The organism is Streptomyces sp. PKA51 (genome assembly GCF_057552455.1).
Genome location: NZ_BAAJPZ010000002.1, coordinates 54,097 through 111,767, shown reverse-complemented (window position 1 = coordinate 111,767; position 57,671 = coordinate 54,097). Strand labels below are relative to the sequence as shown.

Annotated in this window: 43 protein-coding genes and 1 pseudogene (2 of these 44 only partly in view); 17 read left to right on the top strand and 27 right to left on the bottom strand. The window is 74.4% G+C overall.

Annotated elements, in window-relative coordinates:
* The 4 genes from AC27L3_RS02920 to AC27L3_RS02905 all read left to right on the top strand — a co-directional run.
* Window positions 1-692: the 3' end of an endo-beta-N-acetylglucosaminidase gene (locus AC27L3_RS02920; protein WP_487232398.1), read on the top strand. It extends 1,318 nt beyond the left edge of the window; only the last 692 of its 2,010 coding nucleotides appear in the window; its start codon lies off the left edge, out of view; the stop codon is at window positions 690-692.
* 46 nt (window positions 693-738) lie between these two features.
* The gene (locus AC27L3_RS02915; protein ID WP_487232397.1) at window positions 739-3,750 is read left to right on the top strand and encodes an alpha-mannosidase; all 3,012 of its coding nucleotides are present in this window, start codon (window positions 739-741) and stop codon (window positions 3,748-3,750) included.
* A 194-nt stretch (window positions 3,751-3,944) separates the two neighbouring features.
* The gene (locus AC27L3_RS02910) at window positions 3,945-6,659 is read left to right on the top strand and encodes an alpha/beta fold hydrolase (protein WP_487232396.1); all 2,715 of its coding nucleotides are present in this window, start codon (window positions 3,945-3,947) and stop codon (window positions 6,657-6,659) included.
* Window positions 6,656-7,519 (top strand): ABC transporter permease, encoded by an 864-nt coding sequence (locus AC27L3_RS02905; protein WP_487232395.1) that lies wholly within the window; start codon window positions 6,656-6,658, stop codon window positions 7,517-7,519. The genes AC27L3_RS02910 and AC27L3_RS02905 overlap by 4 nt, the downstream gene beginning before the upstream one ends.
* 173 nt (window positions 7,520-7,692) lie before the next feature.
* On the opposite strand, the gene lysX is transcribed toward AC27L3_RS02905, so the two are convergent.
* Window positions 7,693-11,055: a bifunctional lysylphosphatidylglycerol synthetase/lysine--tRNA ligase LysX gene (lysX, locus tag AC27L3_RS02900; RefSeq protein WP_487232394.1), complete on the bottom strand. Its 3,363-nt coding sequence runs from the start codon at window positions 11,053-11,055 to the stop codon at window positions 7,693-7,695.
* A gap of 222 nt (window positions 11,056-11,277) precedes the next feature.
* Between lysX and AC27L3_RS02895 the strand changes: the two genes are divergently transcribed.
* Window positions 11,278-11,472 carry a hypothetical protein gene (locus AC27L3_RS02895; protein WP_365965897.1) on the top strand — a complete coding sequence of 65 codons (195 nt, stop codon included), beginning with the start codon at window positions 11,278-11,280 and terminating at the stop codon, window positions 11,470-11,472.
* Between the two features lie 40 nt (window positions 11,473-11,512).
* On the opposite strand, the gene AC27L3_RS02890 is transcribed toward AC27L3_RS02895, so the two are convergent.
* The 3 genes from AC27L3_RS02890 to AC27L3_RS02880 form a co-directional block, all read right to left on the bottom strand.
* A complete protein-coding gene (locus tag AC27L3_RS02890; RefSeq protein ID WP_487232393.1) occupies window positions 11,513-12,919 on the bottom strand; it encodes a family 2B encapsulin nanocompartment shell protein in 1,407 nt (468 codons plus the stop codon).
* A gap of 191 nt (window positions 12,920-13,110) precedes the next feature.
* Window positions 13,111-14,523: a family 2B encapsulin nanocompartment shell protein gene (locus AC27L3_RS02885; protein ID WP_487232392.1), complete on the bottom strand. Its 1,413-nt coding sequence runs from the start codon at window positions 14,521-14,523 to the stop codon at window positions 13,111-13,113.
* A gap of 151 nt (window positions 14,524-14,674) precedes the next feature.
* Entirely contained in the window at window positions 14,675-15,895 is a 1,221-nt protein-coding gene (locus AC27L3_RS02880) for a phosphodiester glycosidase family protein (protein WP_487232794.1), read from the bottom strand.
* Between the two features lie 223 nt (window positions 15,896-16,118).
* Here AC27L3_RS02880 and AC27L3_RS02875 point away from each other — a divergent pair, with 223 nt between their 5' ends.
* Complete coding sequence (locus AC27L3_RS02875; RefSeq protein WP_487232391.1) at window positions 16,119-16,976, top strand: phosphatidylinositol-specific phospholipase C/glycerophosphodiester phosphodiesterase family protein; 858 nt, start codon at window positions 16,119-16,121, stop codon at window positions 16,974-16,976.
* On the opposite strand, the gene AC27L3_RS02870 is transcribed toward AC27L3_RS02875, so the two are convergent.
* A complete protein-coding gene (locus AC27L3_RS02870; RefSeq protein ID WP_487232390.1) occupies window positions 16,924-17,421 on the bottom strand; it encodes a hypothetical protein in 498 nt (165 codons plus the stop codon). The genes AC27L3_RS02875 and AC27L3_RS02870 overlap by 53 nt on opposite strands.
* A gap of 153 nt (window positions 17,422-17,574) precedes the next feature.
* Here AC27L3_RS02870 and AC27L3_RS02865 point away from each other — a divergent pair, with 153 nt between their 5' ends.
* On the top strand, window positions 17,575-18,024 hold the full coding sequence (locus tag AC27L3_RS02865; RefSeq protein ID WP_487232389.1) for a hypothetical protein: 450 nt from the start codon (window positions 17,575-17,577) through the stop codon (window positions 18,022-18,024).
* A gap of 255 nt (window positions 18,025-18,279) precedes the next feature.
* On the opposite strand, the pseudogene AC27L3_RS02860 reads toward AC27L3_RS02865, so the two are convergent.
* The 6 genes and pseudogenes from AC27L3_RS02860 to AC27L3_RS02835 all read right to left on the bottom strand — a co-directional run.
* Window positions 18,280-19,218: pseudogene (locus AC27L3_RS02860) on the bottom strand (SWIM zinc finger family protein); the annotation flags it as partial.
* Window positions 19,215-22,130, bottom strand: a complete 2,916-nt coding sequence (locus tag AC27L3_RS02855) for a DEAD/DEAH box helicase (RefSeq protein WP_487232388.1) — start codon at window positions 22,128-22,130, stop codon at window positions 19,215-19,217. The pseudogene AC27L3_RS02860 and the gene AC27L3_RS02855, both read right to left, overlap by 4 nt.
* A gap of 113 nt (window positions 22,131-22,243) precedes the next feature.
* Complete coding sequence (locus AC27L3_RS02850) at window positions 22,244-23,275, bottom strand: TolB-like translocation protein (RefSeq protein WP_487232387.1); 1,032 nt, start codon at window positions 23,273-23,275, stop codon at window positions 22,244-22,246.
* On the bottom strand, window positions 23,272-24,573 hold the full coding sequence (locus AC27L3_RS02845; protein ID WP_487232386.1) for an MFS transporter: 1,302 nt from the start codon (window positions 24,571-24,573) through the stop codon (window positions 23,272-23,274). The genes AC27L3_RS02850 and AC27L3_RS02845 overlap by 4 nt, the downstream gene beginning before the upstream one ends.
* A 2-nt stretch (window positions 24,574-24,575) precedes the next feature.
* Window positions 24,576-25,484 carry an alkaline phosphatase family protein gene (locus AC27L3_RS02840; RefSeq protein ID WP_487232385.1) on the bottom strand — a complete coding sequence of 303 codons (909 nt, stop codon included), beginning with the start codon at window positions 25,482-25,484 and terminating at the stop codon, window positions 24,576-24,578.
* Window positions 25,485-25,640: 156 nt separating this feature from the next.
* Complete coding sequence (locus AC27L3_RS02835) at window positions 25,641-25,928, bottom strand: hypothetical protein (RefSeq protein ID WP_487232384.1); 288 nt, start codon at window positions 25,926-25,928, stop codon at window positions 25,641-25,643.
* A gap of 245 nt (window positions 25,929-26,173) precedes the next feature.
* Here AC27L3_RS02835 and AC27L3_RS02830 point away from each other — a divergent pair, with 245 nt between their 5' ends.
* Together AC27L3_RS02830 and AC27L3_RS02825 are read left to right on the top strand one after the other, a co-directional pair.
* Window positions 26,174-26,554 (top strand): roadblock/LC7 domain-containing protein, encoded by a 381-nt coding sequence (locus AC27L3_RS02830; RefSeq protein WP_487232383.1) that lies wholly within the window; start codon window positions 26,174-26,176, stop codon window positions 26,552-26,554.
* A 114-nt stretch (window positions 26,555-26,668) separates the two neighbouring features.
* A complete protein-coding gene (locus AC27L3_RS02825; protein ID WP_487232382.1) occupies window positions 26,669-27,628 on the top strand; it encodes a DUF6397 family protein in 960 nt (319 codons plus the stop codon).
* 53 nt (window positions 27,629-27,681) lie between these two features.
* Here AC27L3_RS02825 and AC27L3_RS02820 read toward each other — a convergent pair whose 3' ends face one another.
* A complete protein-coding gene (locus AC27L3_RS02820; protein ID WP_487232381.1) occupies window positions 27,682-30,195 on the bottom strand; it encodes a DEAD/DEAH box helicase in 2,514 nt (837 codons plus the stop codon).
* A gap of 133 nt (window positions 30,196-30,328) precedes the next feature.
* Between AC27L3_RS02820 and AC27L3_RS02815 the strand changes: the two genes are divergently transcribed.
* Entirely contained in the window at window positions 30,329-31,120 is a 792-nt protein-coding gene (locus tag AC27L3_RS02815; RefSeq protein WP_487232380.1) for a metal-dependent hydrolase, read from the top strand.
* A gap of 217 nt (window positions 31,121-31,337) precedes the next feature.
* Here the strand turns inward: AC27L3_RS02815 and AC27L3_RS02810 are convergent, their stop codons facing one another.
* Both AC27L3_RS02810 and AC27L3_RS02805 read right to left on the bottom strand, forming a co-directional pair.
* A complete protein-coding gene (locus tag AC27L3_RS02810) occupies window positions 31,338-33,119 on the bottom strand; it encodes an ABC transporter ATP-binding protein (RefSeq protein ID WP_487232379.1) in 1,782 nt (593 codons plus the stop codon).
* Window positions 33,116-34,954: an ABC transporter transmembrane domain-containing protein gene (locus AC27L3_RS02805; protein ID WP_487232378.1), complete on the bottom strand. Its 1,839-nt coding sequence runs from the start codon at window positions 34,952-34,954 to the stop codon at window positions 33,116-33,118. Before AC27L3_RS02805 ends, AC27L3_RS02810 begins: the two co-directional genes overlap by 4 nt.
* Window positions 34,955-35,148: 194 nt before the next feature.
* On the opposite strand from AC27L3_RS02805, the gene AC27L3_RS02800 reads away from it, so the two are divergent.
* The gene (locus AC27L3_RS02800; protein ID WP_487232377.1) at window positions 35,149-36,759 is read left to right on the top strand and encodes a peptide-N4-asparagine amidase; all 1,611 of its coding nucleotides are present in this window, start codon (window positions 35,149-35,151) and stop codon (window positions 36,757-36,759) included.
* 18 nt (window positions 36,760-36,777) lie between these two features.
* Here the strand turns inward: AC27L3_RS02800 and AC27L3_RS02795 are convergent, their stop codons facing one another.
* Window positions 36,778-37,221, bottom strand: a complete 444-nt coding sequence (locus AC27L3_RS02795; protein ID WP_344436399.1) for a MarR family winged helix-turn-helix transcriptional regulator — start codon at window positions 37,219-37,221, stop codon at window positions 36,778-36,780.
* A gap of 142 nt (window positions 37,222-37,363) precedes the next feature.
* Here AC27L3_RS02795 and AC27L3_RS02790 point away from each other — a divergent pair, with 142 nt between their 5' ends.
* On the top strand, window positions 37,364-39,160 hold the full coding sequence (locus tag AC27L3_RS02790) for an ABC transporter ATP-binding protein (protein WP_487232376.1): 1,797 nt from the start codon (window positions 37,364-37,366) through the stop codon (window positions 39,158-39,160).
* Between the two features lie 37 nt (window positions 39,161-39,197).
* On the opposite strand, the gene AC27L3_RS02785 is transcribed toward AC27L3_RS02790, so the two are convergent.
* The 5 genes from AC27L3_RS02785 to AC27L3_RS02765 are packed head-to-tail and all read right to left on the bottom strand — an operon-like array spanning window position 39,198 to window position 44,465.
* Window positions 39,198-40,367, bottom strand: a complete 1,170-nt coding sequence (locus tag AC27L3_RS02785) for a CaiB/BaiF CoA transferase family protein (protein WP_487232375.1) — start codon at window positions 40,365-40,367, stop codon at window positions 39,198-39,200.
* Between the two features lie 38 nt (window positions 40,368-40,405).
* Window positions 40,406-41,080, bottom strand: coding sequence for a LutC/YkgG family protein (locus AC27L3_RS02780; protein WP_487232374.1), 675 nt, complete (start codon window positions 41,078-41,080; stop codon window positions 40,406-40,408).
* Entirely contained in the window at window positions 41,077-42,546 is a 1,470-nt protein-coding gene (locus AC27L3_RS02775) for a lactate utilization protein B (RefSeq protein ID WP_487232373.1), read from the bottom strand. Before AC27L3_RS02775 ends, AC27L3_RS02780 begins: the two co-directional genes overlap by 4 nt.
* Window positions 42,543-43,307, bottom strand: a complete 765-nt coding sequence (locus AC27L3_RS02770; RefSeq protein WP_487232372.1) for a (Fe-S)-binding protein — start codon at window positions 43,305-43,307, stop codon at window positions 42,543-42,545. The genes AC27L3_RS02775 and AC27L3_RS02770 overlap by 4 nt, the downstream gene beginning before the upstream one ends.
* Window positions 43,308-43,337: 30 nt before the next feature.
* Window positions 43,338-44,465, bottom strand: coding sequence for an NAD(P)-binding domain-containing protein (locus AC27L3_RS02765; protein ID WP_487232371.1), 1,128 nt, complete (start codon window positions 44,463-44,465; stop codon window positions 43,338-43,340).
* Window positions 44,466-44,531: 66 nt separating this feature from the next.
* On the opposite strand from AC27L3_RS02765, the gene AC27L3_RS02760 reads away from it, so the two are divergent.
* Window positions 44,532-44,963: a secondary thiamine-phosphate synthase enzyme YjbQ gene (locus AC27L3_RS02760; RefSeq protein ID WP_487232370.1), complete on the top strand. Its 432-nt coding sequence runs from the start codon at window positions 44,532-44,534 to the stop codon at window positions 44,961-44,963.
* A gap of 123 nt (window positions 44,964-45,086) precedes the next feature.
* On the opposite strand, the gene AC27L3_RS02755 is transcribed toward AC27L3_RS02760, so the two are convergent.
* Window positions 45,087-45,575, bottom strand: coding sequence for an Lrp/AsnC family transcriptional regulator (locus tag AC27L3_RS02755; protein WP_487232369.1), 489 nt, complete (start codon window positions 45,573-45,575; stop codon window positions 45,087-45,089).
* Window positions 45,576-45,696: 121 nt separating this feature from the next.
* Between AC27L3_RS02755 and AC27L3_RS02750 the strand changes: the two genes are divergently transcribed.
* Window positions 45,697-48,279, top strand: a complete 2,583-nt coding sequence (locus AC27L3_RS02750) for a SpoIIE family protein phosphatase (protein WP_487232368.1) — start codon at window positions 45,697-45,699, stop codon at window positions 48,277-48,279.
* 214 nt (window positions 48,280-48,493) lie between these two features.
* Here the strand turns inward: AC27L3_RS02750 and AC27L3_RS02745 are convergent, their stop codons facing one another.
* Entirely contained in the window at window positions 48,494-49,996 is a 1,503-nt protein-coding gene (locus AC27L3_RS02745; RefSeq protein WP_487232793.1) for an FUSC family protein, read from the bottom strand.
* Window positions 49,997-50,323: 327 nt separating this feature from the next.
* On the opposite strand from AC27L3_RS02745, the gene AC27L3_RS02740 reads away from it, so the two are divergent.
* The gene (locus AC27L3_RS02740; protein ID WP_487232367.1) at window positions 50,324-51,397 is read left to right on the top strand and encodes a lactonase family protein; all 1,074 of its coding nucleotides are present in this window, start codon (window positions 50,324-50,326) and stop codon (window positions 51,395-51,397) included.
* A 224-nt stretch (window positions 51,398-51,621) separates the two neighbouring features.
* On the opposite strand, the gene AC27L3_RS02735 is transcribed toward AC27L3_RS02740, so the two are convergent.
* From AC27L3_RS02735 to AC27L3_RS02720, 4 genes are all read right to left on the bottom strand, one after another.
* Window positions 51,622-52,545, bottom strand: a complete 924-nt coding sequence (locus tag AC27L3_RS02735; RefSeq protein WP_487232366.1) for a sirohydrochlorin chelatase family protein — start codon at window positions 52,543-52,545, stop codon at window positions 51,622-51,624.
* Window positions 52,546-52,719: 174 nt separating this feature from the next.
* Window positions 52,720-53,709 carry an N-acetylglucosamine kinase gene (locus AC27L3_RS02730; protein ID WP_487232365.1) on the bottom strand — a complete coding sequence of 330 codons (990 nt, stop codon included), beginning with the start codon at window positions 53,707-53,709 and terminating at the stop codon, window positions 52,720-52,722.
* 34 nt (window positions 53,710-53,743) lie between these two features.
* Window positions 53,744-54,421 carry a uracil-DNA glycosylase gene (locus tag AC27L3_RS02725; protein WP_487232364.1) on the bottom strand — a complete coding sequence of 226 codons (678 nt, stop codon included), beginning with the start codon at window positions 54,419-54,421 and terminating at the stop codon, window positions 53,744-53,746.
* Window positions 54,422-54,514: 93 nt separating this feature from the next.
* Window positions 54,515-55,612, bottom strand: coding sequence for an NADH:flavin oxidoreductase/NADH oxidase (locus tag AC27L3_RS02720; RefSeq protein ID WP_487232363.1), 1,098 nt, complete (start codon window positions 55,610-55,612; stop codon window positions 54,515-54,517).
* 169 nt (window positions 55,613-55,781) lie between these two features.
* Between AC27L3_RS02720 and AC27L3_RS02715 the strand changes: the two genes are divergently transcribed.
* The gene (locus AC27L3_RS02715) at window positions 55,782-56,930 is read left to right on the top strand and encodes a PP2C family protein-serine/threonine phosphatase (RefSeq protein WP_487232362.1); all 1,149 of its coding nucleotides are present in this window, start codon (window positions 55,782-55,784) and stop codon (window positions 56,928-56,930) included.
* Between the two features lie 54 nt (window positions 56,931-56,984).
* Window positions 56,985-57,335 (top strand): ArsR/SmtB family transcription factor, encoded by a 351-nt coding sequence (locus AC27L3_RS02710; RefSeq protein WP_487232361.1) that lies wholly within the window; start codon window positions 56,985-56,987, stop codon window positions 57,333-57,335.
* Here AC27L3_RS02710 and AC27L3_RS02705 read toward each other — a convergent pair.
* Window positions 57,289-57,671, bottom strand: partial view of an FAD-dependent oxidoreductase gene (locus AC27L3_RS02705; protein WP_487232360.1) — the 3' end only. Its footprint extends 988 nt past the window's final position; 383 of the gene's 1,371 nt are visible here — the last part of the coding sequence; the start codon falls outside the window, past its right edge — the gene reads right to left on this strand; its stop codon occupies window positions 57,289-57,291. The genes AC27L3_RS02710 and AC27L3_RS02705 overlap by 47 nt on opposite strands.

The following is a 57,671-nucleotide window of genomic DNA, read 5'->3' as shown; positions in this document are numbered from 1 at the left end:
ACGCCTGGCGCGGCGGCAGCAGCCTGCTGGTCACCGGCCCCGGTACGCCCGCCACGACGGAGCTGTACGCCGCGCGCCTGCCCCTGACCCGGGCGACCGTGGCCGAGCTGGCCCACCGCACCGACCCGGGGTCGGGGGCGGTGCGCGTGGAGCTGGCGGTCGCCCTCGCCGAGGAGCAGCCGTACCCGTTCACGTACGTCCCCGTGGCCACCCTCCCGGCGGGCGGCGGTACGGGCTGGACCACGGCCACGGTCCCGCTGGGGGCGCTGCTGCGCGGCCGGGCCGCAGCCACGGTGTACGCCCTGGGCATCCGGCTCGCCGCACCGGACGGCGGCCCGGTGCGCTGGCGGCTGGGGGAGCTCGCCGTGCACGACGGCACGCCGCCCGCACCCCGCCCGCCCACGGCACCGGCCGTGACCGCGTCGTCGACCGCCGCGGACGGCACGGCGGCGCTGCGGCTGGCGTGGGGGCCGCCCGCGCCGCGGCGGGGCGCCGGGCGCCCGCGCCACTACGAGGTGCACCGGGTGCTGCCCGGCGGTGAACGCCGCTTCCTGGGCGGCACGTGTGGGCATGCCTACTACGTTCCGGTGCTGAGCCGGACGGCCGGCGAGCCGGCCACCCGTCTGGAGGTGCGTGCCGTGGACGAGCTGTACACCGCGTCGGCGCCCGCGCCCGTCACGTTCCGCTGGTAGTCGCCTGCCAGTCACCCGACCCGACCGGTACCGGGAGGAATCGCCGATGCACGACGACCGCACCGTCACCGAAGCCCGCCTCAAGCGCGTCCTGGACGAGCGCATCCGGCCGGCCGTGTACCCGCAGTCGGTGCCGCTGGCCGTCTCGGTGTGGCACACCCCCGGGGAACCGGTGCCCGTCGCCGAGGGCCTCGCGGCCGCCGGCACCCCGATCGAGGCGGGCGCGCCGTGGGGGCCGCCGTGGGGCACGAGCTGGTTCACCGTCAGGGGCACGGTTCCCGCGCAGTGGGCGGGCCGCACCGTCGAGGCCCTGCTCGACCTCGGCTTCGACGAGAACATGCCCGGCTTCCAGTGCGAGGGGCTGGTGTACCGCCCCGACGGCTCGCCCGTGAAGGGGCTCAGCCCCCGCAACCACTGGGTGCGCGTCAGCGACAGGGCCACCGGCGGGGAGGCGGTCGTCCTGCATGTCGAGGCCGCCGCCAATCCGGTGATCCTCGACTACCACCCCTTCGTGCCCACCGAGCTCGGTGACCGCACCACCGCCGGCGACACCCCGCGCTACCGGCTGGCCCGCATGGACCTGGCCGTCCTCGACCGCACGGTGTGGGAGCTGGTGCAGGACCTGGAGGTGCTGGGGCAGCTCATGGCCGAGCTGCCCGTCGACGGGGCGCGGCGCTGGGAGGTGCTGCGGGCCGTCGAACGGGCCCTGGACGCCCTCGACCTGCAGGACGTGGGCGGCACGGCCGAGCGGGCGCGCGAGGCCCTGCGGGGCGTGCTGTCCGCGCCCGCCCACGCGTCCGCCCACCGCCTCAGCGCGGTCGGGCACGCGCACATCGACTCGGCGTGGCTGTGGCCGCTGCGCGAGACGGTGCGCAAGGTCGCCCGGACGACCGCGAACATGACCGCGCTGCTGGAGGACGAGCCCGACTTCGTCTACGCCATGTCGCAGGCCCAGCAGTTCGCCTGGATCAAGGAGCACCGGCCGGAGGTGTACGCGCGGGTGAAGAAGGCCGTCGCGGACGGCCGCTTCGTCCCCGTGGGTGGCATGTGGGTGGAATCCGACACGAACATGCCGGGAGCGGAGGCGCTGGCCCGGCAGTTCGTGCACGGCAAGCGGTTCTTCCTGGAGGAGTTCGGCATCGAGACGGAGGAGGTGTGGCTGCCGGACTCCTTCGGCTACTCGGCGGCCCTGCCGCAGCTGGTGCGGCTGGCCGGGGCCAGGTGGTTCCTCACCCAGAAGATCTCCTGGAGCCGGACGAACACGTTCCCCCACCACACCTTCTGGTGGGAGGGCATCGACGGCACCCGCGTCTTCACCCACTTCCCGCCGATCGACACCTACAACTCCCAGCTCTCGGGCCAGGAGCTCGCCCACGCCGTGCGCAATTTCCGGGAGAAGGGCCGGGCCACGCGCTCCCTCGCCCCCACCGGCTGGGGCGACGGCGGCGGGGGCACGACCCGGGAGATGGTGGCGCGGGCCAAGCGGCTCGCCGACCTGGAAGGCTCCGCCCGGGTGCGCTTCGAGAAGCCGTCGGCGTTCTTCGAGAAGGCGCACGCCGAGTACCCGGACGCGCCCGTGTGGGCCGGCGAGCTGTACCTGGAGCTGCACCGGGCCACGCTCACCAGCCAGGCCCGCACCAAACAGGGCAACCGGCGCTGCGAGCACCTCCTGCGCGAGGCGGAACTGTGGTCGGCCACGGCGGCCGTGCGCACCGGCCTGCCGTACCCGTACGAGGCGCTGGACCGGCTGTGGAAGACCGTGCTGCTGCACCAGTTCCACGACATCCTGCCCGGGACGTCCATCGCCTGGGTGCACCGCGAGGCGGTCCGGACGTACGCCGAGGTCGCCGCCGAACTGGAGGCGCTGATCGGCGCGGCCCTCGCGGCCCTGGCGGGCGACCCCGCCGGCAGCCACACCCTCGTCTTCAACGCGGCCCCCCACGCCCGTGCCGGGGTGCCGGCGGGCGGCGCGGCACCGGCGGCCGCCCCGGACGGCGCGCCGACCGGCGTCCGGCCGCGCGAGGGCGGCGGATTCGTCCTGGACAACGGGCTGCTGCGGGTCGAGGTCGACGGACGCGGGCTGATCGTCTCGGTGTACGACCCCGCGGCGGACCGCGAGGTGCTGGCCCCCGGCGCCGCGGCGAACCTCCTGCAGCTGCACCAGGACTTCCCTGCCATGTGGGACGCCTGGGACGTCGACCACTTCTACCGCAACACGGTCACCGACCTCACCGGCGCCGACCTCGTCGAGGCGGTGGGCGACGACGGCGTGCGCGTCGTGCGCACCTTCGGCTCCTCCCGCGCCGAGCAGCGCATCACCCTGCCCGCGGGACAGCGCAGGGTGGACATCGCCACGGACGTCGACTGGCACGAGACGGAGAAGTTCCTCAAGGCCGCCTTCCCGCTGGACGTCCACGCCGAGCGGATCGCGGCCGAGACGCAGTTCGGCCACCTCTACCGGCCCACCCACACCAACACCAGCTGGGACGCCGCGAAGTTCGAGGCATGCGCCCACCGGTTCGTCCACCTGGAGGAACCGGGCTGGGGCGTGGCCCTGGTCAACGACTCGACGTACGGCTACGACGTGACCCGCAACGTCCGCGAGGAGGACACCGGCACCACGACCACCGTCCGCCTCTCCCTCCTGCGCGCCCCCCGCTTCCCCGACCCCCGCACCGACCAGGGCCCCCACCGCTTCCGCTACGCCCTCGTCCCGGCGGCGACGGTGGGGGACGCGGTACGGGAGGGACACCGCATCAACCTGCCGGAACGGCACGTGCCGGGCAGCGTGCAGGCCGTGGCCCCGCTGGTGACGGTGGACGACGACGCGGTCGTGGTGTCGGCCGTGAAGATGGCGGACGACGGGAGCGGGGACGTGGTGGTGCGCCTCTACGAATCCCGCGGCGGCCGCGCCCGCCCCCACGTGACGGCGGACTTCCCCGTGACGAGGGCATCCCACTGCGACCTCCTGGAACGCCCCCGGAAGCCGTTCGACCTCGGATCCGCTCTGCCCCTGCGCCCCTTCGAGATCGTGACCTTGCGCTTGTCAAGGGGCTGACTTCGCCCCGCCGGTTTGTGGGCAGGCGTTCCGCTGGGGGTCCCCCCAGCGGTAGCTGGGGGAGGAACGGGTGGGCACAAACCGGTGCACCGGGCCGCACCACCCGGGGGTCCGGGGCGCAGCCCCGGGAAACGGTGAAAGGGCGGGGCGGGGGCAAACCAAACCTGGACGAGGGCTCCGCTTAGCATTCGAACATGAAGCTGCGACTCCCGCGCCTGCGCCTGCGGCTGGCGGCCGCGGCCGCCGCCGTCGCCCTGCTGGGCGCCGGCACCTGGACCGTGGCGGCCACCGCCGCCGGCGGTGATCCGCCCGTCCACCGCGAGGACCGCATGCTGAGCGTCCCGGACGCCCGCATCGACATGTCGTTCTTCACGTCCGGTCCGGCCACCGGCCACCGCCGCCCCGCCGTGCTCCTCGCGCACGGTTTCGGCGGCAGCAAGGACGACATGCGGGCCCGGGCCGAGGAGCTGGCCCGTTCGGGCTATGCGGTGGTGACGTGGTCGGCCCGCGGGTTCGGCCGCTCCACCGGCCGCATCGGCCTGAACGACCCCGACCACGAGGTCGCCGACGTCGGCAGGCTTCTGGACTGGCTGGCCCGCCGCCCGGAGGTGCAGCTGGACGCCCCGGGGGACCCGCGCGCCGGCATCGCGGGCGGCTCGTACGGCGGTGCGATCGCCCTGCTCGCCGCCGGCCACGACAAGCGCGTCGACGCCATCGCCCCGCAGATCACCTACTGGAACCTGGCCGACTCCCTTTTCCCGGGCGACGTCTTCAAAAAGCTGTGGACCGGCATCTTCTTCACCACAGGAACCGCAGGCACCGCAGGAAACACGGGACCGACAGGAGCAGCCCGCACCGCGGGCACCGGCACCGGCACCGGCACCGGCTGCGGCCGCTTTGCGCCCGACCTGTGCCGGATGTACGAGCGCGTGGCCGTCGCGGGCCGCCCGGACGCCGCGGCCCGTGAACTCCTGGAGCGCCGAAGCCCCTCCGCCGTCGCGGACCGCATCAAGGTCCCCACGCTCCTCGTGCAGGGGCAGAGCGACTCCCTCTTCCCGCTCGACCAGTCCGACGCGGCCGCCGCCGCGATCCGCCGCAACGGCGCGCCGGTCGCGGTCGACTGGATCGCCGGCGGTCACGACAGCGGCACCGGCGACGAGGCCGACCGCATCGCGGACCGTACCCGGGCCTGGTTCGACCGCTACCTCAAGGGCGACACCACGACCGGCACCGGCCCGGCCTTCCGCATCAGCCGCACCGGTGGCATCGACACCACCGACGGCCGGGCCCGGTTGCGCGCGGCGACCGCCGACGCCTACCCGGGCCTGCGCGACGGCACCCGCACCGTGCGCCTGTCGGGTGGCCGGCAGGCGTTCGGCAACCCGGCGGGGGCGGCGCCCCCGGCCCTGTCCGCCGTACCGGGCCTGGGCGCCGCGGCCGGGCTGCAGTCCCTGGGCACCGGCGCCGGCATCGGCTTCTCCCTGGACTTCCCCGGCCAGCACGCCCGGTTCGACTCGGCGCCGCTGACCGAGAGCGTGCACGTCACCGGCATGCCCACCGCAACCGTGCGCGTGGCCTCCGACACCGGCGAGGCGGTCCTCTTCGCCAAGGTCTACGACGTCGGCCCGGACGGCCGCCAGGTGCTGCCGGGCCAACTGGTGACGCCGGTGCGGGTGACCGACGCCGAGGACGGCAAGGACGTGCGGCTGCGCCTGCCCGCGATCGACCACACCTTCGAGGCCGGTCACCGCATGCGGCTGGTGCTCGCCGCCACCGACCTGGGCTACGCCTCGCCGGCCACCCCGGCCACGTACACCGTCTCCCTCGCCCGGCCGGACCTGAGTGTGCCGACCGCGCCGGGCGTACGGACCGGTTCCTCCGGGCTGCCGTGGTGGACATGGGGGCTGCCGGCCGGCGGCCTTCTCGTCGCGGCCGCGATCCTGTTCACCGGCCGCCGCCGCTCCTCCGCGCCACCCGCCGACCCGGCACTGGCCGACGTGCCGCTGCAGATCACGGACTTGAGTAAGCGGTACGCGGGGAGCGCCGACCGGTACGCCGTGCGGGATCTGTCCTTCCGCGTCGAGCGCGGCCAGGTGCTCGGCCTGCTGGGCCCGAACGGCGCCGGCAAGACGACGACGCTGCGCATGCTCATGGGCCTGATCCGGCCCGACGCGGGCGAGATCCGCGTCTTCGGCCGGGCCGTGCGGCCGGGCTCGCCCGTGCTCTCGCGCGTCGGCGCCTTCGTCGAGGGCGCGGGCTTCCTGCCGCACCTGTCGGGGCGCGCCAACCTCGACCTGTACTGGCGGGCCACCGGCCGGCCCGCCGAGGACGCCCACCTGGACGAGGCCCTGCGGATCGCGGACCTGGGGCCGGCGCTGGAGCGGCCGGTGCGCACCTACTCTCAGGGCATGCGGCAGCGCCTGGCGATCGCCCAGGCCATGCTCGGCCTGCCCGACCTGCTGATCCTGGACGAACCGGCCAACGGCCTGGACCCGCCCCAGATCCGCGAGATGCGCGAGGTGATGATCCGTTACGCCGCCACCGGCCGGACCGTCATCGTCTCCAGCCACCTGCTGGCCGAGGTGGAGCAGTCGTGCACGCACCTGGTGGTCATGGACCGCGGCCGGCTCGTCGCGGCGGGCCCGGTGGCCGACATCGTCGGCTCCGGCGACACCCTGCTCGTCGGGGTCGACGGCCGGCTGTCCGACGTCACGACGGACAAGGTGGCCGCCCTGCCCGGCGTGGCCTCGGCGGTGCGCACCGACGAGGGCCTGCTGGTGCGGCTGGACGGCGCGAGCGCGTCCGAACTGCTCGCCGAACTGGTGCGACTGGAGATCCCCGTCTCCAGCGCCGGGCCCCACCGGCGGCTGGAGGACGCATTCCTGACCCTGATCGGAGGATCGGCATGAGCACGGCGGCGCAGTCCACGACTGCCGCGCCCGGCTACCGCGCCCGGCACACCCTGCCGCTGCGGGTGGAGGCGGCCCGGCAACTGCGGCGACGGCGCACGGTGGTGATGGGCGCCCTGCTGGCGGTGCTGCCGTTCGTCCTCATCGCCGCCTTCGCCGTCGGCGGCGATGGCCGAAGCCGCGACGGGCGGGTGACGCTGATGGACACCGCCACCGCCTCCGGGCTGAACTTCGCCGCGACCGCGCTGTTCGTCTCGGCCGGCTTTCTGCTGGTGGTGCCGGTCGCGCTGTTCTGCGGCGACGCGGTGGCCTCGGAGGCGAGCTGGTCGTCCCTGCGCTACCTGCTGGCCGCGCCCGTGCCCCGGGCCCGGCTGCTGCTGAGCAAGCTGACGGTGGCCCTGGCCTTCAGCGCCGCGGCGATCGTCCTGCTGCCGGCCGTGGCCCTGGCCGCGGGCACGGCCGCCTACGGCTGGGGCCCGCTGCGCATCCCCACCGGCGGCTCCCTGGACGCGGCGACGGGCACGGGCCGGCTCGCGCTGGCGGTGGCGTACGTCTTCGTCGGCCAGCTGGTCACCGCGGCGCTGGCGTTCTGGCTGTCCACCGTGACCGACGCGCCGCTGGGCGCGGTCGGCGGCGCGCTGGGGCTGACCATCGTCGGCAACGTCCTGGACGCCGTCACCGCGCTCGGCGACTGGCGCGAGGTGCTGCCGGCGCACTGGCAGTACGCCTGGGCGGACGTCCTGCAACCGCACGCCGAATTCGCCGGCATGATCAAGGGCACGGCCGTCTCGACCGGCTACGCGGTCGTCCTGATCGCCCTCGCCTTCCGCCACTTCGGCCGCAAGGACGTCGTCTCGTAGGACGACCTGTCCGGCGGATCGGGCAGCGCCCTGCGGCTGCCGCCGCGTGGGCGTGACACGGCAGTCCGTCTGCGGGTGCGTCGTGGCTTGTCGCGCAGTTCCCCGCGCCCCTACGGGGCGCCCCGTAGGGGCGCGGGGAACTGCGCGATCGACCACCGACGGCCCGCAGTCTTTCAGCGGTGCCGCACCAGCGGGAAGGGCAGGGTCTCGCGGATCGACAGGCCGGTCAGGAACATCACCAGCCGGTCGACACCGATGCCCAGCCCGCCCGTCGGCGGCATCGCGTACTCCAGCGCGCGCAGGAAGTCCTCGTCCAGCTCCATGGCCTCCGGGTCGCCGCCGGCCGCCCGCAGCGACTGTGCCGTCAGCCGGCGGCGCTGCTCGACGGGGTCGATCAGCTCGGAGTACGCCGTGCCCAGCTCGGTGCCGAAGGCCACCAGGTCCCAGCGCTCGGCCACCCGGGGATCGGAGCGGTGGGGGCGGGTGAGGGGGGAGACGTCGGTGGGGAAGTCCTTGTAGAACACCGGCAGCGTCGTGCGCTCCTCCACCAGCCGCTCGTACAGCTCCAGCACGATGTCGCCGTGGCCGTCCTCCGGCCGGTACGGGGTGCCGGTGGCCGCGCAGTACGCGCGCAGCGCCTCGATCGTGGTGTCGGCGCCGACCTCCTCGCCGAGCACCTCCGACAGCGCACCGTAGACGGTCTTGACCGGCCACACGCCCGAGATGTCGTGCTCCGTGCGCTTTCCGTCCTCGTCGGTGCGCACGGCGATCGCCGAGCCGTGGGCGGCCACGGCGGCCTGCTGGATCAGCTGACGGGTCAGCTCCAGCATCACGTCGTAGTCGGCGCAGCCCTGATAGGCCTCCAGCATCGTGAACTCGGGGTTGTGCTTGTAGGACACCCCCTCGTTGCGGAAGGTGCGGCCCAGTTCGAAGACCTTCTCCAGGCCGCCCACGCACAGGCGCTTGAGGTACAGCTCGGGGGCGATGCGCAGGTACAGGTCGAGGTCGTAGGCGTTGATGTGGGTGGTGAAGGGCCGGGCGTTGGCGCCCCCGTGGACCTGCTGCAGCATCGGCGTCTCCACCTCCAGGAAGCCGCGGTCCAGCAGCCCCTGGCGCAGCGCCTGGGCCACGGCGCTGCGGGCGCGCAGCGTCCGGCGGGCCTCCGGCGAGACGGCTAGGTCCACGTACCGCATGCGCACCCTGGCCTCGGGGTCGGTCAGGCCGCGGCGCTTGTCGGGCAGCGGGCGCAGGCACTTGGCGACGAGCCGGGCGCGGGTGACGAAGAGGGTCGGCTCGCCGCGGTCGCTGGTGCCGCTCACGCCCTCGGCCTCCAGGTGGTCGCCGAGGTCGACATGGGTGGTGAAGCGCCCGAGCAGCTCCTCGCCCGAGCCGTCGCGGGTGAAGGCCAGCTGCACGTCCCCGGACCAGTCGCGCAGGACGGCGAAGGCGATGCCGCCGTGGTCGCGCACGAGCATGACGCGCCCGGTCACGGTGGCGTGCTCACCGGTGCGGGAGCCGGGGGCGAGGCCGGCGGCGGCCGCGCGGACCTGCGCGCAGGTGTGGGTGCGCCGGGCGTCCACGGGATAGGGGTCCACGCCGGCGGCGCGCAGCCTCTCCAGCTTGCGCCGGCGCACCCGTACCTGCTCGGGCAGCCCGGCCAGTTCGTCCACCGCCGCGCCTGCCTCCTCGCCCTCGGCCAGGCCCAGCTCGGTCAGCGAGGGCAGCCCGGCGGTGGAGGCCGGCCGGGACAGGCCACGGCCCCGGCCGCGCCGCCACAGCTTGCCCAGGCTCGGAACGGCCACGAAGCCCTCGGCGATGCCGGCGGCCAGGCCGATGCGGGCCAGGGCACCGGCATCGGCGTAGCACAGGAAGCGGGGGTGCCACTCGGGGTTGTACTTGACGTTCGAGCGGTACAGCGCCTCCAGCTGCCACCACTTGGAGAAGAACAGCAGTAGCTTGCGCCACAGGCGCAGCACCGGGCCCGCGCCGATGCGGGCCCCTTCCTCGAACGCCGAGCGGAAGACGGCGAAGTTCAGCGAGATCCGCTTGACGCCGAAGCGGCCCGCCCGGGTGCACAACTGGGCGACCATGAACTCCATGACGCCGTTGGGCGCGGCACGGTCCCGGCGCATCAGGTCCAGAGAGATGCCGTCCGGCCCCCACGGCACGAAGGACAGCAGCGCGATCATCGTCCCGTCGGCGTCCAGGGCCTCCACCAGCAGGCAGTCGCCGTCGGCCGGGTCGCCGAGGCGGCCCAGCGCCATCGAGAAGCCGCGCTCGGTCTCGGTGTCCCGCCAGGCGTCCGCCCGCCGGATGACCTCCTCCATCTCCTCGTCGCTCAGCTCGAAGTGGCGCCTGACGCGCACGGTCGCCCCCGTGCGCTCGACGCGGTGGACGGCCTGCCGGGTCACCCGCATCTCCCGGCCCTCCAGGTCGAACGTGGCGACCTGCAGGATCGCCTCGTCGCCCAGCTGCAGCGCACCCAGCCCCGCCCGCGCGTACGCCCGGGCCCCCTCCTCGCCGGCACCCATGACGGCGGGCTGCCAGCCGTAGCGGCCTGCCACCTCCAGCCAGGCCCTGATGGCCGGGTCCCACGCCTCGGGGTCGCCCAGCGGATCGCCGGAGGCCAGGCACACGCCGGCCTCGACGCGGTAGGTGACGGCGGCCTTGCCACTGGGGGAGAAGACGACGGCCTTGTCGCGCCGGGTGGCGAAGTAGCCGAGCGAGTCCCGCGCGCCGTAGCGGCGCAGCAGGGCGCGGATGCGCGCCTCCTCGTCGCCGTGCAGCGCCGCTTCCAGCCGCTGCGAGCGGAACAGCGCCATCGTCGCGTTGAGCAGCGCCAGCGCCCCGAACAGGCCCAGCAGGAAGTAGACCCAGTGCGGCGGGTGCCCGGTGAAGTGCCGGGAGCCGACCAGCCCGCCGCACACCCGGTTGGCCACGAACAGCAGCCGCTTGCCGGCCCCGGGCTCCAGGGTGCCGGGGAACAGCGCGACCAGGCCCCAGCCCACCAGGGTGGCCACCACCAGCCCGGCCACCAGCACCAGCAGGGCCCGCAGGAAGGCGCCGCGCCGGGACGCGGCGTAGAACTCGCGCCGGGCCAGGATCAGCAGCGCCATGGCCGCCACGCACAGCACGAGCGAGGGCAGGGTGTCCCAGTAGCCGACCGCCAGCAGCAGCGCGTCCGCCAGCAGGAGCAGCGCCAGGTAGGCCAGGACGAACCAGAGGGTGACCCTCTTGCGCGCGGCCGTGGCGGCGGCGAGCAGCAGCAGGAAGACGGCGAGGGCGAGGTTGGCGGCGGTGGGCACGGTGAGCAGGTCCAGCCCGCGCGTGACCGGCGCAAGGGCCCGGCGCAGGGGCGGGATCAGCGAGGTGACCGCACAGTACGTGCCGAGCAGCGCGAAGAAGATCGCGAACCCGTTGGGCACCCGCCGCAGGAAGCGGTGCCACCCCGTCACCCGTTCGGCCTCCGGTGCGCCCTGCCGTACCTCCGTCCTGCCCGCCGCGTCGGCTGCGCGGCCCTCGGCTGTGCGGCTCATTCCGTCAGCCTAGGCAGGTCGGGGGCGCCCCGCCCGCCGAACGCGGCACCCGATCGTGTCCCGTGCCGGACCATGCCCGCGTCTCTGGGACATTTACGGATGTTCCGCCCGTCCGAACCGGTTGATTCCCACCCGAATGGAGTATGCCCGCGAAGGGCTCCGCCACGGTGGGATAGGCGAGACTGGCGCACGTCCACCGCCGCTTGGCCGAGGAGGTCCACCATGGCCGTTTCGATTTCCGTGGTCCTGTTGCTGCTGATCCTGTCGGTGGTCTTCATGCGCAGCGGGGGTCTGCGGGCCTCGCACGCGATGGTCTGCGTGCTGCTCGGCTTCCTGCTCGCCAGCACGAGCGTCGCGCCGACCATCTCCCACGGGCTCTCCGCCACCGCCGAACTCGTCAGCGGCGTCAGGCCCTGACCGGGCGCCCGGAAGGCGCCCGGCGCTGCTGCGCGGCCCCTCAGCGTCCGATCTCGACGTCCTCCAGGACACCGAGGGCGTCGGGGACGAGCACGGCCGCAGAGAAGTAGGTGCTCACCAGGTACGAGGTGACCGCCTGCTCACTGATGCCCATGAACCGCACGTTCAGACCGGGCTGGTACTCGTCGGGGATGCCGGTCTGGTGCAGGCCGATGACGCCCTGGTTCTCCTCGCCCGTGCGCATGGCGATGATCGAGCTGGTGCCCGTCTCACTGATGGGGATCTTGTTGCACGGCAGCAGCGGCACGCCCCGCCATGAGCGCACCGCGCTCCCCAGCACCTCGATGTTCTTCGGGTACAGCCCCCGGCTGTTGCACTCCCGGCCGAAGGCGGCGATCGTGCGCGGGTGCGCCAGGAAGAACTGCGTCTTGCGGCGCCGGGAGAGCAGTTCGTCGAGGTCGTCGGGGGTGGGTGGGCCGCTGCGGGTGTGGATGCGCTGGCTGAGGTCGGCGTTGTGCAGGAGCCCGAACTCGCGGTTGTTGACCATTTCGTGTTCCTGGCGTTCGCGCAGGGCCTCGATGGTCAGGCGGAGTTGCTGTTCGAGCTGGTTCATGGGCTCGTTGTAGAGGTCGGCGACGCGGGTGTGCACCCGCAGCACCGTCTGCGCCACGCTCAGCTCGTACTCGCGCGGCCTGAGCTCGTAGTCCACGAAGGTGCCGGGGATGACCGGCTCGCCCGCGTGACCCGAGGTGATGGCGATGTCGGCCTCGCCGCGCTTGTTGGCCTTCGGCGTGGGCCGGGAGGCGAAGCCCTCCACGTGCGCCCGCAGCGACTCCGAACGCTCGGCCAGCTCCTGGAACGCCCGTACCGGCAGGGCCAGGACCGTGCACCGGGTCAGGGCCCGAACAGTGAAGCCCCAGGTGCCCTCCGGCTCCAGCGGCACCCGCTCGCCGAAGTAGTCGCCGTCGGCCAGCGTGCCCAGCGAGGTCTCGTCCCCGTACTTGCCCGTACCGGTCTTGGCGAGCTTGCCGTGGGCGATCAGGAAGACCTCGTCCGCGGGCGTGCCGGCCTCGACGAGCGTCTGGCCCGCGGTGTACTCCCGCTGCACGAAGGCGTCGGCCAGCGCTTCGAGCACGTCCGCATCGTGGTAGTCGCGCAGCAGCGGCAGCTCGCCCAGCTCCGGTGGGATGACCCGCACCTCGCTCCCCGTGGAGATGAACTCCACCCGGCCGTCGCCGACGGTGTACGTCAGCCGCCGGTTGACGCGGTACGTGCCGGCCGAGACCTGGACCCAGGGCAGGACGCGCAGCAGCCAACGGGAGGAGATCCCGCGCATCTGTGGGACGGATTTGGTCGTCGTCGCGAGCTGGCGGGCCGCGTCCGTCCCCAGGCTCAGCTGCTGCGCCGCCTGGTTGGTGGTGGGCTCCGACTCCACTGATGTGGTCATGTACGGTGATCACCCATCTGTGAGGAACATGCAGGGAACATGCGGGGGACGTGCTGCGGGAAAATGTGCTGCGGGAAAACGTGCTGCCGAGAGCGGCCCCGGAGCGGGACGTCCGCAAGAGCCGGGCGGCGGCTGTCGCCCATGACCATGGGCCCGCCCGGCTGTCGCGGTGGCACCGGATTGCGCGGCTGTCAGTGCCCGATCTCGACGTTCTCGAGAATTCCCAAGGCGTCCGGCACCAGGACCGCCGCCGAGTAGTAGGCGCTCACCAGATAGGAGATGATCGCCTGGTCGCTGATTCCCATGAAGCGCACCGAAAGGCTGGGCTGGTATTCGTCGGGAATTCCCGTGCGGTGCAGCCCGATGACACCCTGCGACTCCTCACCGGTGCGCATCAGGAGGATGGAGCTCACGCCGTTCTCGGTGACGGGGATCTTGTTGCAGGGAAAGATCGGCACCCCGCGCCAGGCGGGGAGGCTGTGCCCGCCGACCTCGGTGCTGTCCGGGTAGACGCCCCGGCGGTTGAACTCGCGGCCGATGGCGGCGATGGTGCGCGGGTGCGCCAGCAGGAACCCGGGGTCCTTCCAGACCGTCGCGAGCAGTTCGTCGAGGTCGTCGGGGGTGGGTGGGCCGCTGCGGGTGTGGATGCGCTGGCTGAGGTCGGCGTTGTGCAGGAGCCCGAACTCGCGGTTGTTGATCATCTCGTGTTCCTGGCGTTCGCGCAGGGCCTCGATGGTCAGGCGGAGTTGCTGTTCGAGCTGGTTCATGGGCTCGTTGTAGAGGTCGGCGACGCGGGTGTGCACCCGCAGCACCGTCTGCGCCACGCTCAGGCCGTACTCGCGCGGCGTGGGCTCGTAGTCGGCGAAGACGCCGGGCAGCGCCGGCTCGCCCACGTGGCCGGAGGCGACGTCGATGGCCGCCTCGCCGTGCTCGTTGTGCGGGCGGGCGGTCCGCGTCCGGTACGCCTCGACGTGGGAGCGCAAGGCGGGGGAGCCTTCCAGCACCTCGTGGAACGCCTGGTGCGGCAGGGTCAGCACCGTGCATGCGGTCACCGCCCGCACGGTGAAGTCCCAGTTGCCCTCCTGGCCCGCGGCCAGCGCCTGGTCGCCGAAGTAGCCGCCGTCCGCGAGCACGCCGAGGACGGCCGGCTCGCCGTACTCACCGTCGTGCACCTTCTCCGTCTTGCCGTGGGCGATCAGCACCACCTGGTCCGCCGGGCGGCCCGCCTCCACCACCAGCTCGCCGGGCGCGAACTCGCGCTGGGTGAAGCGGTCCGCCAGCGTCTGGAGCACCTCGGCGTCCGAGAAGCCGCGCAGCAGCGGCAGCTCGCCGAGCTCCGCGGGGATGACCCGGACCTCGGCACCGGTGGTGAAGAACTCCACCCGGCCGTCGCCGAGCGTGTGCGTCAGCCGCCGGTTGACCCGGTAGGTGCCGCCGGAGAGCTGGACCCACGGCAGCAGGCGCAGCAGCCACCGGGAGGTGATGCCCTGCATCTGCGGCACGGACTTTGTCGTGGTCGCCAGATTCCGGGCGGCCTCCGTACCCAGACTCAGCCGGTCCGGTGGATTCTCCGTGCCCGCCCCGGTCTCCACTGACGTCGTCATAAGCGAATGCCCACCCATCCCGTCGGGAACTGGCCAAGAGGGAACTGACCGTTACCGACCCGCGGGGAGGAATTCCCGCGGGCCCCCAGCGAAGCTAGCAGCGGGATGGTGGAGTGGCGATCACTCAAAAGGATGGGATTGACCGGTGGTATCACCGTCGGACAAAAACTCCGATCCCATTGGGCACCGGCCGTTCCGCGCCCCCCGAGGGGTGATTGCGCACCACGGAGTGCCGGTCGTGCGAGCCCTTGGTGACCAGGGTCGAGGAGCCGCCGCCGTCGAGGTTGAACGCGTCGTCCGCCCCCAGCCGGTCCAGGGTCCGCGCCAGCTCGGCCAGGGTCAGGCCCGGCCGCCAGGCCGCGCCGCCGTCCAGCGCCAGCAGGTACAGCCGGTGCCCGTCGTCCGCCAGGCCCGCCGCCGTGCGCACCGCCGGCGTCGTCGCGTCCAGGCCCCGCAGCGGCCGGCCGTCGCGCAGGACGGGGAAGCCGCCGATGGCGAAGCGCAGCGCCCCCGCGCGGCGCGCTCTGAGGTGCTGCTCCACCGACACCCGGTCGCCGACCTCCAGCCGGCGCAGGTCGCGCGCCCCGTCCTCGCGCCCCACCAGCACCACCGAGCCCCGGGGGACCGGGCCGCTCCCGGGCCGCCGCGCCGTCCGGGACACCCTGCCGCCCCGCACCGTCACCTCGTACGTCTCGCGGGCGCAGCGCGCGCCCCGGTCGCGGTCCGTGCCGCAGGTCGAGCGCAGCCGCGAGGCCCGCCCCCAGGCCGGGGTGAACGCGCCGATGCCGTCGACGGGAATGGCGTACTGGTTGAAGCCGCTGAGCGGCAGATCGTCGTCGGGGGTCTCCACCGACCCGTCCAGCTCCAGCTCGTCCAGCCGGCCGACCCCGTCGGTGCCCACCGCCAGGACGTCCTCGGTGCCCGCGCCGCGCGGCAGTGCCGGGCCGAAGCGCTGCCCGTCCGGCACGGCGGCCTTCAGCGCCCGTCCGCTCGCGATCGCCGGGCCCACCGGCGCGCCCGTGGCGTCCACGCCCGGGTGCTGCGCCTCGGCGATGTTGAAGAAGTCGCCGTTGACCCCGCCCACCGCCCCCTTGCGGTCGGCCAGTTGGGAGATCCTGGCCCGGGCCGCCACCGCGCCCGGGTACAGCAGATCCACCGAGACCCGCCGGTTGCGCAGGTCGACCGTGAGCAGGTGCCCGTACGCCGTCCCGTGCGCGCCGCGCACCTTGAAGCCCCGGTAGGTCACACCGGGCGCCACCGAGGAGGCTTTCTCCAGCACCAAGGGGGCGGCGGGCTCGCCGGCCCCCGCGTGCGCGGTGCCTCCGCCGACCCATGACAACCATGTCACCAGCACCGTCAGCACCGCGCGCACGCGGCGTCCGCGTCCAGCCACCGTCACCCCGCAGGTCTCGTCAACCCGGTCACGTAGCAAGGGACTTATCCATGCCCCGTAGAACGGCGGGAAAAGCACCGGCATACACTCCGGCAACTCTCCGCCCGCCTCTGTCGAACAGCCCTGCGGGCCTCGATACTCACCAGCGACAGTGTGTGCAGCCTGCGCCTATTCGCCCGTCCGCCCGCAGAGAGGCAGTCAAATGTCGCGTACGCGCCGAGCCGTGGTCCTGTCCCTGGGAGGGGTGCTCGCCGCATCTCTCACCCGTCCGGCGTACGCCGCCGTCCCCGTCGCACGGCGCGCGGAGTGTTCCCGGGCGCCGCTCACGCACGCCCACGCCCACAACGACTACGCCCACCCCTACCCGCTCGCCGACGCCCTCGCCCACGGTTTCAACAGCGTCGAGGCGGACATCTGGCTCGTCGGCGACCGGCTCCTCGTCGCGCACGACGCCTCCGGCCTCGACCCCTCGCGCACCCTCGAAGCCCTCTACCTGGAGCCGCTCCTGCACCGCGTCAGAGCCAACGGCGGACGCGTCTACCGCGGCCACGACCTGACGTTGCAACTGCTGATCGACATCAAGACGGAGGGAGCGAGCACCTACCGGGCGCTGGAGAGGCACTTGCGCCCCTACCGCTGCATCCTCAGCTCGGCCTCCGGCGCGGTCGTCCGCCGCGCGGCGGTCACCGCCGTGGTCTCCGGCGACCGCGGCGCGCGCGAGCCGATGCAGCGCGAGTGGACGCGGTACGCCTTCTACGACGGCCGCTTGGCCGACCTCGGCGGCCCGCCCGCCTCCTTCATCCCCCTGGTCAGCGACGACTGGACGAAGAACTTCAGCTGGCAGGGCGTGGGCCCGATGCCCGCTCACGAGCGGGCCGCCCTGCGGCGCGTCGTGGCCGCCGCGCACGCCGAGCACCGAAAGGTGCGTTTCTGGGCCACGCCGGACACGCCCGGACCGGCCCGCGACGCGCTGTGGCGGGAACTGCTCGCCGCCGGCGTCGACTACCTCAACACCGACGACCTGGCGGGCCTGGAGGCGTTCCTGCGCGCAGCTGGGTGAGCACCCGGTGCATCGCCGGCGCAGGCACCGACGGCAGCAGCAGCGCCACGGCCTGGACGAGCTTGCCGAGCACGAACGTGGTGTCGGGCGTGGCGCGCACCAGGTCCCGTACCGTCTCGGCGTCCCCGCGCCACACGGATTCGAGCAGCACTGCGACATCCGGTGCGGCCTCCTCGTCCGTCTCCACCCAGCCCGGTTCGTCGGGCACCCGCCGGACGATGTGCCGCAGCACCCGGTCGCCGACGTCGGGCCGGTACGCCTTGTGCACGGCCTCGTTGGCGACCCAGGCGAGCGCGCGCACGAGCTCCCGCGCCTCCTCGGCCGACGGCCGGCTCGGCAGGGCGTCGTCGAACGCCGCCTGGTTGCCGTGCCGGTACGCCAGCAGCAGGCGTGCCGCCCTCGCCTTCGCATCGGTGACCCGTAGCTGGGTGATCTCGGCAGTCACCCGTCGAATCGTACTGTTAACGGATATTTGTCCCGGTAGCGCCACGCGGCGCCGGGGCGGGCAAACGGCGGAATGTCGACGTCCGGAGCGAAGCCTGTACCGGTACGGTCACATCCCGCTGCCGCCCCGGCCGCCCCGGGGAACGCTGGCTGCATGGCCACTCCACCCCCACCGGGACCGCCGTACGGACCGCCGTACGGGCAACCTCCGTACGGACCGCCCCCGGGCCCGCCGCCCGGTGGCTTCGGCCCCGCGCCCGGGGGCTTCGGGCCCGCCGGGCCGCCGGGGCCGGGCGGCGGCCGGCGCGTCGCCCTGGTCGTCGTCGCGCTCGTGGCGGTGGCGGGGCTCGCCGCGGGGGCGGTGAAGGTCCTGTCCGACCGGACGGGGAGCGCGCCGGACCACCGCCCGTCCGGCGCGTCCGCCTCCTCCGGGGCACCGAGCGGACTGCCGAGCGGACTGCCGTCCGGATTCCCGAGCGAGCTGCCCAGCAGCTTGCCGTCCACCTGGCCGAGCGGGCTGCCGAGCGGGTTCCCGTCCGCGTTCCCCTCGGGCCTGGCCACGTCCCTGCCGAGCTCCCTGCCGACCGACGTCCTCGGGCTCTAGGGCCTGCCCGGCGGACCGTGCGGTGTCCCGTCTGCGGGTGCGTCGTGGCTTGTCGCGCAGTTCCCCGCGCCCCTACGGGGCGCCCCGTAGGGGCGCGGGGCTGTGCCGATCTGCGGCTGCCGCCGCGTGGGCGCGATCGGCCACCGACGGCCCGCAGTCGACGCGCTACCCCGAGCCCGGGCGAAGCACGGCACCGCACACCGACAACGCCCCGCGCCCCTACCGGGCGCCGTGGTACCGCGTGTGTCAGCCGGCCGCCGCCAGGCGGGCGGCGACGCGGCCGGGCGGGTCGGCGGCGGCCAAGTGCGCCAAGTCCTGCGCGAACGCCGTCGGCACGGGCACGGGCGGCGCCGTCTCGTGGCCCGGCGCCAGCGCCGCCGCCAGGAGCAGCCGGGCCCGCTCGGCGGCCACGGCGGCCAGGAACTCCAGCGCCTCCAGGTCCACATCCGCCGAGTCCTCGGCACCGGTGACGCTCAGCAGCACCGGGCGGCCCGCGGTCCCGACCGGCGGGGGCGGAGCCGGCAGCGGGGGCAGTGCGGCGCGCCCCGCGAACGCCTCGCGCGCCGGTACACCCGCCGGCGGCTCCGGAGCGGTGGCCGGTGCGTCGTCGCGTGGTGCGGGCGCGCTGCGTGCCCGCAACCCCTCCAGCACCGCCGGCTCGGCGCGCCCGCGCATCAGCAGCAGCACGAACGGGTCCTCGTCGAGCAACCGCGCCACCTGGTGGCACAGGGCAGCCGTGTGGGCGCAGTGGTCCCAGGCGCCGCAGGCGCACTCGGCCTCCAGGTCCCCGATGCCGGGCAGCAGTTCACAGCCGCTCGCCGCCGCGTCCTCGGCCAGCCCTTGCGGCAGGTCGTGGTCCAGCAGGGCGGCGGTGTACCCGGCCCGGCCGGCCACCAGTTCCAGCAGCCGCTCCCAGTCGCCCTCCGGCAGCGTGCGCACGAGCACGTCCGCGCGCTGCGGCGTGCCGTCGCGGTCGCGCACCAGTGCGGTGACGCGGCCCGGCCGTACGGATATCGCGCCGACCGCCCCCGCCCGGGCGTACCGGCGGCCGGCCTTGACCTGCCCGCCGTCCAGCGCGGTGTCCTCCAGCGCCTGCAGCCAGGCCCGCCCCCACCAGCTGCGGGCGAACGATCCGCCGGACACGGGCGGCGGCGCCGCGAAAACGCGCTCCTCTTTTGTCGTTGCGTCCGTCATCGTCCCGTCCCCCTCAGTGCCACGAGTTCCGCCAGCTGGGCGTCCGTCAGTTCGGTCAGCGCCGCCTCACCGGAGCCGAGGATCGCGTCCGCCAGTGCCTGCTTGCGCGAGAGCAGCTCCGCGATGCGGTCCTCCACGGTGCCCTCGGAGACGAACCGGTGGACCTGCACCGGCTGCGTCTGGCCGATGCGATACGCACGGTCGGTGGCCTGCGCCTCGACGGCCGGGTTCCACCAGCGGTCGAAGTGCACGACGTGTCCGGCACGGGTCAGGTTCAGCCCCGTGCCCGCCGCCTTCAGCGACAGCAGGAACACCGGCACCTCGCCCTCCTGGAAGCGGCGGACCATCTCCTCGCGCCGCGCCACCGGCGTGCCGCCGTGCAGCAGCGCGCACGGCACGCCGCGTGCGGCGAGGTGGTGCTCCAGCAGCCGCGCCATGCGCACGTACTGGGTGAACACCAGCACGCTCGCCCCTTCGGCGAGGGCCGTGTCCAGCAGCTCGTCGAGGAGCTCCACCTTGCCGGAGCGGCCCGTGAGGATCGACGTGCGGCGCCTCTTGGCGGGCTCCTCCTTCAGGAACTGCGCCGGGTGGTTGCAGATCTGCTTGAGGTTGGTGAGCAGCTTGACGATCAGCCCCCGGCGCTCGATGCCGTCCGCCTCGGCCACCTCGGCGAGCAGCTCCCGCACCACCGCCTCGTACAGGCCGGCCTGTTCCTCGGTGAGGGCGACGACGTGGTCGGTCTCGGTCTTGGGCGGCAGCTCCGGCGCGATGCCCGGATCGCTCTTGCGCCGGCGCAGCAGGAAGGGGCGCACCAGGGCCGCGAGGTGCTCGGCGGCCTGCTGGTCGCCGCCCTCGGCGGCGCGTGCGTGGCGCCGGCGGAAGCGGTCCAGGGGGCCGAGGATGCCCGGGGTCGTCCAGTCGAGGATCGCCCAGAGTTCGGAGAGGTTGTTCTCCACCGGAGTGCCGGTCAGTGCGACGCGCGCGGCGCCGCCGATGCCGCGCAGCGCCCTGGCGGTCGCCGAGCGGGGGTTCTTCACGTGCTGGGCCTCGTCGGCGACGACCAGGCCCCAGCCGGTCCCGGCCAGCCGCCGGGCGTCCAGCCGCATCGTGCCGTACGTGGTGAGCACGAACTCGTCCTCGGCCAGGCCGTCCAGGTCACGGGCGGGGCCGTGGAAGCGGCGCACCGGCGTGCCGGGGGCGAAACGTTCGATCTCCCGCTGCCAGTTGCCCATGAGCGAGGCCGGGCAGACCACCAGGGTCGGGCCGGCGCCGCCGGGCACAGTCTGGCGGTGCAGGTGCAGGGAGATGAGCGTGACGGTCTTGCCCAGGCCCATGTCGTCGGCCAGGCAGGCGCCGAGGCCGAGCGAGGTCATCCGGTCCAGCCAGGCCAGGCCGCGCAGCTGGTAGTCGCGCAGGGTGGCGGCGAGCGCGGCGGGCGGCGCGAACGGCTCGGTCGCGGCCTGCGGGTCGGCGATGCGCTCGCGCAGCGCCGCCAGCCAGCCGGTGGCCTCCACGTCGACCGGCTGCTCGCCCTCGGCGGTCTCCGCGCGGCCCACGAGGGCCGTGCCCAGCGCCTCGACCGGCGTCACCTTGCGGTCGCGCCGGGCCCGGGCGCGGCGTACGGCCTCCGGGTCGAGGAGCACCCACTGGTCGCGCAGGCGCACCACGGGACGGCTCGCCTCGGCCAGCCGGTCGAGCTCCTGCCGGCTCACCTCCCGGCCGCCGACGGCGAACCGCCAGCTGAAGGTCAGCAGCGCCTCGGCGGACAGCATCGGGGGCAGCCCCGAGGACCGGTCGAAGGCCGGCCCGGCCTCGCCGTCCGGCGGCCCGACGACGGCCCGCGCGGTCAGGCCGCGGACCACTTCCCTGGGCCAGTGGACCTCGACGCCGGCCCGGTCCAGGGCGGCAGCGGCGGCGCCGAGCAGTTCGGTGACCTCCTCGTCGGCGAGGTCGAGGGGGCCGGGTACGGCGTCCGCGAGCAGGGGCTGCAGCACGGGCCAGGCGTGGGCGGCGCGGCGCAGGGCGAGCAGGGCCGTCGGCCGCGCGCCCGCGCCCAGGGCGGCACCGGCGGCGCTCGCGCCCGTCCAGAGGTCCGCGGCGTCGGCGACGAGCGCCGGGTCGGCGATGCCGTGCACCTGGGGCACGACCCGGAAGCGCGGCGCCGCCTCCTGCGCCTCGTCGCTCCCGGTACCGGCCGCCGTCAGACCGAGGACCTCGACGCGCAGGGAGAGCCGTACCGGCGTTTGCGGCACGGACCCGGACCGCCTGGCGCGAAGGCGCTGCGGTGCGGTCGCGGTGAAGGCGCGGTGGCCGGCGGCCACCGGGGCGGCGGGGGAGCGCGGCAGGCCGTCGGCGACGGCGTCGAGGAAGGAGCGCAGCAACCGCCCCGGTTCGGGCAGCAGGAGGTCGGCGCCGGTGTGCGCAAGCGGTACGGCGTGGGCGGTGGGCGGCATGGCGGCGGCCAGGTCCGCGATGCGGCGCGCGTCCTCGGCGTCGAACGGGCCCGCCTGCCAGGTGTCGTACCCGGCCTCGCTCAGGCCCGGCAGCAGCCGGCCGCGCGCGGCGAGCTGCAGGGCGAGCACGGCGGCCGCGCCCCAGAAGGCGGCGGCCTCGTCGCCGCCGGCGGTGCGGGCGCGGGTCAGCACGGGCAGGGCCTCGCGCACCGGCAGCACGGTGGCGCGTACGGTCGTGGTGGTGACGTCCGTCCCGGCAAGGACGGCGACGGTCAGCTCTTCGGTCGTGTCTTCGGTGTCTGTCGTGTCCTCGGATGTGGCGTCGCCGAGGGGCGGTTCACCGTCCGGCAGCCAGAAGGCGATGCGTCCGGTGCGGGCGGGATCGCCGGGCAGGAAGGCCGCCCGGCAGCGGCTGAGCAGGGAGAGGTGGGCGGGAGTCACGACGGAGGGCGGAGTCACAGGTTGGACTGCTCCTCAAATTTGACTAGCGGATGCTCGGAGCGCCCGAGGGTACAGGAGAAGCGCCGCACATGCGCGCGATTGTCGGGTGAAGCGCGTCACATGACGTGGGCTCAGGGGCGTGGAGCGGGCGCGGCGAAGGCCGGGGCCAGCGCGGCCTTCATCAGCAGCCGGGATGGCCCCGAGCCGTTGGCCGGTACGGTCCACAGGTCCGAGCCGAAGTCGCCGGGCAGGGAGTACACCAGGGTGCGCGCGTCCTGCCAGACGGCCTGATCGTCGACGGTGCGCCGCTCGGCGGTCGCGGTCTCCCGCATCGTGTGCAGGTCCAGCACGTACAGCCGCCAGGGCGCGTCGGCCGGGGCGCCCTCGACGCGCTTCTTGTAGGCGATGCGCGTGCCGTCGGGGGACAGCGACGGGCACTCGACGTTCTCGTGCAGGGCGCGCAGCGTGCGGGTGGTGCGGTCGCCGTCGACCAGGTACGTCCTGCCGCCCGTGGCGACGGTGGCGTAGAAGTGCCGGGCGTCGGCGAACGTCACCCCCCACACGTTGATGTCGGCCGCCCGATGCTGCCGGCCGTCCAGGACGAACCGGTACGTCTCCAGGTCGCCGTCCAGCTCGCCCGTGCGCGTGTCGAGGACGGACGTGCGGGTCGAGAAGGCGGTGCCGGCGTAGGAGTCGCCGCTGACGAACACCGTCCATGCGGCGGCGCTGCCGTCGGGGGAGACGCGGGCCCGGGTCGGGATGCCGGCGAGAGCGTAGTGGCGCAGCTCGCGCAGGTGCGCGTCGAGGAGGACGGCGCGGTAGTCGTCCCGCAGGCCGTTGCGCACGGACTGCAGGCAGATCCCGGTACCGGCCGCCGCGTGGAAGCGCAGACAGCGGACGCCGGAGGCGGTGCGCGCCCCCGTGGGGTCGGCCGTGGGGACCGAGGCGATCTCGTCGCGGTGCGGGCCCCAGGCCATGTTGCGAAAGACGCTGCGACCCGGTGCGTCCAAGGTGACCTCGCCCGGGTGCACGGCGGGCCCGCCCGCGCGGGGCCGGTCCTTCTCGGCCGCCCGGCCGGCGGCGTGGAGCGTGACCCCGACCGCCACCCCGGCCAGGACGAGCACGGTGGCCAGCAGGATCAGGATCCGGTGCGTACGGGTCAACGGGCGCTCTCCGGCGTGGTGGGGGCAGTGTTGGTCGGGGCAGTGCCGGCGGGGGAAGGGCGCAGCAGCCGTGCGCTCAGGGCGGTGGCCGCGCACAGCCCGGCGGCGCCCGCGGCCAGCGCCGTGCGCTCGCCCCAGGCCGTCCAGGCCGCGCCGAAGGCGATCGAGCACGCGAAGCGGGCGAGCGCCTGACCGGTCTGCACGACGGCGAGGCCGCTGCCCCGCGCCTGCCGCGGCACGGCGTCGGCGGTGGCGGCCGCCAGCACCCCGTCGGTGGCGGCGTAGAAGCCGCCGTGCAGGGCCAGGACGCAGCAGACCGTCACGGGGGAGGCGCCCGGTGGGGCGAGCAGGAGCACGGCGTACGCGGTGAGCAGGGCGAGGTGGCCGCACAGGAACAGGCGGCGCCGTCCCCAGCGGTCGGCGATGGCACCCAGGGGAACGGCCAGCAGCAGGAACACCGTCGCGGTGCCCAGCGGCAGCAGCGGGAACCACGCCTCCGACAGGTGCAGCCGGCGCTGCAGGGTGAGGTAGAGGAAGGAATCGCTCACGGTGGTCAGGCCCAGGAGCACCGCGCAGCAGGTGAGCCGGCGCACGGCCGGCAGGCGCAGCAGCTCCCGGGCCCCGGTGCGGGCCGTCGCCCCGGGCGGGTCCCCCGGCCCGCCGGTGTGGGCGGGAACGAACAGCAGCAGGACGACCACGCCGAGCACGGCGATGCACGCGCTCGCGGTGAAGACGGCGTCGAACCCGTCCGCCGCCGCGCGCAGGATCACGAAGGCCAGCAGCGGTCCGAGCAGCGCGCCGGCCGTGTCCATCGCGCGGTGCACGCCGAAGGCGCGGCCACGGGCCGCGGGTTCGCAGGACAGCGAGATCAGGGCGTCGCGCGGCGCGGTGCGCAGCCCCTTGCCCGCGCGGTCCGCGGCCAGGACGGCGCCGATCAGCGGCATGCCGTGCACGAGGAGCAGCAGCGGTTTGCACAATGCCGACAGTCCGTAGCCGGCGGCGGCCACGGTTTTGTGGCCGCCGGCACGACCGTCGGACATCCGGCCGCCGAGGAGGCGCACGAGGGCGCCCGCACCGTTGTAGACGCCGTCGAGCACGCCGAAGCCGAGCGGGGTCAGGCCGAGTCCGGTGACCAGGTACAGCGGCAGGACGGCGCCGACCATCTCGGAGGAGACGTCGGTGATCAGGCTGACGGTGCCCAGGGCGAGGACCGTCGCGGGAACGGCGGCCCGCCGCCGGCCCGGGGCGGATTCCCGGCCGGCGGTGGGCGGGGTGGTGCGGCTGTCCGCGAGGTACACGCTCAGCCGTTCCAGATCCCGGTGATGTCCTTGCCGCCGGCGGCGTTGCCGGCGTGCGGCAGGCCGTACATGCTCTCCAGCGTCCGCAGCACGTCGTAGTGGTTGTAGGTGGTGCCGGAGGTGGCGCCGGCCTTGACGGGCTCGCCGTACAGGACGGTGGGGATGCGGTTGCCGCTGAGGCGGTTGTCCTCGTCGAAGGTGATCAGCAGCAGGCTGTTGTGCGTCTTCGCCCAGTCGGCATAGCCCTTGAGGTTGTTCTTCAGCCACGTGTCGCCGGTGCCGACGGAGCAGTCGTGCATGTCGCTGCACAGGTTCGGCACGACGAAGGAGACCGCGGGCAGGGCGGAGTAGTCGCGGGGGAAGGCCGAGAAGGTGTGCGCGCTGCTGGTGGGCACGTTGGAGAAGCCGAACCAGGGGTTGTGCTTCTGCCGGTACTTGCCGCTGCTGCACGTCGTGGAGCCCTCGGCGGGCAGCGATTCGTTGTAGCTCGCCCACGTTCTGCCCGCGTCGAGGAGCTCGGAGGCGAGGTTCGGCGCGTCGCTGAAGCCGGGGTCCACACAGCTGTCGTCGGTGACGCCCTGGGTGTCGCCGGAGAACATCGCGTAGTAGTTGGGCTGGCTGGGGTGCGTCTCGGCGTAGGAGGCGGTCAGGTTCGCGCCGTCCTTGGCCAGCGCGTTGATGTACGGGGCGCTGGAACTGCCGATGACCTGGTCGTAGGCGCGGTTCTCGAACACGACGACCACGACGTGGTCGGGCGTGGGCACGGCGGTCGCGGCGGCGGAGTCGGGGGCCCACAGCAGCGGGGAGGCCGCCGCCAGGCCGAGGGCCGCGGCGAGGGCGACGACGTGGCGCCGGCGAAGGCGGGAAGGCCGGGGAAGTCGGGGACGGCGGGGGCCGGCTATGGCGTGCACGGGCACCTCCGGGCAGGGGGGAAGGTGGGGAGTTCGCTGGATGTGGGGGCAGCGTAGGAGCGCGTGCTGGCATGGGCACGACTTCAAGGTGACGGGTGCGCGAACGGCCGCGGAGCGGGGCGCGACGCCCGGGACCTGCGGTGCCGCAGTGGGGGGTCAGGCGGTCGGCAGGCCCATGAGCGAACGGGCCACGGCCTGCGGTGACTGGTCGCGCTCGCGCGCGAGGGCGATGACGGCCCGGCAGGCGAGCTCGTTCACTCCGAAGCTCAGGGCCTCCGGCGAGACCCAGCGGGCCGCCTCCAGGCTCCTGTCGTGGTCGTTCTCGGCGCAGGCGGCGACGTAGACCGCCGCCGCCTCGAAGAGGTTGTGCCGCCTGGCGGCCGGCGGGCGGGGCGCGGGTGGCTGCCGCACCACCTCGATGCGTTTGCGGAGTTTGTCGAACACGCGGATCACCTGCCCCCGTGAGCGGCCATACCTGCGGTCGTTCAAGTGTGCCCGCCGGTCGTGGAGTTGAACCCCGTGTGCACATTCCGGGCGCCTCGCGTGCACATTCGGTGGGGCCGGTGTGACCAAGCCCCTGGCATGTACCGACGAGCGGGGGCGGGTTGCCGTGGGCGCGCGCGTGGGCAAGGCTGGCACGGCAGTCACGGGGACATCCACGGGGACATCGCGCAACGGGGAGGCGGCGTATGACGAGCGGCAAGGAACTCGACGGGGTGCTGGACGAGTTGACCGAACGCGTCCGGGAGATACGCCACGCCCTGGTGCTCTCCAGCGACGGGCTGGTCACCGGGGCGAGTGCGAGCCTGGGCAGGGAGGACGCCGAGCGCCTGGCGGCGGTCGCGTCCGGGCTGCACAGCCTGGCCCGGGGCACCGGACGGCAGTTCCGGGCGGGCGAGGTGCGGCAGACGATGGTCGAGTTCGACCAGGGGGTCCTGTTCGTCACGGCCGCCGGGGCCGACGGGTGCCTGTGCGTGCTCGGGGCCGGCGAAGCCGACATCGGACTGATCGCGTACGAGATGGCGCTGCTCGCCAACCGCATCGCAGAGGGCCGGCCGGCGAGCCGCTGACCTGCGGGAACGTCGACCGCACGGAAGTTGTCCACAGGCTTGCCCGGGAGGCGCCCGTCCGCGCTACCGTCGTCACTGTCGGTGATGGATCGGTGACGGGGAGGCGTCGGCGTCATGACGGTGCAGCAGGAACAGGCAGGCCGCGAGGTACAGCGGTCCGAGGTGCGGCAGGCCCAAGGGCGGGCGGAGGTGTCCTTCGCGCGGGCCGCGCGGGAATTGGGGCTCGGCTCGCGGGAGTTCGAGCTGGCCGTGCAGCTGGGGGAGGTGCGGACCGCCGGGTCGGGGCCGGGGGACGGGCAGCGCGTGAGCCGCGCGGAGATCGAGCGGCACAGATCCGCCACGGGCTTCCCCGAGGCCCTGCGCAGCCGGCTGTGGACCGTGGGCACGGCCGAGGGCGCCGAGTTGCTGGCCATCGGAGCGTCCCGCTTCACCCGTCTCGCCCGCGCCGGATGCTTCACGCCCGTGAAGTTCTACGTCAACCGCTACCGCGTCGTGGTCTGGCACTACCTCGCCGGCGAGCTGGTCGACTTCGCGGAGGCGAGCCCGGATCTGCTGTCGGGCCGGATCCCCGCACCGCTGCGCGAGGCGCTGGAGGAGCAGTCCGATCGGCGGCCGCGCGGCTGGCGCGCCCGCCGCGTCGCCCAGCTGACGGCCGCGGCCGCCGGGCCCTGGGAGCGGGCGGCCGCCGTCGCGGCGGTGCTGGACGCCGCAGACGTGGCGAGCGCCACGGCGGACGCGCGGGAAAGGGCGTGCCTGGAGGCCCTGCGGCCGGTCCTCGCCCGGGCCCGGCCCGGGGCGCGGGCCGCCGCCGAGGTCACCGCACGCCTGGTCCTGGCCACCGACCCCGACGAGCGGGACCACTACCGCCACCGTCTGGCCGCCGCGCTGGCCGAGGCCCGCGCCGGCGGGCCACCGCCCGCGCCGCCGCAGGCCGGCGACGCGGCGGACCGGGGAGCGGACGGGCGTGCGCAGCGGGCCGTGCCGGCGCCGCCGGTCGTGCCCGGGGCAGGGGAGCCGGCCGGTGCGCCGGCCCGGCGCAGGGGGCTGTGGTCATGGCTGCGCGGCCGGGCGTGAGCGCCGTGGCGGTGCTCCTCGGGCAGCACCGCCACGGGCACCGGATGCCGTCGTCAGAGCTGGCCGACGTCCGTCACACGGATGACGGCCCGGCCCTCCTCGTCCGAGGCCACGAGATCCACCTCGGCCGAAATGCCCCAGTCGTGGTCGCCGTTGGGGTCGGCGAAGGTCTGCCGGACGCGCCACAGCCCGTCCTGCGGCCGCTCCTCGATCCGCAGCAGCTTCGGGCCACGCGCGTCCGGGCCGGTGCCCAGCTCCTCGTACTCGTCCCAGTAGGCGTCCATGGCCGCCGCCCAGCGCTCCTCGTCCCAGCCGGAGTCGGCGTCCATCGCGCCGAGCTCCTCCACCTTGTCCAAGGCGGCCAGCTCGACCCGGCGGAACATCGCGTTGCGCACCAGCACCCGGAAGGCCCGCGCGTTGGTGGTGACCGGCTGCACCTGGTCGGCGCGCTCGCGCGCCTCCTCGGCGGACTCCTCCGACGGGTTCGCCAGCTGCTCCCACTCGTCCAGCAGGCTGGAGTCGACCTGGCGCACCATCTCGCCCAGCCAGGCGATCAGGTCCTGCAGGTCGTCGGACTTCAGGTCGTCGGGAACGGTGTGCTCCAGCGCCTTGTACGCACTCGCCAGGTACCGCAGCACGATGCCCTCGGTGCGCGCGAGGTCGTAGTGGGAGACGAACTCCGTGAACGTCATCGCCCGCTCGTACATGTCGCGCACCACGGACTTCGGCGACAGCGGGTGATCGCCCACCCACGGGTGGCTCTTGCGGTAGAGCCCGTAGGCGTGGGAGAGCAGCTCCTCCAGCGGCTTGGGATGGGTGACGTCCATCAGCCGCTCCATGCGCTCCTCGTACTCGACGCCCTCCGCCTTCATCTCCGCCACGGCCTCGCCGCGCGCCTTGTTCTGCTGCGCCACCAGGATCTGGCGCGGGTCGTCCAGCGTCGACTCCACCACCGAGACCATGTCCAGCGCGTACGAGGGGGACTCGGGGTCCAGCAGCTCGAAGGAGGCCAGCGCGAAGGTCGACAGCGGCTGGTTGAGGGCGAAGTCCGACTGCAGGTCCACCGTCAGGCGCACGATGCGGCCCTCGGCGTCGGGCTCCTCCAGGCGCTCGACCACCCCGCCGTCCAGCAGCGAGCGGTAGATCGCGATCGCCCGGCGGATGTGCCGCAGCTGGTTCCGGCGCGGCTCGTGGTTGTCCTCCAGCAGCCGCCGCATCGCCTCGAAGGCGTTGCCGGGCCGGGCGATGACCGCCAGCAGCATGGCGTGGGTGACCTTGAAGCGGGAGGTGAGCTGCTCCGGCTCGGAGGCGATGAGCTTCTCGAAGGTGTTCTCCGTCCAGTTGACGAAGCCCTCGGGCGCCTTCTTGCGCACCACCTTGCGGCGCTTCTTGGGGTCGTCGCCCGCCTTCGCCAGCGCCTTCTCGTTCTCGACGACGTGGTCGGGCGCCTGCGCGACGACGAAGCCCGCCGTGTCGAAGCCCGCCCGGCCGGCGCGGCCCGCGATCTGGTGGAACTCCCGCGCCCGCAGGGTGCGCACCCGCTGGCCGTCGTACTTGGTCAGCGCGGTGAACAAAACCGTGCGGATTGGGACGTTCACGCCCACGCCGAGGGTGTCCGTGCCGCAGATCACCTTCAGCAGGCCCGCCTGCGCCAGTCGCTCCACCAGGCGCCGGTACTTCGGCAGCATGCCGGCGTGGTGCACGCCGATGCCGTGGCGCACGAAGCGCGAGAGGTTGCGGCCGAACTTGGTCGTGAAGCGGAAGTTGCCGATGAGCTCGGCGATCTTGTCCTTCTCCTCGCGCGAGCACATGTTGATGCTCATCAGCGCCTGCGCCCGCTCCACCGCGGCGGCCTGGGTGAAGTGCACGATGTACACCGGGGCCTGCTGGGTCTGCAGCAGCTCGGTGAGCGTCTCGGTCAGCGGCGTCGCGCGGTACTCGTACGACAGCGGCACCGGGCGGGTCGCAGAGCGGACCACTGCCGTCGGCCGGCCCGTGCGCCGGGTGAGGTCCTCCTCGAAGCGCGTGACGTCGCCCAGCGTCGCCGACATCAGCACGAACTGCGCCTGCGGCAGTTCCAGCAGCGGGATCTGCCAGGCCCAGCCGCGGTCCGGCTCGGCGTAGAAGTGGAACTCGTCCATGACGACCTGGCCGATGTCGGCGTCCTTGCCGTCGCGCAGCGCGATCGAGGCGAGCACCTCGGCGGTGCAGCAGATGACCGGGGCGTCGGCGTTGACCGAGGCGTCGCCGGTGAGCATGCCGACGTTCTCGGTGCCGAAGATCTTGCACAGGTCGAAGAACTTCTCCGACACCAGCGCCTTGATGGGGGCCGTGTAGAAGGTCACCTGGTCGTTGGCCAGCGCGGTGAAGTGCGCCCCGGCCGCCACCAGGCTCTTGCCCGAGCCCGTCGGTGTGGACAGGATCACATTCGCCCCGGAGACCACCTCGATCAGCGCCTCCTCCTGGGCGGGGTACAGCGAGATGCCCCGCTCCTCGGCCCAGGTCGAGAACGCTTCGAAGAGGGCGTCGGGGTCGGCATGGCTCGGCATCTGATCGATAAGGGTCACGCCACCATAGTGCCTGGCCCGGGCCCCGATCAGGCAACCGGCCGGTCCGGCGATGATCATCCGGACGTTACCCTGAGTCGCCGACAGCGCGTCAGAAAGGCCCCGCGCGGGCCGGCGAAGGGGTGGAACGACCATGATGGGACCGGCGCACTCGCTCTCCGGAGCGGCAGCCTGGCTGGGCGTGGGGGCCGCAGCGGCCGCGACCGGGCATCCGATGCCCTGGCCGGTGCTCGTCGTCGGGACGCTCATCTGCGCCGGCGCCGCCCTGGCCCCGGACCTGGACCACAAGTCGGCGACGATATCGCGGTCCTTCGGCCCGATATCCCGGATCCTGTGCGAGATCATCGACAAGCTCTCGTACGCCGTCTACAAGGCGACCCGGACCAAGGCGGACCCCCGCCGCAGCGGCGGCCACCGCACCTTGACCCACACCGCGCTGTGGGCCCTGCTCATCGGGGCCGGGGCCTCCGTGCTGGCGGTGACCGGGGGCCGCTGGGCCGTCCTCGGCATCCTCTTCGTCCACCTGGTGCTCGCCGTCGAGGGGCTGCTGTGGCGGGCGGCCCGCACCTCCAGCGACGTCCTGGTCTGGCTGCTGGGCGCGACCGGCGCCTGGATCCTGGCCGGGGAACTGGACCGGCCGGGCAACGGCGCCGGCTGGCTGCTGACCGGGGACGGCCAGCAGTACCTGTGGCTGGGCCTGCCCATCGTCCTGGGCGCCCTGGTGCACGACATCGGGGACGCCCTGACGGTCTCCGGCTGCCCGATCCTGTGGCCGCTGCCGATCGCCCGCAAGCGCTGGTACCCCCTCGGCCCGCCGAAGTCCCTGCGCTTCCGCGCCGGCAGCCGCGTCGAGACCAAGATCCTCATGCCGGCCTTCCTGCTGCTCGGCGGCGCCGGTGGCCTGGCGGCCCTGAACCTGGTCTGACCACGCATCTTTGCCATGCGCCACCAGGGCGCCCTGTCAGGGGCGCGGGACGGTGTCGATCTGCGGCTGCCGCCGCGTGGGCGCGATCGGCCGGCGACGGCCCGCAGCTGACATGCCCCCGGGAGCCGACTGCGGGCCGTCGTGGCTTGTCGCGCAGTTCCCCGCGCCCCTACGGGCCGCCGTTGTGGCGCGTGACGAAGATCCGCCGCACAGGCACCTAGCGGTGCCAGGAGCGCCACAGTGCCGCGTACGCGCCGCCCGCGGCGACCAGTTCGTCGTGCGAGCCCAGTTCGCTGATCCGGCCGTTCTCCGCGACGGCGATCACGTCGGCGTCGTGCGCGGTGTGCAGCCGGTGCGCGATCGCCACCACGGTCCGGCCCTTAAGCACCTTGCCCAGCGAACGCTCCAGGTGCCGGGCCGCGCGCGGGTCGAGCAGCGAGGTGGCCTCGTCGAGCACCAGCGTGTGCGGGTCGGCCAGGACCAGCCGGGCCAGTGCGACCTGCTGGGCCTGCGCCGGGGTCAGGGCGAGCCCGCCCGATCCGACCTCCGTCTCCAGGCCCTTCTCCAGGGACCGGGCCCAGCCGTCGGCGTCCACCGCCGCCAGCGCCGCCCACAGCTCGTCGTCGCCGGCGCCGGTCCGGGCCAGCAGCAGGTTGTCGCGCAGCGAGCCCACGAAGACGTGGTGTTCCTGGTTGACCAGCGCCACATGCCGGCGCACCCGCTCGGTGGGCATGCGCGACAGCTCCGCCCCGCCCAGCGTCACGCTGCCCTCCCTGGGGGCGTAGATGCCCGCCAGCAGCCGGCCGAGCGTCGACTTGCCCGCACCCGAGGGGCCCACCAGGGCCACCCGGGTGCCCGGCCGCACGGCGAGGGAGACCTCGTGCAGCACGTCCGCGCCCGCCGTGTAGCCGAAGCGGACCCGGTCGGCGGCGACGTCGCGGCCGTCGGGACGCACCTTCTCGTCACCGGCGCCCGGCTCGATCTCCTGCACCCCCACCAGCCGGGCGAGCGCCACCTGGGCCACCTGCAGCTCGTCGTACCAGCGCAGGATCAGCCCCAGCGGCTCGACGAGCATCTGCGCCAGCAGCGCCCCCGTCGTCAGCTCGCCCACCGACAGCCAGCCGTGCAGCACGCAGAACCCGCCGATGAGCAGCACGGCGCCCATCAGCAGGAAATGCGTGGCGTTGACCACCGGGAAGAGCACCGAGCGCAGCCAGAGCGTGTAGCGCTCCCACCCGGTCCATTGCGCGATGCGCCGGTCGGACAGGGCCACGCGCCGTTCGCCCAGGCGGTGCGCCTCGATGGTGCGGCCGGCGTCGACCGTCTCGGCCAGCGCCGCCGCGACGGCGGCATAGCCCGCGGCCTCCGAGCGGTAGGCGGCGGGGGCCCGCCGGAAGTACCAGCGGCAGCCGGCGATCAGCAGCGGCAGGACCACCAGCAGCGACAGCGCGAGCGGCGGCGCCGTGACCGTCATCGCCCCGAGCAGCAGGGCGGCCCAGACGAAGCCGATCGCCAGCTGCGGCACGGCCTCGCGCATGGCCTCGGCCAGCCGGTCGATGTCGGTGGTGATCCGCGACAGCAGGTCACCGGTGCCCGCCCGCTCCAGGACGCCCGGCGGCAGCGCGACCGAGCGCACCAGGAAGTCCTCGCGCAGGTCGGCCAGCATCCGCTCGCCGAGCACTGCGCCGCGCAGCCGCACCATGCGGGTGAAGAGCGTCTGGACGGCGAGGGCGAAGCCGAACAGGGCGATGGTCCGCCCCAGGTGGAGATCCCGCGCGCCCGCGGACAGGTCGTCGACCAGCCCGCCCAGCAGGTACGGGCCCGCCATGGAGGCGACGACGGCGATCGCGTTGGCGCTCACCAGCACCACGAAGGCCCGGCGGTGCCGGCTGAGCAGGCCCCGCACGTACGCCCGTACCGTGGCCGGCCCGGCGACCGGCAGGATCGTCGCCGACTCCGGTGCGGCCGGGTCGTGCTCCGGCGGTGCTGTGCCGATCATGCCGATTCCCCTATCTGTTCGCGTTCGCCGGCCGGATCACGGTCGGTCCCGTCGTCCTCGTCGTCCGTCCGGCGGGTGACGACGTCGCGGTACGCCGGGTGGGTGTCCACCAGCTCCGTGTGCGTACCGACGGCGGCCACGCCGTCCTCGTGGACGAAGACGACCCGATCCGCCCGGTCGAGCACCAGCGGGCTGGAGGTGAACACCACCGTCGTCCGCCCCTGGCGCAGCGCCCGGACGCCGTCGGCGACGCGTGCCTCGGTGTGGGCGTCCACGGCCGAGGTCGGCTCGTCGAGCACCAGCACCTCGGGGTCGGTCACCAGCGAGCGGGCCAGGGCGAGCCGCTGTCGCTGGCCGCCCGACAGCGAGCGCCCCCGCTCGGTGATGCGGGCCGCCATGGCATCGCCGCGGGCGCCGGCCGGGAGGGCCGACGAGCGCACGAGCGAGGCCAGGACGTCGTCGCACTGGGCGGCGGTCAGGGCTTCCTCGGCGGTCACCGCGCCCGAGGAGGGCACGTCCAGCAGCTCGGCGAGCGTGCCCGACAGCAGCACCGGGTCCTTGTCCTGGACGAGCACCGCCGCCCGGGCCGCCGGCAGCGGCACCTCGTCCAGGGCCACGCCGCCCAGCAGCACGGAGGGGTGTTCCCCGGTGCCGGCGCCGGTGCCGAAGGCGTGTCCGCCCAGCCGGGCGGCCAGGCGGCCGCCGGCGTCCGGGTCGCCGCACACCACCGCGGTGAGCCGCCCGGCGGGGGCGAGGAGACCGGTGACGGGGTCGTACAGGTCGCCTGCGAGTGCGGCGTCCCCCAGCGGGGCGGTCGGCTGCCCCTCCTTGGCGGCCGCCGGGCGCTCCAGGCCCAGCACCTTGACGGCACGCCGGGCCGAGGGCAGCGCGAAGGAGTACGCCTGGGCGATCTCCTCGAACTGCCGCAGGGGGAAGAGCAGGAAGGTGACGATGCCGTAGACCGTGACCAGTTCGCCGACGCCGATCGTGTTCTGCTGCACCAGGTGCACCCCGTACCAGACGACTGCGATCAGCAGCAGTCCCGGCAGCACCACCTGGACGGCGGCGATCAGCGCCCACATCCGGGCGCTGTGCACGGCGGCCGACCGCACTTCCTGCGAGGCGCGGCGGTAGCGCTCCAGGAACAGCTCCTCGCCGCCGATGCCCCGCAGCACCCGCAGTCCCGCCACGGTGTCCGAGGCCAGCTCGGTGGCGTAACCGGCCTTGTCGCGCTGGGCGTCCGCCCGCGCGGTCGCGGGTGGCAGCAACGGCAGCACGGCCAGCACCAGCAGGGGCACGCCCAGGGCGATCAGGCCGCCCAGGACCGGCTGGTAGATCACCAGTCCCGCGCACAGCACCACGGTGGTGAAGGCGGCCGCGGTGAAGCGGGAGAACGCCTCGACGAACCAGCCGATCTTCTCGACGTCGCCCGTCGAGACAGCCACCACCTCGCCGGCCGCCACGCGTTGGGTCAAGGCCGCACCCAACTCGGCCGCCTTGCGCGCCAGGAGCTGCTGCACCCGGGCCGCGGCCAGGATCCAGTTGGTGACGGCCACCCGGTGCAGCATGGTGTCCCCGAGCGTGGTGAGGGCGCCGAGCAGCAGCATCAGGCCCCCGGAGGCGGCCAGGCGGCCGCCCGAGCGGTCCACGACCGCCTGCACGGCCAGGCCCACGGCCACCGGGAAGAGGGCGACGGAGGCCATGTGCACCGTGCCCCAGAGCACCGCCTTGAGCTGGCCGCCGAGTTGACCGCGCCCCAGCCATACCAGGAGGCGCAGCCCCGACCGGACGTCCGGTCGGCCGGGATCGGTGTACGGAAGATCGCGAATCTGCATGGGATTCCGAGTTCGCAGGGGACGGGTGGAGTCGTGCCAGGCTGGCCCGCCCGCGCGCCCTTTTTCAACTGGTTTTCCACGCCTGCGGATCGGGGGTGGCGACGGCCGTGCGATTCGGGCCAAAGGAGGCCGGGCGGCACTCGGGCCGGTGGAGTACTGGTGCGCCCCGCGGCAAAGCGCTTCACTCCTGCCCCATGAGACGACTGCTCCAGGTGCTGTGCGCCGTCACCGCCGCCCTGCTGCTGAGCACCGGCCAGGCCACCGCGGCCCCCGCCGAGTTCGGCACCGACTGGCACGACCCGGTCACCGCCGGCCCGCCGGTGGCCACGCCCGGCACGACCTCCTGCACGGTCACCGTGGCGGAGACCGAATTCCGCGACTACACGCCCTACAAGAGCACGTACGCGCCCCCCGAGCGCTGCGGCGACCGCTGGAACAAGGTCGTCCTGCGCCTGCAGGGATCGGTGGCCGGCCGGCAGTACGACCGCCTGGGCTACCTGCGCATAGGCGGTGTCGAGGTGCTGCGCACCTCGACACCCGAGCCCTCGCCCGAGGGCATCTCCTGGAACGTGGAGAAGGACGTCACGCGCTACGCCCCCGTCCTGCGCTCCCGCCAACCGGTGGAGATGCTCATCGGCAACCTCGTCAACGACACCTACACCGGCGTCATCAAGGTCAAGGCCACGTTGGCCTTCTACCGGGCCGAGGGCCGGGTGCCGCCGGCCGCCACCCCGGACAAGGTCCTCACGCTCGACGGGGCCCGGGAGGGCGGCCCGGTGTACGAGGGGACGCTCACCACGCCGCGCAACAGCGAGCGCATCGTCGCCGAGGTCTACGCCACCGGATCCGGCGGCGGTTGCGAGGAGTTCTGGTACCTCACCGTCCCCGACGCCGCGCCGTACTCGTGCAAGGCCAAGGACGGCCCCCACCGGGAGGTGCGGGTCTCGGTGGACGGCAGGCTCGCCGGCATCGCCGCGCCCTTCCCGGCCGTGTGGACCGGCGGATGGTCCAACCCGTTCCTGTGGTACGTGATCCCGGGCCCGCAGGCCTTCGACATCCGTCCCCTGGAGTACGACCTCACGCCCTTCGCCGGGTTGCTGAACGACGGGCGGCCGCACACGGTCACCGTCTCGGTCGCCGGGGTGCCGCAGGGGCAGAGCGGCTGGAGCACGCCCACCAACGTCCTCGTCTGGCAGGACGCCGCCTCGGAGCATGTCACCGGCGCCCTGACCCGCCACGAGGAGGGCAAGCCGACCGGCGGCACGACCTACGAGCCGGGCGCGGAGCACAAGCTGACCTCCCAGGGCGGCCACAAGCTCACCGTGGCCGGCTACCTCGACACCTCGCACGGCCGCATCACCACGACCGTCGGCCGCGAGGTCACTGCACACTCGGTGCACCGCTGGACGGAAGGGGAGACCACCGACGGCCTCACGGCGCGCTGGAACGACGACACGAACGTGACGACGGCCGGCCGGGGACCGGCGGTCACCACCCGCACCCACCGCACCTACACGCTGGACGGCACGACGTCGGTGGGCGCCGGCGACCGGCTGCGTACGGTCATGGCGATGGGCGACGCGGCGGAAACGGCCACCCTGCGCGGCGGCCAGACGCTCGCCTGGTCGCGTCTGGACGACCGGTACACCGGAGATGCCGCCTACACCCAGAACGTGCCGCGCGATCAGCGCCACGCCACCGGCGTCTCGCGCGAGCGCTACCGCCTGTACGGGCCCGGCAGTTGCTACGACCGCACGCTGGCCACGGCCCAGGGCGAGCTGACGGAGGACCGGCGGGCCTGCTGAACCGCCACGGGCGGGCCGTCAGGCGGGCAGGTGCCCGCGGCCGGAGAGCAGTTCGGCCAGCAGCCCGCCCAGCACTTCCCGCTGCGGCTCGCTGAGCGGGGCCAGGACGTCCTCCACGGCCGCGCGACGGGCGTCGCGCAGGGCCCGCAGGGTCGTGCGGCCCCGGTCGGTGAGCTCTATGCGGATCACCCGCCGGTTGCTCGGGTCGGGCACGCGCCGCAGCTCCCCGCCGGCCTCCAGGGCGTCGACCAGGGTGGTCACCGCCCGCGGCACGACCTCCAGGCGCTCCGCCAGATCCGTCATGCGCGGGGGCGCCTCGTAGTGCGCCACGGTGCGCAGCAGTCGCGACTGGGCGGGCGTGATGCCGACCGGGTCCAGATAACGCTTCTGGGCCCGGTGGAGCCTGCGGGTCAGCCTCAGCAGCTGCTCGGCGAGCTGGCCGGACGTGTCGGGGGCCGTCATGATCACAATGGTATCAGGACCCCATGCATTGTGAGTATAGGTAATAGTGAGCTATGCTCTCTTACAGCGTCGGTGTTTCCGGCGCCGTCACCGGCGTCGGCGCGCTTCCCGCATTTCGGATCCGACCACGCTGAAGGAGCCCATGCCCCACGACGTACTGGACTGGACACCGCCCCCCGCAGACCCGGAGCAGCCCGCGCAGGTGCGGCGCATCCTCCGCCTCTTCCGCCCCTACCGCGGCCGGCTGGCCATGGTGGTGCTGCTCGTCGCCGCCTCCTCGCTCGTCGCCGTGGCCTCGCCGTTCCTGTTGCGCGAGATCCTCGACGTCGCCATCCCCCAGGGCCGTACGGGCCTGCTGTCGCTGCTGGCCCTCGGCATGATCGCCACGGCCGTCGTCAGCAACGTCTTCGGCGTGCTGCAGACGCTGATCTCCACCACTGTCGGCCAGCGGGTCATGCACGACCTGCGCACCGCCGTCTACGACCGCCTGCAGGGCATGCCGCTCGCCTTCTTCACCCGCACCCGCACCGGCGAGGTGCAGTCCCGCATCGCCAACGACATCGGCGGCATGCAGGCCACCGTCACCTCGACCGCGACGTCGCTCGTCTCCAACCTCACCAGCGTCGTGGCCACCGTGGTCGCCATGGTCGCGCTGGACTGGCGGCTGACGGCCGTCTCCCTGCTCCTGCTGCCGCTGTTCGTATGGATAGGCCACCGCGTGGGCGACGAGCGCCGGAAGATCACCTCCCAGCGCCAGCGGCAGATGGCCGCCATGTCCGCCATGGTCACCGAGTCGCTGTCGGTCAGCGGCATCCTGCTGGGCCGCACCATGGGCCGCGCCGACTCGCTCACCAAGGCGTTCGCCGAGGAGTCCGAGCGGCTGGTCGAGCTGGAGGTCCGCACGAACATGGCCGGCCGCTGGCGCATGTCCACCATCGGCATCGTCATGGCCGCCATGCCCGCGCTCGTCTACTGGGCGGCCGGCATCGCCCTCAAGACCGGCGGCCCCGGCATCTCCCTGGGCACGCTCGTGGCGTTCGTCTCCCTCCAGCAGGGCCTCTTCCGCCCCACCGTCGGCCTGCTGTCCACCGGTGTGCAGATGCAGACGTCCGTGGCCCTCTTCAGCCGCATCTTCGAATACCTCGACCTCCCGCGGGAGATCAGCGAGCCCGCGCAGCCGGTGCGGTTGGAGAAGATCCGCGGCGACGTCCGCTTCGAGGACGTCAGCTTCTCCTACGACTCCGCCGGCGCCGCGCTCAGCGGCGTCGACCTCGACGTCCCGGCCGGCAGCAGCCTCGCCGTCGTCGGCCCGACCGGCTCCGGCAAGAGCACCCTGGGCTACCTCGTGGCCCGCCTGTACGACGTCACCTCCGGCCGCGTCCTCATCGACGGCGTCGACGTGCGCGAGCTGGACTTCGACACCCTGGCCCGGGCCGTGGGCGTGGTCTCCCAGGAGACGTACCTCTTCCACGCCTCCGTCGCCGACAACCTCCGCTTCGCCAAGCCCGACGCCACCGACGAGGAGATCCGGGCCGCGGCCGAGGCGGCGCAGATCCACGACCACATCGCCGCCCTGCCCGACGGCTACGACACCGTCGTCGGCGAGCGCGGCTACCGCTTCTCGGGCGGCGAGAAGCAACGCCTGGCCATCGCCCGCACCATCCTGCGGGATCCGCCGGTGCTCATCATGGACGAGGCGACCAGCGCCCTGGACACCCGTACCGAGCACGCCGTGCAGCAGGCCATCGACACCCTCTCCGCGGGCCGTACGACGATCACCATCGCCCACCGGCTCTCCACCGTCCGCCACGCCGACCAGATCGTCGTCCTCGACCGGGGACGCATCGCCGAGCGCGGCACCCACGGGGAACTCCTCGCCGACGACGGGCACTACGCCGCGCTCGTGCGGCGCGACGCCCACCTGACGGTCAAGGTCTGACACGGTCCGACCGCTGGGGCGGGGTGAGGAGATCCCTTCACCCCGCCCGCGGCGCGGCGAACTCCGCCCGGATCGCGGCCGTGTGCGCGCCCAGCGCGGGGACGGCCCCCATGGCCGCCTCCCGGCCGGCCACGGTCACCGGCGGCAGCAGACCCCGCAAGGGCCCGGCGGGGGAGTCGAAGGACCGCCACCTCTCCCGCGCCGCGAACTGCGGGTGGGCGGTGGATTCGGCCACCGAGCGCAGGCGGGCGGCCGCGATGCCGGCCGCGTCCAGCAGCGCGAGCACCCCGTCCGCGGTGTGCGCGGCGAAGCACTCCTCGATGACGGTCGTCAGCTCCTCGTCATGCGCGTGGCGCGCGGGGTTGTCCGTGAACCGCGGATCGTTCACCAGCTCCGGCCGCCGCAGCACCCGGCTGCACAGCGCCGCCCACTCCCGCTCGTTCTGCACGCTGAGGAACACCCGCGCGCCGTCGCCGCAGCCGTAGTGCCCGTACGGCGAGATCGAGGGATGGCGCGCACCACTGGGCGCCAGGGGCTCACCGCCGTACGCCTCGGCGTAGTACGGATGCCCCATCCACTCGGCCAGGGCGTCGAGGAGCGAGACCGACAGCTGTGCGCCGCGACCGGTCCGTTCGCGCTCGTACAGGGCCGTCAGTATCCCCGTGTACGTGTACATGCCCCCGGCGATGTCGGCGACCGAGATGCCCGGCCGGGCCGGGGCTCCGGGGGTGCCGGTGATGGAGACCAGCCCCGTCTCGCACTGCACCAGCAGGTCGTAGGCCTTCTTGTCGCGGTACGGGCCCTCGGCGCCGTAGCCGGAGACGTCGCAGGTGATCAGGCGCGGATGCCGGGCGCGCAAGGCCGCGGCGCCCAGACCGAGCCGCTCGGCGGCGCCGGGCGCGAGGTTTTGCACGAAGACGTCGGCGCGGGCGAGGATGCGCTCCAGCAGGGCGTGGTCGGCGGCGTCCTTCAGGTCCAGCGCGGCGCTCTCCTTGCCGCGGTTGCACCACACGAAGTACGCGGACAGGCCCTTGACCCGGCGGTCGTAGCCGCGGGCGAAGTCGCCGCTTCCCGGGCGTTCGACTTTGATGACGCGGGCGCCGAGGTCCGCCAGCTGCCGCGTGGCGAAGGGCGCGGCGACGGCCTGTTCGAGGGCGACGACGGTGATGCCGCGCAGCGGCAACGCCTGCGGATCCTGGGACGACACGGCGGCTCCTTTGCCGGAGGGCACGACTTGTCCGACGCTCACGGCCCGACGGCGGCCGGGTCGCCGGCGAGGACGACGTCCAGGGTGCGGGGGCCGTGCACGCCCTCCACCCGGTCCAGTTCGATGTCGCTCGTCGCCGACGGCCCCGAGATCCAGGTCAGCGGCCGGGTGGGGGACAGGCGCGCCAGCGCCTGCGGCACCGAGTCCACGACCTGCCCCGGCACCCGCACCACGCACACGTGGTGGTCGGGCACGAGCGTGATGCGGCGCCGCCCCTGGCCGGGGCCGGCGTCCAGGACCAGCGTGCCGGTCTCGGCGACGGCCAGGGCGCACCCGGTGACGACGCTGTCGACCGCGTCCAGGTCACGGGCCGTCAGGTCGGCGGTGTCCGCCACCTTCTCCGCCGCCGCCCGCGCCAGCCACGCCGCCGGCAGACCCTCGGGCACGACCACGCGCCGTGCGCCGCGCCGCTCCAGCAGTGCGGCGATCAGCCCGGGCAGCCCGGCCTCGTCGGTGCGGTGGACGACGGCCCGGTACTCCGTCAGGTGCGCGGCCAGCAGCGCCACGGACTCCTGCGGCGTGCGCCGCCCGTGCACGCGCTCGTACGTACGGGGCACGGGGTGGTCGCCGGGGTGCTCGTGCCGGGGCACGTCCGCCAGCGCGCGCCGTACCCGGGCCAGGACGCGCGCCCTGCTCGTCTCGCCGCCGCTCACGAGGCACCGCCGCGCGTACGGGCCCACCAGTCGCGGAAGGACTCGGGCGGCACCGGCGGCAGCGCACGGCCGTCCGTCCAGGCCCGGCCCGGGCCCGGCAGGCGCCGCGGGTGCAGCCGCCGGGTGCGGGCCAGCAGCCGCTGGGCGCGGCGCAGCACCGCCGGGTGGTCCAGCGTCCAGCCGGCCGTGGCCGCGACGGCACGCTCCAGCCGGTGCCGCGCGGCGGGCCGGACGACGGTGCGGTTGCCGCGCAGCGTCACCTCGCCGCCCTCCGCGACGCGCTCGCGCAGGTGGAGCAGGACCTCGGGGATGTCGATGGCCACCGGGCACACCTCGTAGCAGGCGCCGCACAGCGTGGACGCGTACGGCAGCGACTCCTCCAGGGGCGAGGCCGTACCGCGCAGCTGGGGGGTGAGGATCGCGCCGATGGGGCCCGGGTAGGGCGAGCCGTAGGCGTGGCCCCCGGCCCGCTCGTAGACCGGGCAGACGTTCAGGCAGGCCGAGCAGCGGATGCAGCGCAGCGCCTGGCGGCCGGTGCGGTCGGCGAGGGTGTCGGTGCGGCCGTTGTCGAGCAGGACCAGGTGGAAGGCGCGCGGTCCGTCCTCGTCCGAGGTGCCGGTCCACATCGAGGTGTAGGGGTTCATCCGCTCGGCCGTCGAGGAGCGGGGCAGCAGCTGCAGGAAGACCTCCAGGTCCTGCCAGGCCGGGACCACCTTCTCGATGCCCACCACGGAGATCAGCGTCCGCGGGAGCGTCAGGCACATCCGGCCGTTGCCCTCGGACTCCACCACGACCAGGGTGCCGGTCTCGGCGACCATGAAGTTCGCCCCGGAGATGCCCACCGTGCACCGCAGGAACTTCTCGCGCAGGTGCAGCCGCGCGGCCTCCGCGAGATCGGCGGGCCGGTCGGTGAGCCCGTCGGGGGCCGGGCGGCCCCACTCGCCCATGTGCGCGCGGAAGATGTCGCGGATCTGGCCGCGGCTGCGGTGGATGGCGGGGACGAGGATGTGCGAGGGCAGGTCGTCGCCGAGCTGCACGATGAGCTCGGCCAGGTCGGTCTCGTACGCGCGGATGCCCGCCCGCTCCAGGGCGGCGTTCAGGCCGATCTCCTGGGTGGCCATCGACTTGACCTTGACGACCTCGCGCTCGCCGGTCGCCCGCACGAGGTCCGTGACGATCCGGTTGGCCTCCTCGGCGTCGGCGGCCCAGTGGACGGTGCCGCCGGCGCGGGTGACGTTCTCCTCCAGCTGCAGCAGATAGCGGTCAAGGTGGCGCAGGGTGCGGTCCTTGACGGCCGCCGCCGCGGCACGCAGCTGCTGCCAGTCCGTCAGTTCGGCGACCGCGGCCTCCCGCTTGGCCCGGATCGTGCCGGTGGCGCGCCGGAGGTTGGCGCGCAAGGTGGCGTCGCGGGTCGAGACGGCCGCCGCCCGCGGGAACGCCGGCATGCCCAGGTGCGTACGGCTCATGCGGCGGCCCCGCCGGTGGCGGCGAGGATCTCCGCCAGGTGCAGCGGGCGCACCGCCGAGCCCAGGCGGGCGAGGACGCCGCCGATGTGGAGCAGGCAGGAGTTGTCGACCGCGCACAGCACCTCGGCGCCGCCGGCGACGACCGCCCGGGCCTTGTCGGTGCCCATGGCGGTGGAGACGTCGGGGTTCTTCACACAGAACGTGCCGCCGAACCCGCAGCACTCCGTCGCGCCGTCCAGTTCCCGCAGGCGCAGGCCCCGTACCCGCTCCAGCAGTCGCCGGGGCCGGTCGGCCAGCCCCAGGGCGCGCAGACCGTGGCAGGTGGGGTGGTAGGTGACCGTGTGGGGGAAGGATGCGCCGACGTCGGTCACGCCCAGCACGTCCACGAGGAACTCGGTGAGTTCGTGGGTCCGGCCCGCCATGTCCGCGGCCGCCGCGGCCAGTTCCGCCATCTGCCCGGCCGGGCGGGCTTCCTCGGCGGCGCGGGCGGCGATGCGCGGGTAGTGGTCGCGGATCATGGCGGCACAGGAGGCGGACGGGGTGACGACGTAGTCGTAGCCCGCGAAGGCGGAGGCCGAGCGCAGCACCAGCGGCTCGCTCGCGTGCCGGTAGCCGGTGTTGTACAGCGGCTGCCCGCAGCAGCTCTGAGCCGCCGGGAAGCCCACGTGGACGCCGAGCCGCTCCAGCAGGGTGACCACGGCCCGCCCGGTCTGTGGCCGCAAGGTGTCGTTGACGCAGGTCACGAACAGCCCGACGCGCATCGCACCTCCTGCCGGATCCGGCTGCGCGCCTCATACTGCCGCAGCCGGCTCCCGCTGTGAAGATCCACCACTCGGGGCGGCCGGGGTGTCCCCGGCCAGCAGCCGGCGGATCTCCGCAACGGCCGCGCGCCCGGCGCGATTCGCGCCGACGGTGCTCGCCGACGGTCCGTACCCGACCAGGTGCACCCGCCGGTCGCGCACCGCACGCGTCCCCGCCAGCCGGATGCCGCCGCCCGGCTCGCGCAGCCCGAGCGGGGCGAGGTGACCGACGGCGGGGCGGAACCCGGTGGCCCACACCACGGCATCGGCCTCGACGGCCGTGCCGTCGGCCCAGACCACCGATGTGGGCGTCAGGCGCTCGAACATCGGCCGGCGCTCGAGCACCCCGGCCGCCCGCGCCCGTTCAACGGCGGCGGTCAGGGGCAGCCCGGTCACGGACACCACGCTCTGCGGCGGCAGTCCCCGGCGGACGCGGTCCTCGACCAGTGCGACCGCCGCCCGGCCGCGCGCCTCGTCGAACGGGCCCGCCCGGAAGACCGGTGGCCGGCGCGTCACCCACGTGGTGGCCGCCGCCACCTCGGCGATCTCCATCAGGTGCTGCACGGCCGATGTCCCGCCGCCGACCACGACCACCCGCAGCCCGGCGAACGCGCCCGGCCCGGGGTAGTCGGCGGTGTGCACCTGACGGCCGCGGAAGAGCTCCTGGCCGGCATAGCGCGGCCAGAACGGGCGGTCCCAGGTGCCCGTCGCGTTGATCAGCGCCCGCGCCGACCACACGCCGTCCCCGTCCGTCTCCACCAGCAGCCGCCCGGTCCCGCCGTCGCGGACGGCGCGCACCTGTACGGGCCGCCGCACGCGCAGGTCGAAGGCGCGTTCGTAGCGTGCGAAGTACCCGGCGACCACCTCGGCCGACGGGCGGCTCCCGTCCGCCCCGGTCAGCTCCATGCCCGGCAGCGCATGCATCCCGTGCACCCTGCCGTACGTCAGCGTGGGCCAGCGGAACTGCCAGGCGCCGCCGGGCGCGGGCGAGCGGTCGAGGACGACGAAGCCCTCGCCGGGCTCCAGGCCCGCCCGGCGCAGGTGGTAGGCGCCGGCCAGGCCCGCCTGCCCGGCGCCCACGACGACGACGTCGGTCTCGCGCACCCCGGATTCGTTCATGTTTCTACCAACCAGGGGAGGGGGCGATCCCTTCCCGGACGGCCCGCGCGTACGAAGATGGGGGGCATGACCGATGCGACCACCACCTTCTCCACCCACGTCCTGCACGTGCGCACCGGCTCCCGCGAGCGGGTCCACGACCTCACGCGCGAGTGCGAGGCGTTCCTCGGCGAGGCCGCCGGGGGCCGCGACGGCCTGCTCAACGTCTTCGTCCCGCACGCCACCGCCGGCATCGCGGTGCTGGAGACGGGCGCTGGCAGCGACGACGACCTGCTCGCCGCGCTGCGCGACCTGCTGCCGGCCGACGACCGCTGGCGCCACCGGCACGGCAGCCCCGGCCACGGCCGCGACCACGTCCTGCCGGCCCTGGTGCCGCCGCACGCGACCCTGCCCGTCCTCGGCGGCCGGCTGGAACTGGGCACCTGGCAGTCCGTCTGCCTGGTCGACACCAACGTGGACAACCCGGACCGCCAGGTGCGCCTGACCTTCCTGGGGTGACCTTTCGGGGGCGACCCTTCGTCCCTGCGGACGGGGCGAGGTCAGTCCTCTGGAGGGAGCGGACCATCGCAGCGCGGCGGTGACAGGAAGTCAGGGGGTGCTGTTTCGCACGGCGGAGGGGCGTCAGGGCGCGCCGCGCCGTTCCGCCCGCCGGCCCACCGCCTCCACCAGCGGCATCATCCGGTAGGGCACGCGCTCGCGCAGCACCATCTCGCTGCGGGTGCGCACCACGCCCGGCACCTGGACGAGCAGCTGGATGACGTCCTCCAGGTGCGCCGCGTCCCGGGCGGCCACCCGGGCCAGGAGGTCGCCGCCGCCGGTGATGGAGAAGGCCTCGATGATCTCCGGCACGTCGGCCAGTGCGGCGGCGACCGTCTCCAGGCGCCCCTGGGTCACCTCGATGTGGACGAACGCCAGCAACGGGTGGCCCAGCGCCGCCGGGGAGAGCCGCGGGCCCGTACCGGTGATCACGCCGTCCCGCTCCATGCGGTCCAGCCGGGCCTGCAGCGTGCCCCGCGCGATGCCGAGCAACCGCGCGTACTCCCGCGCGCTCGTACGCGGCTGTTCGAGCAACAGCCGCAGGATCCTGGCGTCCAGCGCGTCCACGGCCACGGGCCGTCGGCTCCCCTCGGTCGAACGATTTCGGGTACCGCACTGTACCAATGGCCCCATACCGGGCGGCCGGTCCTGCTGATCGGGGCTTTCGGCAGGCCGCCTGTGCCATGCTCGGGGCGTGACGAGCGAGTCTGTGCAGGACGAGGAGTCCGGCGTCGTGCCCGACGTCGTCGCACTGGCCAAGGCGGTGGCCAGGCTGCGGGCCGACAACGAGCGACTGGAGCACCTGGCCGCCACGACCGCCGTGGTGGAGCGGGCCAAAGGCATGCTGATGGCCCGCTCCGGCTGCAGCGCGGCCGACGCCCACGAGGAGCTGACGCGGCGGGCCCGCACACAGGGCCACACGTTGGTGGAGGAGTGCTGGACGGTCCTCGGCGAGACAGCCGGGCACGCGCCCGGCGTGCCCGCCCCGCGGGCGGCCGCCGAACCGGCCGGTCCACGGCCCGGCGCCCCGGCGGGGCGGACGGGGACGACGGCCGACCGGGCGCAGGACGGCGATGCGGCCTCCCGGACGGGAGACGGCTCGCAGGCCGACGGGACGGGCGGTGACGGGATGGGCGACGGCGGGACGACCTCCCTGACGGGTGACGGCAGGACTGCCGGCCGCTCCAGGGATGGCGGGACGGCCGCCCTCTCCGGCGACGGCCCGACAGCCGGCGGCGGGCTGGGCGAGGCGCTGGCCGGCGTCGGCAGCCCGCAGGAGCTGGCCGGCGTGCTCCTGGACCACCTGGCCGGGCCCCCGGTCCACGCCGCCGTGGTGGTGCTCTTCTCGCCCACCGCCGACGGCGCGCTGGAGCTCGCCGGGCACGCGGGCGCCGGGGCGGTCCTCGCGGGCCAGTGGCGGCACGTGCCGCCCGTCAGCGGCATCGCGGCCCAGGACGTCATCCGTACGGGTGAGGCGGTCTGGCTGGAGGATCTCGCAACGGACAGCAGGCGCTATCACCTGATCGGCGACCCACCGCAGCAATGGCCCACGCGCGCCTGGCTCCCGGTGCTCTCCGGCGGCACGGTCACCGCCGTCCTCGGGGTGATGCGCGCCCTGGACGCCCCCTTCGGCCCGCCCGCCCGTGACATGCTGCACGCGGCCGCCCGCCTGTGCGCCGGGAGCCTGCGAGTGTGCGGTGCCGCCGCACCGCGCCCCGAACATCCCGACGCCGAGCGCGTCCAGCGGGTGTTCGACGCCCTGCCGGGTCCGGCCGTCCTGCTCACGCCCCTGCGCTCCGCGTCCGGCGAGGTCGAGGACTTCCGCATCGACGCCGCGGCGCCGCACTCCGTCGACATCGCCGGGCGCCGCGGCCGCCGGATGGTGGGACTGCGCGTCCTGGAGTGCTACCCCACGATGGCCGGCGCCCCGCCGTGGCGGGGCTACCTGGAGACCCTCGCGACCGGGCGCCCCTACGAGGGGGCCCCGTTCTCGTACGAGGAGGTCACCGACGGCGTCAGGCAGGTCTCCAGCTACTCCGTGCGGGCCGCACGCCTGGGCGACGGCCTCGTCGTCACCTGGACCGGCCACGACCCCGCCGACCGCCAGCAGGAACTGCTGGCCGACCTGCAGCGCCTGGGCAACCTCGGCTGGACCGACTGGAACCTCGCCACCGGGGCCATCACCTGGTCGCCCCAGGTCCATGCCATCCTCGACCGGGACCCGGCGCGGGGCCCGGTGGGCCTGCAGGAACTGCCCGAGCAACTGCTGCCCGAGGACGTGCCCGCCTTCGCCACCGTCATCCAGGGCCTGCTCGACAAGGGCACCCCCGTCGACCACCCCTTCCGCATCACCACCTCCCAGGGCGTCAGGCACCTGCGGATCGTCGCCGAAGCGGTGCCCGACGCGAGCGGCACCCCCGTCGAGGTGCGCGGCTTCGTCCAGGACGTCACCGCCCAGCGCCGCGCCGAACTGGCCCTGCTGGAGACCCAGCAGGCCGTCCTCGCCCAGCGCAACGTGCTGCAGGCCGAACGGACCGTCGCCGCCCGCCTGCAGCACGCGCTGCTGCCGCTGCCGGGCCGGTCCCTGACCCTGGGCGGCCTGCACGTGGACGTCACCTACCTGCCCTCGCACGACGACCTCAACGTCGGCGGCGACTGGTACAGCGCCCTGGAGATGCCCGACGGCAGCGTGCTGTTCGCCGTCGGCGACGTCGCCGGGCACGGCATCGACGCGGTGGCCACCATGGCGCAGCTGCGCTTCACCGCCAAGGGCATGGTCATCACCGGGTCCTCCCTGACCGGGGCCCTGCACCGGCTCAACACCCTGCTGCTGCACACGCACGACGGGCACCACACCACCGCCACCATGGTGCTCGGCCGCTACGACCCCGTCGGCCGCTGCCTGACCTGGGCGCAGGCCGGCCACCCGCCGCCGCTGCTCGTACGGCAGGGCAAGGCGGAGTTCCTCACGCCGCCCGAGGGCATGCTGCTCGGCGCCACGGCACGGCCCACCTACGGCGAGGCCGAGTGCCGCCTGGAGCCCGGGGACCACCTGCTGCTGTACACCGACGGGCTCATCGAGCGGCCCCGGGAACACCTCGACGAGGGCTTCGTCCGCTTCGCGGAGGCGGCCCGCCGCGAACTCGGCGGCGAGGACGGCGGCAAGGGCTGTGGCGGCAGCCCCGTCCAGGCGCTGCTGGCACGCCTCCTGCCCGGCGAGCAGCGCGACGACGTGTGCCTGCTGGACGTGCACCTGCCGTCACGACCGGCGTCGTAACGCGGTCCGGGCGGAGCCTTTCGGCTGCCGCCGCTTGGGCGCGACAAGGCACCCCGTCTGCGGGTGCGTGGTGGCTTGTCGCGCAGTTCCCCGCGCCCCTATGGGGCGCCCCGTCAGGGGCGCGGGGCCGTGTCGATCTGCGGCTGCCGCCGCGTGGGCGCGATCGGGACGGCCCGCAGTCGACGTGCGACCCCGAGTCCCCGCTGGCGGAGCCTTACATCCCCGCCAGCGGGGCCCGGGGGCTGCTCAGCAGGGGCGCCGCCAGCCCGGCCAGGGCGCGCTCCAGGTCGTGCAGGTGCGCCAGCGCCCGCTCGGCACCGGGGTGGTGCGGCGTGGCAGCCGCCTCCGACGCGGCCGCCGGGGCGTCCGTGCGGGCGGCCGGCTCCAAGGCGTGCAGCGCCGCCTCGACCCGCAGGCAGGCCGCCGTCAGACGGGCGTCGTGCGAGGCCTCCGGGTCCGCGGCGACCTCCGCCAGGCCCCGCGCCTGCCGGACGCACACGTCCAGGTGCGCCATCACCTCCAGCGCCCGCGCCTTGCGAGCCCGCAGCGGGCTGAGGGGGTGCAGCAGCGGCGCGAGCGAGACGCGCACCCGCACCAGCAGCAGCTCCAGCTCCGCGACGTGCGGCGCCGGATCGGCCGCCGCGTCGCCCGCCAGGCGCCGCGCGGAGGCGGCGGTGCACTGCCGTACGGCCACCAGGGCGCGCCGGATCCAGGCGTCGGTGGCCGCGTGCGTGGTCACCGGCAGGACGAGGGCCAGCGCCACGCCGGCGGCGGCCGCGCCGACGAGCGTCTGCTCCAGGCGCAGCACCAGCAGGCCGGGGTGGAGCACCCCGAGCAGCCCGTACAGCAGGGAGGCCATCACGGTGACGAAGAACATCATCCAGCTGTAGGAGGGTGCGGCCGTGTAGAAGATGCCGAAGACGCACGCGGCGACCAGCACGACGGAGGGCACCGGCGCGCCGTGCAGGGGGACGGCCACGAGCAGACCGACGACGATGCCCGCCAGGGTGCCGACGACGCGGCGGAAGCCGCGCACCAGCGTCTCGCCGCGCGAGGCGGTGTTGACGAAGATCCACCATGCGGTGCCCACCGCCCAGTACCAGCGCTGGTCGGAGACCAGCTGACCGACGCCCAGGGCCAGCGCGCAGGCCACCGTGTTCTGGAACGCCTGGCGGGTGGTGGGCCGCGCCAGACCGCGGGCGGTGAGCGGCGCCGGGACGGGGGCCGGCGGGGTGCGGCGTTCGATGCACCACAGGGCGAAGCGCACGACACCGGCGGCGGCGAGGGACAGGAGCATGCCCGTGTACAGCTCGGGCAGCTGCTGCGGCACGGCGCGCAGGAACTGCGCCATGAAGAACGTCATGAACCCGAAGATGCCCAGCGCCTGCCCGCGCGGGCCCCAGCGGCGTGCGTGGACGCCGGCGAAGACCACCGCGAGGAAGGCGGCGTCGCGCAGCAGCGCGTGCTCGTGCAGGCCGGCGGCGAGGGCGAGGACGGGCAGTCCCACGAGCGGCAGCAGGGCGGTGGTGACCGCCTGGGCCCGCACGGTCGCGTCGCCCACGGTGAACAGCGCCAGCATCGCCGCCAGGCCGCCGGCGATCGCCGCCGGCAGGGAACCGGTGGCCAGATGCGAGACGGTCACGGCCGACCCCACGCCGAGCACGGCCCGGGCCGAGGTGCGCAAGCGCACCCTGCCCGGGTCCGGAGCCGTGAACATCCCCTTCAGCACTGCGTGCCACCCCCTGTCGTCGCCCATGCCGTATCGCGAACGGCCGCAAAGAAATCCACAAAGAAAGAGGCGCCGCGGAATCCGCAGCGCCATCGACCGGACCATGAAAACATCCGTGCGCCCGTTGGCTCAAGAGATGTTTGCGGCACTGGGCCATTGGCCCAGTCGCGGCGCCCGGAGCCGGGCCGCCGGGCGGCCAACGGTCCACGACTGCGACCGGGTGCCCGCCGGGGGCCTGTCGGTGGCGAGGTGTAGCGTCGGGGCGACGGACGGTGAGAAGCGGGGGCCAGGAGCCCGGCCGGGGAGGACGAGGCGATGACGAGCAGCAGCACGGACGGTACGGGCGGCGGGCGCGGCGGGGCGCGGCGCTGGGCGTACATCGGCTCCTTCACCGAGGCCGGCGGGCCGGGCCTGGCGGTCGCCGAGGTGGAGCCGGGAACGGGCGCGCTGAAGATCGTGCACACCACCGATGCCGTCGCCAACCCCTCCTACCTCGCCCTGTCGCCCGGCGGCGACGTGCTCTACGCGGTGAGCGAGACGGAGGAGGGCGCGGTCGCCGCCTTCTCCCTGACCGACCCGGCCCGCCCGGAGCTCCTGGGCGGTCCGGTGCCCGTGCGCGGCGACGGCCCGACCCACCTCGCCGTGGCCGGGGCCCGGCTGCTGACCGCCAACTACGGCTCGGGCAGCGTCAGCGCCCTGCGGATCCGCACGGGCGGCCTGCCGGGCGAGCCGGTGGAGGTCTTCGCGCACCGGGGCTCCGGCCCGGTCGCCGACCGGCAGGCCGGGCCGCACGCCCATTGCGTGGTGCCCGACCCCTCCGGGCGCCGGGTGCTCTCCGCCGACCTGGGCACGGACGCGGTGTGGATCTACGCGCTGGAACCGCCGGCCGGCGCGCCGCGCCCGGCCGGCCGGGGACCGCTGCGCCCCGGCAGCGGTCCCCGGCACCTGGTCTTCCACCCGCGGGGGGACCGGGCGTACGTGCTGAACGAGCTGGCGCCCACCGTCACCATCTGCCACTGGGACGCCGCCACGGGGACGCTGCGGGCCGTGGGCGAGACGCGCGTGGTGCCGCCGGACGCCGACGCCTACCCCTCGGCCCCCGTGGTCTCCGCCGACGGCCGTTTCCTGTGGGCGGCCAACCGCGGCCACGACAGCATCGCCACGCTCGCCCTGGACGCCTCGGGGGACACCGCGGTGCTGCGCGGCACCGTGCCGTGCGGCGGCCACTGGCCGCGCGATCTGAGCGCGCATCCCGACGGCGGGGTGCTCTACGCGGCCAATGAGCGCTCGGGCGAGGTGGCCTGGTTCACCGTCGACACGGAGACGGGCCTGCCGGCCCTCGTCGGATCGGTGGCGGTGGCGGCGGCCTCCTGCGTGGTCGTCGCCTGACGGGTGCCCGGCCGCGCAGCGAAAAACCACCGAAAACCACCGAAAAACCGCCGAAACGCCGCCGGAAAGCCGCTGGAAAGGCGCCGAAACGCCGCCGGAACGGGCGCCCGCAACGCCGCCCGCAACGGTGCCGGAAACGCCGCCAGGGGCCTTCACGTGAGCGAAGACCCCTGGCGAAAGGCGGCACCGGGCACGGGGCCCGGTCGTGCTCCCCGGCGGGCGCGTCAGCGCGCCGGGGCGGCCACCGGCGCGGGCTGCGTGCTGATGCCGAGCGTGTCGGCGTACTTGGCGAGGATGAGCCGGCCGATCGCCGGGTACGCGCCGAGCGGCTCGGCCGCCGCGCAGCCGGCCTCCTTGGCGGCCATCTCCGTCAGCGCGCCGTCGACCTCCGGGCCGATCAGGCACGGGGCGAGCGCGAGGTTGCGGGAGCCGGAGCCGCGCAGCTGGTCGGCGGCGCGGGCGACGGCGCCCTCCTCGTCCAGGGCGGCGGCCAGCACCGGCACGGCCAGGCGCGCGGAGAGCAGCATGCCGGTGATGCCCGCGGTCTGCACCGCCTCCTCGCCGCCGATCGTCGCCAGGACGATGCCGTCGGCGGCGGTCGCGACCGTGAAGAGCCGGGCCCGGTCGGCGCGGGCCAGCCCCGCTTCGGACAGCCGGACGTGCAGGGCCTCGGCGAGCAGCGGGTGCGGACCGAGCACGTCGGTCAGTTCGGCGGCGCTGCCGCTGCTCATCACCGACTGGCGTATCCGCCGCACCACGGAGCTGTCCGGCCCGGCGAGCAGCGGCACCACCACGGCGTCCGGCGCCTGCGCCCAGGTCTCGGCGGCGTCACCGGCGAGGGCGGCGCGCTCGGCCGCGGCGCGGCCGAGGACGGCGTCCAGCGCCGGGAAGTCGCGCTCGTCGGCGTCGGCCGGCGCGTCCAGGTAGCCCACGCGGGCGTCGAGGCCGGGCAGCTCCGAGCGGGCGATGCTCAAGGACTCCTCGGCGATGCGGCGGGTGGTCGTGTCGGGCGTCCCGGGCACGGCCAGCACCAGCGGGGGAGCACCCGCCGGAGCGGTCACCGGCTCCGGTCGCCGGTGTCGTCCAGGCTGGCGGGGACGCGGCATTCGTACAGGCAGGCCGGACGCGGGCCCTGTGGGGGAGCTCATGGCGCCGCATGTTAGCCGTTCATAGGACTCGACCGTTTAGGTGGGGGTAAATGAGCAAGGTCTGTCCGCATTTGTTCGGGGCTCTTCGTTGGCTCTTATCATGCGTGCGGAAGTGATCAAAGGGTGACTGCCGGTCAGGACTCTCCGTCACCGGCCCTCCCCCAGGACTGCCCGTCAGTGGACGACGCGCAGCAGCGCACCGTCGGCGGGCAGCGTCAGATCGTCCGCGGCCAGCGCCGTGGCCACCCGCAACGCCCCCTGGAGCGGGTCGCCCTGCGCGGCCACCGGCCGGGCGTGCGGCAGCCGCGCCCGCAATTCCTCGCGCACCGGCCCCAGCAGGGGCTCGCCCAGACGCAACAACCCGCCGGTCAGTGCCACTTCCCGCGCCGAGGGGTCGTCGGGCGGCGGGCAGGCGGCGGCCGCCGCGACGGCGATGTGCCCGGCCGCGGCGCGCAGGATGCCGGCCGCGAGCGCGTCCGTCCCGGCGCAGCGGGCCACTTCGGGGGCGAAGGAGGCCAGCACGGCGGGCCGGTCCTGCCGGGGGTAGAGCAGGCCGGGCAGCCCGCAGACCGGGCCGAAGAGCGCTTCGGCCCGCTGCAGCAGCGCGGGTGAGCCACCGTCACGTCCGTCGAGGGCGCGCATGGCGGCCTCCAGTCCGGCCCGCCCGATCCAGGCGCCGCTGCCGCAGTCGCCCAGCAGGTGCCCCCAGCCGTCGGCGCGCCGCCAGCCCGAGCCCGGCCGCAGGTCGGTGCCGAGCGCGATCAGGCCCGTACCGGCCGCGACCACCACGCCCGGCCGCTGGCCGAGCGCGCCGGCGTAGGCGGTGACGGCGTCGGCGGCGAGCGCGAGCCGCCGTGCGCCGAGTTCGGCGCGCAGGACGCCGGGCAGGACGGCGTGCAGGTCGTCCCCGAGGGTGGCCATGCCGGCGGCGCCCACGCAGACGGCGGCGCAGTGCGCCGCGCCGGCGGCCGCGAGCAGGTCCCGGGCGGCCGGCAGCACGCTCTCCAGGAGGCCGGGTGCGTCGATGCCGCGCGGTCCCACGCCGACGGGCACCGGCGAGGACCAGGTCAGCGGCGGGCCGGCCGTCCGCGGGTCGGTCAGGGCGATCCGCAGGCCCGAACCGCCCGAGTCGACACCCAGCACCGGACCGGCAGGAAGCGACATGGCGCGCACCTTACAGCCCGCCACCGTCCGTGCGTCAGGGCAGCTGCCAGTCGACCGGCGCCGAACCCTGGCGCACCAGCAGGTCGTTGACCCGGCTGAAGGGGCGCGAGCCGAAGAAGCCGCGGTCGGCGGACATGGGGGAGGGGTGTGCGGACTCCACGCACGGCACGCCGTCCAGCAGGGGGCGCAGGTTGCGCGCGTCGCGCCCCCACAGCACCGCCACCAGCGGCTTGCCGCGCCCGACCAGGGCCCGGATGGCCTGCTCCGTGACCTCCTCCCAGCCCTTGCCGCGGTGTGCGGCGGGCCGGCGGGGCGCGGTGGTCAGCGCCCTGTTGAGCAGGAGCACGCCCTGTCGCGTCCACGGGGTGAGGTCGCCGTTGGAGGGCCGGGGCAGGCCGAGGTCGGTGTGCAGCTCGCGGAATATGTTCTCCAGGCTGCCGGGCAGCGGGCGGACCTCCGGTGCCACCGAGAAGCTCAGGCCGACGGCGTGCCCGGGGGTGGGGTAGGGGTCCTGACCCACGATCAGCACGCGGACGTCGTCGAACGGTTGCTGGAAGGCGCGCAGCACGTTCGCCCCGGAGGGCAGGTAGGTCCGGCCGGCGGCGATCTCGGCGCGCAGGAAGTCGCCCATCGCGGCGATGCGTCCGGCCACCGGGTCCAGTGCCTTGGCCCAGCCCGGTTCGACGATTTCGTTCAAGGGTCGTGCAGCCACGGCGGGTCACTCTACTGGCTCACCCCGTGATCGCACGAACCCGCACGGTGGTCGCCGGGTGGGGGCCCGGGCGGCCGCCGTGCGGGCCGGTGCTCACACCGCGCGCAGGTACTGGCGGGGCGTGTGCGTCTCGCCGCCGAGCGCTGTGGCCGCGCGCCGGACCCAGTGCGGGTCGCGCAGCAGCTCGCGGCCGAGGAGGACGGCGTCGGCCTCGCCGCCCGCGACGATCTTCTCCGCCTGCTGCGGTTCGGTGATCAGCCCCACCGCGCCGACGGGCAGCCCGGTCTCCTCGCGCACCCGCTGGGCGAACGGCACCTGGTAGCCGGGGCCCACGGGGATGCGCGCGTCGGGGACGTTGCCGCCGGTGGAGACGTCCAGGAGGTCCACGCCGTGGGCCCGCAGTTCCCGGGCCAGGCGCACGGTGTCGTCGGCGGTCCAGCCCGGCCGGTCCTCGCCCTCGTCCTCGGCGAGCCAGTCGGTGGCGGAGACGCGGAAGAAGACGGGGAGCTCCTCGGGCCACTCGCTGCGCACCGCGTCGACGACCTCCAGGGCGAGGCGGATGCGGTTGTCGAACGAGCCTCCGTAGGCGTCCGTGCGGTGGTTGCTGTGCGGGGAGAGGAACTCGTGCAGGAGGTAGCCGTGGGCGCCATGCACCTCGACGACCTGGAAACCGGCCTCGCGGGCCCGCCGGGCGGCCGCCGCGAAGTCGGCGACCACGGTGCGTATCCCCTCGGCCGTCAGCTCCCGCGGCGCCGGGTGGTCGCCGGCGAACGGCACCGGGCTCGGGCCCACCGGCTGCCAGCCGGCGGCCTCGGGGCCCACGGGCCGGCCGCCGCGCCAGGGCACGTCGGTGGACGCCTTGCGGCCGGCGTGGGCGAGCTGGATGCCCGGCACCGTGCCGTGTTCCTTGAGGAAGCCGGTCAGGCGCCGCAGCGCCGCCGCCTGCGTGTCGTTCCACAGCCCCAGGTCGGCCGGGCTGATGCGGCCCTCGGGGCTGACGGCGGTGGCCTCCAGCAGGATCAGGCCGGTTCCGCCGGTGGCCCGGGCGGCGTAGTGGGCGAGGTGCCAGTCGTTCACGGCGCCCGTGTGCTCGCCCGTGGTGTCCGCGCTGTACTGGCACATGGGGGACATCCACGCCCGGTTGGGGACGGTCAGGGACCGCAGGGTGAGGGGCTCGAAGAGGGAACTCAACGTGACTCCGTTCCGCAGACAGCAGCGACGTCCGGCGCTGCGCGCTAGTACGGCCATCACCGTACTACGGGAATCGTCGAAGTACGAATCTCCTCGTACAAGTGCCCGGAGGGGGCGCCCCGGACGCGCCGGACGGGCGCGCGGCGCGCGGTGAATGTATGCAGGAAGCATGCGCCTGCCGCACCACCTGCCCGCGTTTCCCGAGCCGCCGCGCCCGCGCCGCGCGCTGCTCGCGGTCCCGCTGGCGTACATCGTGGTGATCACGGCGGCGGACCTGCTGACCGGTCCGAACATCCACCTCGGGCCGCTGCTGGCGGTCGCCCCGGCGGTCGCCGCCACCCTCGGCGGGCCCCGGCTCACCGCGCTGGTCGGTGCCCTCGCCGTGGCCGCGCAGGTCCTCATCGGAGTCGCCTTCGGCTCGCTGACGTCGGCCAACCACGAGGCGCAGATCATCGCCCTCGTCGTCGTCTCCCTCTCCGTCATGGGCCTGAACTACATGCACGAGCGGCGGGGCAGGGTGCTGGACCAGACCCGCTCGGTGGCCGACGTCGCCCAGCGCGTCCTGCTGCGGCCGATCCCGCCGCGCATGGGCCCGCTGCGCCTGGCCGCGGTGTACGTGGCCGCCGCGGCGCAGGCGCGCATCGGCGGCGACCTGTACGCCGCCGTGCGCACCACCGGCGGCACCCGGGTGATGATCGGGGACGTGCGCGGCAAGGGCCTGACGGCCGTCGGGGACGCCGGGCTGCTGCTGGGCGCCTACCGGGCGGCGGCGCACCGCAACCCGCCCCTGACGCGTCTGGTGGCGCACCTGCACAACACCGTCTACTGGGAGCCCTCGGGCGAGAACAACGGGGGCGAGGGGTTCGTCACCGCCGTGGTCGTCGAGATCCCCGACGGGCGGGAGGAGCTCTTGATGGTCAACTGCGGCCACCCGCCCCCGCTGCGGATCCGCGGGAGCGAGGTCGTCGAGCTGACGGTGCGTGAGCCGGCCCTGCCCCTGGGCCTGGGCGGCAGCCTGACGGAGGACGACTACACCGCCGAGGTCTTCCCCTACGAGCGCGGCGACCTGCTGCTGCTCTACACCGACGGGGTCATCGAGACCCGCAGCCCGCAGGGCGCCTTCTACCCCCTGCTCGAACGCGTCGCCGCCTGGCGCGAGCGGGACCCGCAGCGCCTGGTCCAGCGCGTGCACGAGGACCTGCTGGTCCACTCCGGCGGCACGCTGCGCGACGACGTCGCCCTCGTGGCGGTCGAGCGCTGCGACGAGCGGGGCCGCAGGGGTCCCGGCACGGCACCCGTCACCCGGCGCCCGCGGTAATTACGAGGATCCTCGTACTATGGGGTTCCACCGCCGTACGGGGAAGGACCCGCCATGACCACGCCGACCGGCCGCCCACTGGCGCACCCGGCCCGGGACGAGATCCGCGTCGAGGGTGTGCTGCACGCGCTGTCCGACCCCCTGCGCCTGCGGATCGTGCGCGCCCTCGCCCACGAGGAAGGGGACCTGTGCTGCTCGGACTTCGAGCTGCCGGTCAGCAAGTCGACGACCACCCACCACTTCCGCGTCCTGCGCGAGAGCGGTGTGATCAACCAGATCTACCAGGGCACGGCCAAGGTCAACCGGCTGCGCCGGGCCGACCTCGACGACCTCTTCCCCGGGCTGCTCGACGGCGTCCTCACCGCCCTCGACCGCCAGGAGCAGCGGCTCGCCGGGCAGCGGTGAGCAGCCCCGGCCAGTCCTCGATCTTCACCGGGCCGCGGCCCAGATTCCGCCCGAGCGCCGCCTCGGCCGCCTCGATGCCCAGCCAGCCCGGCCACCGGACCACCTCCGCACCGGCCGCGCGCAGCAGCTCGTGCGGATCGGCGGCCGGGCGGCGCGCCAGCAGGGTCTCGGCGTCGGCCAGCAGCGAGCCCACCGTCTCCTTGGCGCACGGCCGGTTGGTGCCGATGACGCCCGTGGGACCGCGCTTGATCCACCCCGCCACGTACTCCCCGGCCGAGGCCGCCCCCGCCCGCAGCACCCGGCCCTGGTGGTGGGGCACCGTGCCCCGCTCGGCGT

Coding starts and splice junctions, on each gene's coding strand:
- AC27L3_RS02915 (WP_487232397.1), top strand. CDS start 739: ATGCACGACGACCGCACCGTCACCGAAGCCCGCCTCAAGCGCGTCCTG.
- AC27L3_RS02910 (WP_487232396.1), top strand. CDS start 3,945: ATGAAGCTGCGACTCCCGCGCCTGCGCCTGCGGCTGGCGGCCGCGGCC.
- AC27L3_RS02905 (WP_487232395.1), top strand. CDS start 6,656: ATGAGCACGGCGGCGCAGTCCACGACTGCCGCGCCCGGCTACCGCGCC.
- lysX (WP_487232394.1), bottom strand. CDS start 11,055: ATGAGCCGCACAGCCGAGGGCCGCGCAGCCGACGCGGCGGGCAGGACG.
- AC27L3_RS02895 (WP_365965897.1), top strand. CDS start 11,278: ATGGCCGTTTCGATTTCCGTGGTCCTGTTGCTGCTGATCCTGTCGGTG.
- AC27L3_RS02890 (WP_487232393.1), bottom strand. CDS start 12,919: ATGACCACATCAGTGGAGTCGGAGCCCACCACCAACCAGGCGGCGCAG.
- AC27L3_RS02885 (WP_487232392.1), bottom strand. CDS start 14,523: ATGACGACGTCAGTGGAGACCGGGGCGGGCACGGAGAATCCACCGGAC.
- AC27L3_RS02875 (WP_487232391.1), top strand. CDS start 16,119: ATGTCGCGTACGCGCCGAGCCGTGGTCCTGTCCCTGGGAGGGGTGCTC.
- AC27L3_RS02865 (WP_487232389.1), top strand. CDS start 17,575: ATGGCCACTCCACCCCCACCGGGACCGCCGTACGGACCGCCGTACGGG.
- AC27L3_RS02830 (WP_487232383.1), top strand. CDS start 26,174: ATGACGAGCGGCAAGGAACTCGACGGGGTGCTGGACGAGTTGACCGAA.
- AC27L3_RS02825 (WP_487232382.1), top strand. CDS start 26,669: ATGACGGTGCAGCAGGAACAGGCAGGCCGCGAGGTACAGCGGTCCGAG.
- AC27L3_RS02815 (WP_487232380.1), top strand. CDS start 30,329: ATGATGGGACCGGCGCACTCGCTCTCCGGAGCGGCAGCCTGGCTGGGC.
- AC27L3_RS02810 (WP_487232379.1), bottom strand. CDS start 33,119: ATGATCGGCACAGCACCGCCGGAGCACGACCCGGCCGCACCGGAGTCG.
- AC27L3_RS02805 (WP_487232378.1), bottom strand. CDS start 34,954: ATGCAGATTCGCGATCTTCCGTACACCGATCCCGGCCGACCGGACGTC.
- AC27L3_RS02800 (WP_487232377.1), top strand. CDS start 35,149: ATGAGACGACTGCTCCAGGTGCTGTGCGCCGTCACCGCCGCCCTGCTG.
- AC27L3_RS02795 (WP_344436399.1), bottom strand. CDS start 37,221: ATGACGGCCCCCGACACGTCCGGCCAGCTCGCCGAGCAGCTGCTGAGG.
- AC27L3_RS02790 (WP_487232376.1), top strand. CDS start 37,364: ATGCCCCACGACGTACTGGACTGGACACCGCCCCCCGCAGACCCGGAG.
- AC27L3_RS02775 (WP_487232373.1), bottom strand. CDS start 42,546: ATGAGCCGTACGCACCTGGGCATGCCGGCGTTCCCGCGGGCGGCGGCC.
- AC27L3_RS02770 (WP_487232372.1), bottom strand. CDS start 43,307: ATGCGCGTCGGGCTGTTCGTGACCTGCGTCAACGACACCTTGCGGCCA.
- AC27L3_RS02765 (WP_487232371.1), bottom strand. CDS start 44,465: ATGAACGAATCCGGGGTGCGCGAGACCGACGTCGTCGTCGTGGGCGCC.
- AC27L3_RS02760 (WP_487232370.1), top strand. CDS start 44,532: ATGACCGATGCGACCACCACCTTCTCCACCCACGTCCTGCACGTGCGC.
- AC27L3_RS02745 (WP_487232793.1), bottom strand. CDS start 49,996: ATGTTCACGGCTCCGGACCCGGGCAGGGTGCGCTTGCGCACCTCGGCC.
- AC27L3_RS02740 (WP_487232367.1), top strand. CDS start 50,324: ATGACGAGCAGCAGCACGGACGGTACGGGCGGCGGGCGCGGCGGGGCG.
- AC27L3_RS02735 (WP_487232366.1), bottom strand. CDS start 52,545: ATGAGCTCCCCCACAGGGCCCGCGTCCGGCCTGCCTGTACGAATGCCG.
- AC27L3_RS02730 (WP_487232365.1), bottom strand. CDS start 53,709: ATGTCGCTTCCTGCCGGTCCGGTGCTGGGTGTCGACTCGGGCGGTTCG.
- AC27L3_RS02715 (WP_487232362.1), top strand. CDS start 55,782: ATGCGCCTGCCGCACCACCTGCCCGCGTTTCCCGAGCCGCCGCGCCCG.
- AC27L3_RS02710 (WP_487232361.1), top strand. CDS start 56,985: ATGACCACGCCGACCGGCCGCCCACTGGCGCACCCGGCCCGGGACGAG.